At 58.5% G+C, this 56,801-nt stretch carries 51 protein-coding genes and 1 tRNA gene (1 of these 52 running past the window's edge); 34 read left to right on the forward strand and 18 right to left on the reverse strand.

The features are described from left to right. From AAAT03_RS08235 to nagA, 9 genes are all read left to right on the forward strand, one after another. On the forward strand, positions 1–482 hold a 482-nt coding region (locus AAAT03_RS08235; RefSeq protein WP_349103073.1), incomplete at its 5' end, for an IS3 family transposase. 613 nt (positions 483–1,095) lie between these two features. Then, complete coding sequence (locus tag AAAT03_RS08240; RefSeq protein ID WP_035137680.1) at positions 1,096–1,539, forward strand: PTS sugar transporter subunit IIA; 444 nt, start codon at positions 1,096–1,098, stop codon at positions 1,537–1,539. After that, positions 1,539–1,820, forward strand: coding sequence for a preprotein translocase subunit YajC (gene yajC / locus AAAT03_RS08245; RefSeq protein WP_022094612.1), 282 nt, complete (start codon positions 1,539–1,541; stop codon positions 1,818–1,820). The genes AAAT03_RS08240 and yajC overlap by 1 nt, the downstream gene beginning before the upstream one ends. Before the next feature lie 36 nt (positions 1,821–1,856). Beyond that, entirely contained in the window at positions 1,857–2,339 is a 483-nt protein-coding gene (gene agaV / locus AAAT03_RS08250; RefSeq protein WP_022094611.1) for a PTS N-acetylgalactosamine transporter subunit IIB, read from the forward strand. A 90-nt stretch (positions 2,340–2,429) separates the two neighbouring features. Then, positions 2,430–3,230: a PTS sugar transporter subunit IIC gene (locus tag AAAT03_RS08255; RefSeq protein WP_022094610.1), complete on the forward strand. Its 801-nt coding sequence runs from the start codon at positions 2,430–2,432 to the stop codon at positions 3,228–3,230. Further along, positions 3,220–4,302, forward strand: a complete 1,083-nt coding sequence (locus tag AAAT03_RS08260) for a PTS system mannose/fructose/sorbose family transporter subunit IID (protein ID WP_055310429.1) — start codon at positions 3,220–3,222, stop codon at positions 4,300–4,302. The genes AAAT03_RS08255 and AAAT03_RS08260 overlap by 11 nt, the downstream gene beginning before the upstream one ends. Positions 4,303–4,487: 185 nt before the next feature. Beyond that, on the forward strand, positions 4,488–5,219 hold the full coding sequence (locus AAAT03_RS08265; protein WP_215674973.1) for a GntR family transcriptional regulator: 732 nt from the start codon (positions 4,488–4,490) through the stop codon (positions 5,217–5,219). Between the two features lie 114 nt (positions 5,220–5,333). Further along, a complete protein-coding gene (locus AAAT03_RS08270) occupies positions 5,334–6,500 on the forward strand; it encodes an SIS domain-containing protein (protein ID WP_035137674.1) in 1,167 nt (388 codons plus the stop codon). A 117-nt stretch (positions 6,501–6,617) separates the two neighbouring features. Further along, a complete protein-coding gene (nagA, locus tag AAAT03_RS08275) occupies positions 6,618–7,787 on the forward strand; it encodes an N-acetylglucosamine-6-phosphate deacetylase (RefSeq protein ID WP_349103074.1) in 1,170 nt (389 codons plus the stop codon). Between the two features lie 75 nt (positions 7,788–7,862). On the opposite strand, the gene AAAT03_RS08280 is transcribed toward nagA, so the two are convergent. Then, positions 7,863–8,447 (reverse strand): flavodoxin domain-containing protein, encoded by a 585-nt coding sequence (locus tag AAAT03_RS08280; protein WP_195246910.1) that lies wholly within the window; start codon positions 8,445–8,447, stop codon positions 7,863–7,865. Positions 8,448–8,603: 156 nt separating this feature from the next. On the opposite strand from AAAT03_RS08280, the gene AAAT03_RS08285 reads away from it, so the two are divergent. Genes AAAT03_RS08285 through AAAT03_RS08300 form a run of 4 tightly spaced genes read left to right on the forward strand, consistent with a single transcriptional unit; the run spans position 8,604 to position 11,158 of the window. After that, a complete protein-coding gene (locus AAAT03_RS08285; protein WP_349103075.1) occupies positions 8,604–9,485 on the forward strand; it encodes an aldose 1-epimerase family protein in 882 nt (293 codons plus the stop codon). A 59-nt stretch (positions 9,486–9,544) separates the two neighbouring features. Further along, positions 9,545–10,480 carry a hexose kinase gene (locus tag AAAT03_RS08290; RefSeq protein ID WP_349103076.1) on the forward strand — a complete coding sequence of 312 codons (936 nt, stop codon included), beginning with the start codon at positions 9,545–9,547 and terminating at the stop codon, positions 10,478–10,480. 4 nt (positions 10,481–10,484) lie between these two features. Further along, positions 10,485–10,652, forward strand: coding sequence for a hypothetical protein (locus tag AAAT03_RS08295; protein WP_349103077.1), 168 nt, complete (start codon positions 10,485–10,487; stop codon positions 10,650–10,652). A gap of 32 nt (positions 10,653–10,684) precedes the next feature. After that, positions 10,685–11,158 (forward strand): YhcH/YjgK/YiaL family protein, encoded by a 474-nt coding sequence (locus tag AAAT03_RS08300; RefSeq protein ID WP_349103078.1) that lies wholly within the window; start codon positions 10,685–10,687, stop codon positions 11,156–11,158. A 215-nt stretch (positions 11,159–11,373) separates the two neighbouring features. Here the strand turns inward: AAAT03_RS08300 and AAAT03_RS08305 are convergent. Continuing rightward, positions 11,374–11,449: transfer RNA gene (locus AAAT03_RS08305), tRNA-Thr, on the reverse strand. Between the two features lie 157 nt (positions 11,450–11,606). Between AAAT03_RS08305 and AAAT03_RS08310 the strand changes: the two genes are divergently transcribed. Then, on the forward strand, positions 11,607–12,089 hold the full coding sequence (locus AAAT03_RS08310) for a PTS sugar transporter subunit IIB (RefSeq protein WP_349103079.1): 483 nt from the start codon (positions 11,607–11,609) through the stop codon (positions 12,087–12,089). A gap of 326 nt (positions 12,090–12,415) precedes the next feature. Here the strand turns inward: AAAT03_RS08310 and AAAT03_RS08315 are convergent, their stop codons facing one another. Further along, complete coding sequence (locus AAAT03_RS08315) at positions 12,416–13,468, reverse strand: aldose epimerase family protein (protein WP_118081584.1); 1,053 nt, start codon at positions 13,466–13,468, stop codon at positions 12,416–12,418. 206 nt (positions 13,469–13,674) lie between these two features. On the opposite strand from AAAT03_RS08315, the gene AAAT03_RS08320 reads away from it, so the two are divergent. After that, the gene (locus tag AAAT03_RS08320) at positions 13,675–14,439 is read left to right on the forward strand and encodes a DeoR/GlpR family DNA-binding transcription regulator (protein ID WP_349103080.1); all 765 of its coding nucleotides are present in this window, start codon (positions 13,675–13,677) and stop codon (positions 14,437–14,439) included. A 98-nt stretch (positions 14,440–14,537) separates the two neighbouring features. Here the strand turns inward: AAAT03_RS08320 and AAAT03_RS08325 are convergent, their stop codons facing one another. From AAAT03_RS08325 to AAAT03_RS08340, 4 genes are all read right to left on the reverse strand, one after another. Next, positions 14,538–14,843 carry a type II toxin-antitoxin system RelE/ParE family toxin gene (locus AAAT03_RS08325; RefSeq protein ID WP_117583553.1) on the reverse strand — a complete coding sequence of 102 codons (306 nt, stop codon included), beginning with the start codon at positions 14,841–14,843 and terminating at the stop codon, positions 14,538–14,540. Beyond that, positions 14,833–15,099 carry a type II toxin-antitoxin system Phd/YefM family antitoxin gene (locus tag AAAT03_RS08330; RefSeq protein WP_253057311.1) on the reverse strand — a complete coding sequence of 89 codons (267 nt, stop codon included), beginning with the start codon at positions 15,097–15,099 and terminating at the stop codon, positions 14,833–14,835. The genes AAAT03_RS08325 and AAAT03_RS08330 overlap by 11 nt, the downstream gene beginning before the upstream one ends. 375 nt (positions 15,100–15,474) lie before the next feature. Continuing rightward, entirely contained in the window at positions 15,475–16,896 is a 1,422-nt protein-coding gene (gene lacG / locus AAAT03_RS08335; RefSeq protein WP_349103082.1) for a 6-phospho-beta-galactosidase, read from the reverse strand. Between the two features lie 76 nt (positions 16,897–16,972). Then, positions 16,973–18,751 (reverse strand): PTS lactose transporter subunit IIBC, encoded by a 1,779-nt coding sequence (locus AAAT03_RS08340; RefSeq protein ID WP_349103083.1) that lies wholly within the window; start codon positions 18,749–18,751, stop codon positions 16,973–16,975. A 306-nt stretch (positions 18,752–19,057) separates the two neighbouring features. Here AAAT03_RS08340 and AAAT03_RS08345 point away from each other — a divergent pair, with 306 nt between their 5' ends. Beyond that, on the forward strand, positions 19,058–20,038 hold the full coding sequence (locus AAAT03_RS08345) for a LacI family DNA-binding transcriptional regulator (RefSeq protein WP_349103084.1): 981 nt from the start codon (positions 19,058–19,060) through the stop codon (positions 20,036–20,038). A gap of 334 nt (positions 20,039–20,372) precedes the next feature. On the opposite strand, the gene AAAT03_RS08350 is transcribed toward AAAT03_RS08345, so the two are convergent. After that, on the reverse strand, positions 20,373–22,133 hold the full coding sequence (locus tag AAAT03_RS08350) for a PTS lactose transporter subunit IIBC (protein ID WP_349103085.1): 1,761 nt from the start codon (positions 22,131–22,133) through the stop codon (positions 20,373–20,375). A gap of 176 nt (positions 22,134–22,309) precedes the next feature. Further along, complete coding sequence (gene lacG / locus AAAT03_RS08355) at positions 22,310–23,758, reverse strand: 6-phospho-beta-galactosidase (protein ID WP_082437840.1); 1,449 nt, start codon at positions 23,756–23,758, stop codon at positions 22,310–22,312. A gap of 344 nt (positions 23,759–24,102) precedes the next feature. Between lacG (AAAT03_RS08355) and AAAT03_RS08360 the strand changes: the two genes are divergently transcribed. Further along, a complete protein-coding gene (locus tag AAAT03_RS08360; protein WP_040358938.1) occupies positions 24,103–25,131 on the forward strand; it encodes a substrate-binding domain-containing protein in 1,029 nt (342 codons plus the stop codon). 277 nt (positions 25,132–25,408) lie between these two features. On the opposite strand, the gene lacG (AAAT03_RS08365) is transcribed toward AAAT03_RS08360, so the two are convergent. Both lacG (AAAT03_RS08365) and AAAT03_RS08370 read right to left on the reverse strand, forming a co-directional pair. After that, a complete protein-coding gene (gene lacG / locus AAAT03_RS08365) occupies positions 25,409–26,848 on the reverse strand; it encodes a 6-phospho-beta-galactosidase (RefSeq protein WP_260699527.1) in 1,440 nt (479 codons plus the stop codon). Positions 26,849–26,914: 66 nt separating this feature from the next. Beyond that, positions 26,915–28,681, reverse strand: coding sequence for a PTS transporter subunit EIIC (locus AAAT03_RS08370; protein ID WP_260699528.1), 1,767 nt, complete (start codon positions 28,679–28,681; stop codon positions 26,915–26,917). A gap of 357 nt (positions 28,682–29,038) precedes the next feature. Here AAAT03_RS08370 and AAAT03_RS08375 point away from each other — a divergent pair, with 357 nt between their 5' ends. The 7 genes from AAAT03_RS08375 to AAAT03_RS08405 all read left to right on the forward strand — a co-directional run bounded on the left by AAAT03_RS08375 (position 29,039) and on the right by AAAT03_RS08405 (position 35,459). Next, the gene (locus tag AAAT03_RS08375; RefSeq protein WP_260699529.1) at positions 29,039–30,043 is read left to right on the forward strand and encodes a LacI family DNA-binding transcriptional regulator; all 1,005 of its coding nucleotides are present in this window, start codon (positions 29,039–29,041) and stop codon (positions 30,041–30,043) included. A gap of 214 nt (positions 30,044–30,257) precedes the next feature. After that, positions 30,258–30,596 (forward strand): PTS lactose/cellobiose transporter subunit IIA, encoded by a 339-nt coding sequence (locus AAAT03_RS08380; protein ID WP_349103086.1) that lies wholly within the window; start codon positions 30,258–30,260, stop codon positions 30,594–30,596. Positions 30,597–30,903: 307 nt separating this feature from the next. Then, positions 30,904–31,884, forward strand: coding sequence for a hypothetical protein (locus tag AAAT03_RS08385; protein ID WP_349103088.1), 981 nt, complete (start codon positions 30,904–30,906; stop codon positions 31,882–31,884). A gap of 307 nt (positions 31,885–32,191) precedes the next feature. Next, positions 32,192–32,620, forward strand: a complete 429-nt coding sequence (gene lacA / locus AAAT03_RS08390) for a galactose-6-phosphate isomerase subunit LacA (RefSeq protein ID WP_006234830.1) — start codon at positions 32,192–32,194, stop codon at positions 32,618–32,620. A gap of 63 nt (positions 32,621–32,683) precedes the next feature. Continuing rightward, on the forward strand, positions 32,684–33,208 hold the full coding sequence (gene lacB / locus AAAT03_RS08395; RefSeq protein WP_006234831.1) for a galactose-6-phosphate isomerase subunit LacB: 525 nt from the start codon (positions 32,684–32,686) through the stop codon (positions 33,206–33,208). Positions 33,209–33,585: 377 nt separating this feature from the next. After that, complete coding sequence (locus tag AAAT03_RS08400; RefSeq protein ID WP_349103089.1) at positions 33,586–34,467, forward strand: aldose 1-epimerase family protein; 882 nt, start codon at positions 33,586–33,588, stop codon at positions 34,465–34,467. A 56-nt stretch (positions 34,468–34,523) separates the two neighbouring features. Continuing rightward, positions 34,524–35,459, forward strand: coding sequence for a hexose kinase (locus tag AAAT03_RS08405; RefSeq protein WP_089572382.1), 936 nt, complete (start codon positions 34,524–34,526; stop codon positions 35,457–35,459). A gap of 245 nt (positions 35,460–35,704) precedes the next feature. Here the strand turns inward: AAAT03_RS08405 and AAAT03_RS08410 are convergent, their stop codons facing one another. Beyond that, on the reverse strand, positions 35,705–37,333 hold the full coding sequence (locus AAAT03_RS08410) for a UDP-glucose--hexose-1-phosphate uridylyltransferase (protein WP_349103090.1): 1,629 nt from the start codon (positions 37,331–37,333) through the stop codon (positions 35,705–35,707). Next, positions 37,324–38,529: a galactokinase family protein gene (locus tag AAAT03_RS08415; protein WP_349103091.1), complete on the reverse strand. Its 1,206-nt coding sequence runs from the start codon at positions 38,527–38,529 to the stop codon at positions 37,324–37,326. The genes AAAT03_RS08410 and AAAT03_RS08415 overlap by 10 nt, the downstream gene beginning before the upstream one ends. A gap of 383 nt (positions 38,530–38,912) precedes the next feature. On the opposite strand from AAAT03_RS08415, the gene AAAT03_RS08420 reads away from it, so the two are divergent. Both AAAT03_RS08420 and AAAT03_RS08425 read left to right on the forward strand, forming a co-directional pair. Continuing rightward, positions 38,913–39,899: a LacI family DNA-binding transcriptional regulator gene (locus AAAT03_RS08420; RefSeq protein ID WP_349103105.1), complete on the forward strand. Its 987-nt coding sequence runs from the start codon at positions 38,913–38,915 to the stop codon at positions 39,897–39,899. Positions 39,900–40,028: 129 nt separating this feature from the next. Next, positions 40,029–41,189, forward strand: a complete 1,161-nt coding sequence (locus AAAT03_RS08425; RefSeq protein WP_349103092.1) for an FprA family A-type flavoprotein — start codon at positions 40,029–40,031, stop codon at positions 41,187–41,189. Positions 41,190–41,248: 59 nt separating this feature from the next. Here AAAT03_RS08425 and AAAT03_RS08430 read toward each other — a convergent pair whose 3' ends face one another. Then, entirely contained in the window at positions 41,249–42,052 is an 804-nt protein-coding gene (locus AAAT03_RS08430) for a DeoR/GlpR family DNA-binding transcription regulator (protein ID WP_055252581.1), read from the reverse strand. A 335-nt stretch (positions 42,053–42,387) separates the two neighbouring features. Here AAAT03_RS08430 and AAAT03_RS08435 point away from each other — a divergent pair, with 335 nt between their 5' ends. Then, positions 42,388–43,245, forward strand: a complete 858-nt coding sequence (locus tag AAAT03_RS08435; RefSeq protein WP_022095149.1) for a class II fructose-bisphosphate aldolase — start codon at positions 42,388–42,390, stop codon at positions 43,243–43,245. A 322-nt stretch (positions 43,246–43,567) separates the two neighbouring features. Here the strand turns inward: AAAT03_RS08435 and AAAT03_RS08440 are convergent, their stop codons facing one another. The 3 genes from AAAT03_RS08440 to vsr form a co-directional block, all read right to left on the reverse strand. Continuing rightward, entirely contained in the window at positions 43,568–44,191 is a 624-nt protein-coding gene (locus AAAT03_RS08440) for an HAD family hydrolase (protein WP_089572377.1), read from the reverse strand. Between the two features lie 56 nt (positions 44,192–44,247). After that, positions 44,248–45,177, reverse strand: coding sequence for an AraC family transcriptional regulator (locus AAAT03_RS08445; RefSeq protein WP_158564428.1), 930 nt, complete (start codon positions 45,175–45,177; stop codon positions 44,248–44,250). 497 nt (positions 45,178–45,674) lie between these two features. Next, the gene (gene vsr, locus AAAT03_RS08450) at positions 45,675–46,661 is read right to left on the reverse strand and encodes a DNA mismatch endonuclease Vsr (RefSeq protein WP_349103095.1); all 987 of its coding nucleotides are present in this window, start codon (positions 46,659–46,661) and stop codon (positions 45,675–45,677) included. A 148-nt stretch (positions 46,662–46,809) separates the two neighbouring features. Between vsr and AAAT03_RS08455 the strand changes: the two genes are divergently transcribed. Then, positions 46,810–47,595: an ABC transporter ATP-binding protein gene (locus AAAT03_RS08455; protein ID WP_349103097.1), complete on the forward strand. Its 786-nt coding sequence runs from the start codon at positions 46,810–46,812 to the stop codon at positions 47,593–47,595. After that, positions 47,585–49,789 (forward strand): ABC transporter permease, encoded by a 2,205-nt coding sequence (locus AAAT03_RS08460; RefSeq protein WP_349103099.1) that lies wholly within the window; start codon positions 47,585–47,587, stop codon positions 49,787–49,789. The genes AAAT03_RS08455 and AAAT03_RS08460 overlap by 11 nt, the downstream gene beginning before the upstream one ends. Positions 49,790–50,119: 330 nt before the next feature. Here AAAT03_RS08460 and AAAT03_RS08465 read toward each other — a convergent pair whose 3' ends face one another. Then, on the reverse strand, positions 50,120–51,085 hold the full coding sequence (locus AAAT03_RS08465) for a LuxR C-terminal-related transcriptional regulator (protein WP_349103100.1): 966 nt from the start codon (positions 51,083–51,085) through the stop codon (positions 50,120–50,122). Positions 51,086–51,414: 329 nt separating this feature from the next. On the opposite strand from AAAT03_RS08465, the gene ptcA reads away from it, so the two are divergent. From ptcA to AAAT03_RS08490, 5 genes are all read left to right on the forward strand, one after another. Further along, the gene (gene ptcA / locus AAAT03_RS08470; RefSeq protein WP_117736104.1) at positions 51,415–52,488 is read left to right on the forward strand and encodes a putrescine carbamoyltransferase; all 1,074 of its coding nucleotides are present in this window, start codon (positions 51,415–51,417) and stop codon (positions 52,486–52,488) included. Between the two features lie 132 nt (positions 52,489–52,620). Further along, positions 52,621–54,060 carry an APC family permease gene (locus AAAT03_RS08475; protein ID WP_349103101.1) on the forward strand — a complete coding sequence of 480 codons (1,440 nt, stop codon included), beginning with the start codon at positions 52,621–52,623 and terminating at the stop codon, positions 54,058–54,060. Between the two features lie 367 nt (positions 54,061–54,427). Next, positions 54,428–55,633, forward strand: coding sequence for an agmatine deiminase family protein (locus tag AAAT03_RS08480; RefSeq protein WP_117635777.1), 1,206 nt, complete (start codon positions 54,428–54,430; stop codon positions 55,631–55,633). Between the two features lie 374 nt (positions 55,634–56,007). Next, positions 56,008–56,190 carry a hypothetical protein gene (locus tag AAAT03_RS08485; protein ID WP_147327489.1) on the forward strand — a complete coding sequence of 61 codons (183 nt, stop codon included), beginning with the start codon at positions 56,008–56,010 and terminating at the stop codon, positions 56,188–56,190. After that, on the forward strand, positions 56,180–56,801 hold the start of the coding sequence (locus AAAT03_RS08490) for an APC family permease (RefSeq protein ID WP_117774345.1). The gene runs 788 nt beyond the window's last position; the window shows 622 of its 1,410 coding nt (coding positions 1–622); it begins with the start codon at positions 56,180–56,182; the stop codon falls past the right edge of the window. The genes AAAT03_RS08485 and AAAT03_RS08490 overlap by 11 nt, the downstream gene beginning before the upstream one ends.

The raw sequence follows: 56,801 nt of genomic DNA on the forward strand, positions 1-56,801 counted from the left end.
GGCGGAAGCTGGGAACGGACGTCACCGAGTTCAAGGTGGCGGGCGGCAAGGCCTACTGGGCCCCGACGCTGGACTTCTGCACCAAGGAGATCGTGGCGAGCGACATATCGACCACGCCCGACATGGCACAGCAGGTGAGGATGCTCGACGAGCTGCTGTCCAAGATCCCCGAGGGCGCCGCCCCGACCATGCACTCGGACCGGGGCTGGCAGTACCAGCACGCCTCGTACACATCTAGGCTCGAGGCCGCCGGCATCGTCCAGAGCATGTCCAGGAAGGCGAACTGCATCGACAACGCCGCCACCGAGCAGCTCTTCGGCCACGTCAAGGACGAGTTCTACCGGGGCCGCGAGTGGAAGACGTTCGAGGATTTCAAACGCGACCTGGAGGAATATATAGTCCACTGGAACACGCGCCGGAGGCAGGTAAGATTGAAGGGCCTGACCCCGGAGGAGTTCCGGAATCAGGCCCTCGCGGCCTAGTCGCTATTTAGGGCGTCCAAGATTTGGGACGCAGTTCAGACATCGTTCTAGCGGGCTTTTTGTTACCGAGACCACTAGGGTAGGACTTGCGCCTGCGCAAGTGCTTCATCGGGTCTCCCTAATTCATCTAGGAAAACGGTCGTAAACGAATGCAAATTATCGGTGAACGGTCAAAAACTACCGTTCACCGATAATTTCTAAACTGGTTCTAACTGGTATTAAGTTAAAAAGACCAATTCACAAATCTTCACAATGACCTGCATTTTTTCTACACGCCATTTTTAGCCACCCTGCGTTGTTTAGACACAAAAAAAGTTCCGATCTTTTGCCAAAGCATTTCGAAACGGTTTCAAACCCGCAGGTAGAAGTGTTAACGAGCGGTAAACGGTCGAATTTTAACCGTGAGCGGTGCAAAAACGTTTTACCGTATGAATCAACGAAAGCGACCTCTTCTGGGGTGATATAGTGACAACAACACGTCACGTGGTTACTACCAGTTTAGAAACCACTGGTCTTCAAAGAACGCTTTCTAAGAAGCTTTAAGGGCGAGTGCCCGCTGGCTTCCGAAAATCATCGGACTCAGATCGTACACACCTTCGGAAGGGAAATTTGAATGGTTGGCTTTATTCTTACCGGGCATGGACAGTTCGCACCCGGCCTTGCAAGCGCTATCGCTATGGTTGCCGGCGACCAGCCTGCTTTTACCGTCGTTCCTTTTGAGGGCGACCAGGCCGCATCCTACGGTGAGGATCTCCGCGCCGCTATTACCGCCATGCGCGAGGAGTGCGATGGCGTGCTCGTCTTTACCGACCTGCTTGGCGGCACCCCGTTCAACCAGTCGATGATGATTGCCCAGGATGTCGACAACGTCGAGGTTCTGACCGGCACTAACCTCCCCATGGTTATTGAGCTTCTGTTCCTCCGCGGCAATGCCACGCTCGCCGAGCTTGGCGAGCAGGCCGTGACCGTTGGCCAGACGGGCGTCACCGCCCAGACGGTCGCATCCGTTGCCGGCTCCGAGGAAGAGGATATCTTCGGCGACGAGGACGGCATCTAATGGCCGATTTCGGAGCCAACGTCCTGAGCTCCTCGGTTGCCCTTTTAGGCCTGCTTGTCATCATGGGCTTGATTTACACCATCTGGTCGCAAATCAACATGAAGAAGAAGCAGAAGTACTTCAAGGAGCTGCACACCGAGCTCAAGCCGGGTCAGGAGGTTCTTTTCGCCGGCGGTATCTACGGAACCGTCAAAGGCATCGAAGGCGAGAAGGTCCAGATCAAAGTCCGATCCGGAGCCGTCGTAGATGTTTCGCGTTACGCGATTCAGGAGATCAAGTAACTGTCGTCAGCAAATATCGAAAGGAAGCTGATCAACATGGCAGAACCCAACATTCTTCTTACCCGCATCGATAACCGACTGGTTCATGGTCAGGTTGCCACCCAGTGGAACTCCACTCTGGGCTCCAACCTCATCCTCGTCGCCAACGACGACGTGGCGTCCAACACCATGCGCCAGAACCTCATGAAGATGGCCGCTCCCGCCGGCGTCGCTACGCGTTTCTTCTCCCTGCAGAAGACCATCGACGTCATTGGCAAGGCGAGCCCGCGCCAGAAGATCTTCATCGTGGCCGAAACACCGGAAGACGTGCTTACGCTCGTCAAGGGCGGTGTGCCTATAAAGAAGGTAAACATCGGCAACATGCACATGTCGGAAGGAAAGCGCCAAGTCGCCACCTCCGTCGCAGTTAACGACGAGGATGTCGCTGCGTTTAAAGAGCTGCAGGAATTGGGGGTGGAGTTGGAGATCAGGCGCGTTCCGAGCACGCCTGTTGAGGACACGAGCAAGCTCTTCTCGTAATCCTCGTGATCCACGTTGTCAGGAGTGAAACCCTGACGTTCTGTACGTGATATCCAAAGTGCGTACATACATTTTGAAAGGAGGAGCAAGATGGAATACTCGATCATCCAGATCGCTCTGGTCTTCGTTGTTACGTTCATCGCGGCAATCGACCAGTTTGACTTCCTCGAGTCTCTCTATCAGCCCATCGTCACCGGCGCCGTCATCGGTCTTATCCTTGGCGACCTCAACACCGGTCTTCTCGTGGGTGGTACCTATCAGCTCATGACGATCGGCAACATGCCGATCGGAGGCGCTCAGCCGCCTAACGCCGTCATCGGCGGCATCATGGCAGCCATTCTCGCTATCGCCACGGGCCTCGAGCCCAACGCGGCAGTCGGCCTCGCCATTCCGTTCGCTCTGCTTGGCCAGCTTGGCGTTACCCTGGTCTTCACGCTTATGTCCCCGCTTATGTCCACGGCCGATAACATGGCTCACAACGCGGACACCAAGGGCATCGAGCGCCTGAACTACTTCGCCATGGCTCTGCTCGGCCTGATCTTCGCTGTCGTCGTCACCCTGTTCTTCATCGCTGGCGCTACCATCGGTCAGACCATCGCTTCTGCCATCCCGACTTGGCTGCAGACCGGTCTGTCCGCTGCAGGCGGCATGATGCGCTTCGTCGGCTTCGCCGTCCTGCTCAAGGTTATGATGAACCGCGATATGTGGGGCTTCTTCCTCATGGGCTTCGGCCTCGCGCTCATCACCGTTGCCAACGATTCGCTGGCAACCCCTGCTCTGCTCATCCTCGCTCTCATCGGCTTCGGCATCGCTTTCTGGGACTTCCAGCAGCAGACCGAGCTGAAGGGTGCAGCTGTTTCTGACGGAGGTGACTTCGAAGATGGCATCTAATGAGTATGTGATCCCGGAGCACTACGAGGATCTCACTCCTGCTCCGCAGCTCGACCAGAAGACCCTCAACAAGATGGCTTGGCGCTCCTGCTTCCTGCAGGCATCGTTCAACTACGAGCGCATGCAGGCCGCTGGCTGGCTTTACTCCATCATCCCCGGTCTGGAGAAGATCCACACCAACAAGAACGACCTCGCGGCTTCCATGAGCCACAACCTGGAGTTCTTCAACACCCACCCGTTCCTCGTCACCTTTGTTATGGGCATCGTGCTTTCGCTCGAGCAGAACAAGGTTGACATCCCCACGATCCGCGCCGTCCGCGTCGCCGCAATGGGCCCGCTCGGTGGTATCGGTGACGCCCTGTTCTGGCTGACGCTCGTGCCTATCACGGCCGGCATCACCTCCAACATGGCCATCAACGGCAACGCCGCTGCGCCGATCATCTTCCTGGTGATCTTCAACGCCGTCCAGTTCGCTCTGCGCTTCTGGCTCATGAACTGGTCCTACAAGCTTGGCACCAGCGCTATTGACGCTCTGACCGCCAACATGCAGGCCTTCACGCGTGCCGCTTCCATCATGGGCGTCTTCGTCGTCGGTTGCCTGGTCGTCACCATGGGTGGCACCCAGATCAACCTCGAGATCCCCAACGGCACCACCCGTGGCCTCTCCGCCACTACCGTGATCGTCTCCGAGAAGGAGGCCGAGAACTTCACCGGTATGGAGGGCATCGATACCGAGACCGCTGAGGCCGGTACCATCGCCATGACTAATGAGGACGGCGACGCCCTCACCGCCACCGATGCCGACGGCAACCCTGTCGAGTGCGGCGTCACCGATCTGGGCAACGGCATGGAGTCCGTTACCTACGGCACCGTTACCGAGGATCCGGTCAACTTCTCTGTTGCCGACACCCTCAACACCATCGTCCCGAAGCTCGTCCCGCTTATGCTTACGCTGCTGCTTTACTACATGTTCGCTAAGCACAGCTGGACCCCGACCAAGGGCATTCTCCTGCTCTTCGTCCTTGGCATCCTGGGCGCTGGCCCGCTTGGTCTCTGGCCGAGCATCTGGTAAGGCTCTAGCTTGAGGGGTGTGTCCCTACGCGGCTCACACCCCGACCCCTTAAGCCATGTGTATGTTAAAAGCCGCGTGCTCGAAAGAGCGCGCGGCTTTTGTTTTCTTGATGATTCGGGTGTGGCAGACAGATAATGCTAAACACCCTAGGTAGTTAGCCGAATTCGAGCAAAAGGGAGGATAGGATGGCGATCGGAGCGCGTAAGCAACCGCTGTACGATCAGCTGGTCGATATTCTGACCGAAAAGATTGACCATGAATATCGCGCCGGTGACATGATTCCTTCCGAGCGCGAACTTTCGGAGCGCTATGGTCTCTCGCGCACTACGGTACGCCTGGCTCTGCAGGAACTGGAGCGTTTAGGACTGGTGGTTCGGCAGCACGGTCGCGGTACCTTTGTGACCGACCGTTCGGCAAAAGCAACCAATCTTATGCAGTCCTACAGCTTTACCGAGCAGATGCGCGCGATGGGTCGAGAACCCGAGACCACGATTCTCGAGTTTTGCGAGATGGAGGCCGATAAGAATCTGGCCGAGCATATGGGATTGCGCATCGGTGATCGCATTTTTAAGCTCAAGCGCCTTCGTTCTGCCGACAACATGCCCATGATGGTCGAACGCAGCTATCTACCAGTTCGTCAATTTCTGTCCCTAAAGCGACCGCTGCTGGAGCGTAAGCCGCTTTACGATGTGATTGAGCAAGACTTTCAGCAAAAGATACGCGTGGCCGAAGAGGAGTTCTATGCGAGCATAGCCCGTCCCACCGACGCCCACCTTTTGGGAATTGTCGAGGGCTCGCCTGTGCTCGATTTGGTCAGGACTACGTATAACGAGTCAAACGAGGTTGTGGAGTACACACTCTCGGTTGCTCGTGCCGATCAGTTTAAATACAAGGTTTACCACCAGCGTAGCGACTAGTGCTCGCATCGTTTCCATATGATGATTCTTTGCATTTAACTGGTTACTACCAGATAACCAACCGAAGTGTATAATTGCACGTCAGAGGATTACTTCTAGAGAGAGGTATTAAAAATGTTCGAGAAGAGTGTCGAGGAGCTCACCGAGCTTGGCGCCCAGATCACCACGGCCGAGATTGCTCAGCAGCCCGAGCTTTGGCGTGATACGCTCAACATCTATCGCGAGAACAAGGAGGCCATCGAGGCCTTCCTGGCCGAGGCTCGCGCTATGGGCGAGGGTCGTCTGTCCGTTGTCTTCACCGGTGCCGGTACGTCCGACTACGTTGGCGATACCTGCGCCCCGTACCTGCGTCACGCTGGTAACACTGATCTCTACGACTTTAAGCCCATCGCCACGACCGACATCGTGAGCGCCCCGCGCGACTTCCTGCGCGCCGAGGATCCCACGCTCGTGGTTTCCTTTGCCCGCTCTGGCAACAGCCCCGAGAGCCTTGCCGCCGTTGCCGTTGCCAAGGAGCTCGTCCACAACGTCAAGTTCCTCAACATCACTTGCGCTCCCGAGGGCAAGCTCGCCGTCGAGTCTGCCGATGATCCCAACGCGCTGACGCTGCTCATTCCGCGCGCCAACGACAAGGGCTTCGCCATGACCGGTTCTTATTCCTGCATGACCCTGCTCTCCACCCTTATTTTCGACACTGCCTCTGACGAGCAGAAGGCCGAGTGGGTCGAGACGATTGCCAAGATGGGCGAGGAGGTCATCTCCCGTGAGCCCGAGATCGCCGATTACCTGGCTGGCGACTTCAACCGCGTGACCTACTTGGGTTCTGGCTCCTTCGGTGGCCTTGCCCAGGAGAGCCAGCTCAAGATCCTTGAGCTCGCTCACGGTCTGGTCGCTACTTCCTACGACACCTCCATGGGCTATCGTCACGGACCTAAGTCCTTCGTCGACGATAAGACGCTCGTCTTCGTGTTCGTCAATAACGACGCCTACACCCGTCAGTACGACATCGACATCCTCAACGAGATCGGTGGCGACGAGATCGCTCAGCACACCATCGCCGTTCAGCAGGAAGGTGCCACCGTCTATGAGGGTGAGTCCTTCACCTTTAAGGGCTACGAGGCACTTCCCGAGGGCTACCTTGCTCTGCCGTTCGTGATGTTTGCCCAGGCTATCAGCCTGCTCAACTCCGTGCGCGTGGGCAACACGCCCGATACGCCGAGCCCCACCGGCACGGTCAACCGCGTGGTTAAGGGCGTGACGATTCACCCCTTCACCGCTTAATCGCGTCCCCCTGTAAGGGCGCCCGTCCGCTCATAACGGCGGGCGGGCGCTTTTTGTTTTACGTGAGCTGGGTATAAGCATCACTACAGTCAACTGCTTTAGAAGCAAGGAGTGCATATGAGCACGTACGCAATTAAGGCTGACAAGTTCTTCTTGCCGGCAGGCCCGCAACTGGGCGGCTATCTTATGGTCGAGGATGGCGTCTTTGGCGCCTGGCAGGCCGACGAGCCCTCTTGCGAGATTAAGGACTACACGGGATCGTGGATCGCACCGGGTATGGTCGATACTCACATCCATGGCTTCTACAACCACTCAACTACCGATAACGATCCCGAGGGCATCGATATCAGCTCGACCGAGCTCGCCCGTCGCGGCACCACCAGCTGGCTGCCCACGACGTTCACCGATGGCGTCGAGCAGATCAAGGACGCCTGCGCCGCCATCGCTCAGGCGGACGAGGGTCGCGGCCCCGACTTCTGCGGTGCTCGCATTCAGGGCATCTACCTGGAGGGCCCCTTCTTTACCATGAAGCACGTGGGCGCGCAGAACCCCGCTTATCTTATCGACCCCTCCGAGGAGGTCTTCGATCAGTGGCAGGAGGCTGCGGGTGGTCGCATCGTCAAGAGCGCCATGGCGGCCGAGCGCGACGGTGCCGCTGCTTACGCCGCGGCTCTGAGCGCAAAGGGCGTCGTGACCTGCATTGGCCACTCTGATGCCACCTATGATGAGTGTGCTGCCGCCATCAATGCTGGCGCCAGCTGCTTTACGCATACCTATAACGGTCAGCGCGGGCTGCATCACCGTGAGCCCGGTGTCGTGGGCGCTGCCATGTCCACGCCCGAGACCTACGCCGAGATCATCTGTGACGGCAAGCACGTTAACCCTGCCGCCATCAAGGCGCTGCTGCAGGCAAAGGGCTGGCAACACACGGTGCTCATCACTGACTGCCTGTGCTGCGGCGGCATGCCCGAGGGCAGCTACACCAGTGGTGGCATGGACGTCATCATGAAGGACAACCTGTGCTGGCTCGCCGACGGCAAGAGCATTGCCGGCTCGGTGCTCACGCTTGCCCAGGGCGTCAAGAACATCGTTGACTGGGGCATCGCCAGCGCCGATATCGCCATTCGCATGGCAACCGAGGTGCCGGCACGCTCCGCGCACATCGAGGATAAGTGCGGCAGCATCATGCCGGGTCGCGACGCCGACTTTGTCGTGTTCGACCATGAGCTTACCCTCGTCGAGACGTATGTTGGCGGCCAGAGCGTCGGCAACGCCTTTACCGAGTAACGATAGAAAAAGACGGCGGGCCCGAATCTGCTCGGACCCGCCGTATGGGTTAAACGCTCAAAAGCACCTTCACAGTTACAGCTTGTTAGCGATCTTCTTTGCCGTGCGCTTAACGCCGGCCACCAGGCCTCCTGCAGGATGCTCCTTCTCGTATGCTAGACGCTTCTCACGTTTGGCGTACTCTTCGACGATGATATCGCCGTACTCATCTTCGATCTTGTCGAAGAAGTCGACGGCGCCCTTAATTTCCTCAGCGGTCGGGTGTCCCTTTTGGACACCGCCGGCGAGTTTGAACGGCCCCCACGTATCAAAGCCGGGGCAGCCGTAGACACCCATAAAGATGGCCTGCCTCATGCGGCAGATGCCATCGATATCCTTGCCGTACCACTTGTTTTTGCCACCGTAGGTCATAAGGCCAAACACCTTGTCCTGCGGCTGCAGCACGTTGGTCAGTACACGTGCCATATCCTTGTCGATCTCGGAGTAATAGATGCCCGTGGCGACGCCGATTAGATGATATTCGTGCAGGTTGGGGTACTCGTTTTTGCCGAGTGACTTCACGTCGAGGGTATCGATCTCGGGGTGCGCCTCGACGATGGCGTCCACGAGCTTTTTCGTATTGCCGTGATGGCGCGAGGCGTAGAGGATGATGGTTCGCATAAGAAGGCCTTTCAGCTGTAATTGCATCAATGTCTGTATGGTACCCCGTTACATGGCTGGGATACCGGACGCATCGAAGAACGTGCGGGTTTGTCCTTTGGTCAGGGCCGAGACGGGTACTTGCGAGCAAAAAGCAGTTGTTCGAAAGGATGGGCAATGGAATACGCTCTCTCCAACGATTCGATTTCTATTAAGGTGTCCACGGCTGGTGGTTCGTTTACCTCGATCGAGGCCGGAGGTCGCGAGTATCTGTGGCAGGGCGATCCCGCCGTGTGGTCCGGCCAGGCTCCGATTTGCTTCCCGATTTGCGGAGGCTTGCGCGATAACAACGCCATGACGTTTGCCGGGCATCATGTAAAGCTCGCTCGCCATGGGTTTGCGCGCAAACAGGAGTGGAAGCTGCTGAGCCAGAGCGAGAACGAGCTGGCGATGTGCCTGGCTTCGGAGGATAACGCCGCGCTGCTGAGCGATTATCCGTATCCGTTTAAGCTTGTCGCCCGCTATACGCTCGAGGACGCTGCCGTGCGCGTTTCCTATGAGGTCACCAACGAGGGCACCGAGGACATGCCGTTCTTTATTGGCGGTCATCCCGGCTTTAGGTGTCCGCTCGATGAGGGCGAGGCCTATACGGACTACGAGTTGCGCTTTGAGAAGGACGAGGCTGCGGAGCTCTGCACCGCCGTCCCCTCGACTGGCTTGATTGACGTGACCAATCGCTCCAAGAACCCCATGGTGGGAAAGACGCTGCCTCTGTCACATGAGCTCTTCGATTTTGCGGAGACCATCTTTGACGTGCTCGAGAGCCGTCAGGTCACGCTTTCCAAAAAGGGCGAGGACAAGGGCGTCCGCCTGAGCTTTGAGGGCTTCCCGTACCTCATTGTGTGGAGCAAGCCCGAGGGTGATTTTGTGGCAGTTGAGCCCTGGGGCGGTCTTTCGACCTGCTCCGATGAGGACGACGTGCTTGAGCACAAGCGCGGCTGCCTTATCGCCAAGCCCAAAGAAACCATCGTGCGCTCGTTCACAATCGAGATTCTGTAGTCGCATGTAGCCAATTCGTTTTGCAAGGCATAAGGAGCCTGCGAGATAAGGAGCTAGAAATGATCCTCACCGTTACGATGAACCCGTCCGTCGATACGCGCTATCAGCTCGATGAGCTCATTATCGACGACGTCAACCGCGTGACGCCCGAAAAGACCGCCGGCGGTAAGGGCCTCAACGTGGCCCGCGTCCTGGGCCAGCTGGGCGACGATGTCGTGGCAACCGGCTTGCTTGGTGGTCATATGGGCGCCTATATGGCCGAGCTCATGGACGCCAACGGTATTAACAACGACTTTGTGCCCATCAAGGGCGAGACCCGTATTTGCCTCAACATCCTCCACGCCGGCAACCAGACCGAGCTGCTCGAGAGCGGCCCGACGATTGCCCCCGAGGAGCTCGATGCCTTTACCGCCAAGTTTATCGAGCTTGCGGGCAAGGCCGATGTCGTCACCATCTCGGGTTCGCTGCCCCGCGGCGTCGAGGCGGACTACTACGCCAAGATCACGGGCATTGCCGAGAACGCCGGTGCCAAGGTGCTGCTCGATACCTCGGGTGCTTCGCTCGAGGCCGCCCTTAAGTCCGAAATTAAGCCAGAGCTGGTTAAGCCTAACCTGACCGAGATCAACGGCCTTCTGGGCACGGGCTTTACCACCGACGATGTGGACAAGCTCCGCGCCGCGCTCGCCTCTGATGCCCGCTTCTCCGATATTCCTTGGGTCGTCGTGTCCATGGGCGCTGCCGGCTCCGTTGGCTTCCACAACGGACGTGCGTTCCGCGCCAAGACGCCCGATATCCCCGCCGTTAACGCCACGGGCTCCGGTGACTCCACTATCGCAGGCTTCGCACATGCCATCGCTGCTGGCGCGGATGACGAGACGGTGCTGCGTACCGCCAACACCTGCGGCAAGCTCAACGCCATGGATCCCATGACCGGCCATCTGGTCATGGATCGTTGGGACGAGGTCTACAACGGCGTTGTCGTGACCGAGCTGTAAGAGCATGGGCGTCGGCCCCGGCATCGCTTGCTTGCTTGTGGTTAGGGCCGATGACAAGTGCGGTAGCATTATGCCGGGGCGCGACGCCGACTTTGTCGTGTTCAATCCCGACCTTAGCCTGGTCGAGACGTATGTGGGTGGCAACAGCGTCGGTAACGCGTTTGCCGAGTAGCCGCCAAAGAAACGATCCGAGAGGGGATTTAGATGATTTACGGTGCACTGGGCGATATCGAGGAGTATCGCGGAATGCTCAAGGGCCTCGACGTGCTGATCGACTGGCTCGAGGAGAACGACCCGGCGGAGCTCGAGGTCGGCAGCCATCCGATTCTGGGCGACAAGGTCTTTGCGAACGTCATGGCTCCCACGACGCGTCCCGAGGACGAGGCTCACTATGAGACGCATCAGCGCTATCACGACCTGCAGGTCGACGTCGAGGGTCGCGAGGCCTTCAAGGTCGCCACGGGCAGCCTGACGCTGGTCCAGGAGTTTGACGAGAAGGACGACTACGATTTGGTCGATTCCGACGCTTCGATCGCCGGCGATCTTGCCGACGACAAGTTCGCACTGTTCGTTGCCGGTGAGCCTCACATGCCCACGCTCGAGTTCCCGGGCGATGGCGCACAGCCGGTCAAGAAGATCTGCTTTAAGTTGCTTGCCGACGCCTACTGGGAGGAGTAGCGAGCTGCTCGGCTGAGTCGTTCGTCTGATGGCGTGATTCCCTTTGGGAAATCACGCCACGACCCCGTTAATCGTGTTTCCTCTTGGGGGAATCACGTTTGGCGGGGTTTTCTGTTTTGAATAGGGGAGCTGAAGCCGTGGCGACGCTTGGGTTGGCGCACACGCACTCAAAATCGGCAACAAAAAAGCCGCCCGAAGGCGGCTATCTTGTGCAATGGAGCCAGCGACCGGGCTCGAACCGGTGACCCCCGCTTTACGAGAGCGGTGCTCTACCAACTGAGCTACGCTGGCGGCCATGTGATGACGCAACTGATGCGTCAACGGCTGTCTATGATACGGGACATCGCAAATCCGCGCAAGGGTTCTGACGGCTTTTCTCACTTTAAATGCACTAATATTGGAGACGCGATGTCTTGCTCTTACGGGTCTCAAACAGAATGGGGCTGCTATGGCTCAACCCAGGATCCTTCTTACACGTATCGACGACCGTTTCATTTACGGGCAAGACGTTGAGCTGTGGAACGAGGCTGTGGGTTCCAACCTCGTCCTGATCGTTAACGACGAGATTGCGGCGGATTCGCGCAAGTGGGCGCCTATGAGGGTGGCGGCGCCAGAAGGCGTTTGGACACGGTTTTTCTCGGTGCAAAGGACCATTGATATCATTCATACTGCAACGCCGCGCCAACTGATTCTGATCATGGTGGCCTCACCCGCCGATGCGCTCGCGCTGGTTAAGGGTGGTGTGCCGATCACCAAGATCAGCATCGGCCATATGCGGGCGAGGGAGGGCAAGCGCTCTGCAACGCCCGCAGTTGCCGTAGACGACACAGACGTCGCTGTTCTCAGAGAGCTGCAAAAGCTCGGCATAGAACTAGAAATCCGCTATCTCCCCAGTTCCGCCCCCGACCCCATCGGCAATCTGTTCAACTGATCCCTTGGGGACGGAGGAAAACGGATCATTTTGCCTTCGTAGGGGATCTGTGTGGCGCTGTCCGCCAAAACTATGCCGGTTTACTACGATGAATTGCTTATCGCCGAGCATGCCAAATTTGCAGAGAATAAAACCGCAGGTAGACGAGTTGCTAATTTTTTATAAACCAGCGCGTAGTCGGACATAGTGGGTTCATCGTAGTAATTCGGCATAGTTTTGTTATGTCACCAATTCGGTGGCATCGAAAAGAAGGATTTAGGCATGAAGCAGCGCCCGTTGGCGGTGGTGCCGGCGGGCGTTGCTGTGCGAGATGTCGCGTTGTGGGCCTAGTGCCTCATAAAGTGGTATTCGATCATATTGCTGTAGGGGTGACCCGGACCCACAATGCCCTGCGGGAACAGCGGCTGGTGCGGCGTGTCGGGGTACATCTCGGCCTCGAGGGCAAAGCCGGCGCCCCAGCCATAGTTGGCATCGTCCTTGGCGTGCTCGTCGCCCAGCCAGTTGCCGGTGTAGAGTTGCACGCCCGGGGCGGTGGTGTAGTAGTCCAGCTCACGACCGGTCCACATCTCCTCGACATGTAGGGCGCGACGCAGGTTGCGGCCGTACTGATAGCCATCGATGCACAGGCAGTGATCGTAGCCACGGGCCTGCTTAATCTGCGGGTCGTCGGCCTCCATGCCGGGTGCGACGGGGCGCAGCTCGCGAAAGTCAAACGGTGTTCCCTCGACCGGAGCGATTTCGCCGGTGGGGATGTTCTGCTCGTTAATGGGCAAGTAGTGGGCAGCGTTGGCGATAAAGAAGTGCTCACAGTCCATGCCGGCGTTATGGCCGGCAAGGTTAAAGTACGTGTGGTTGGTCATGGACACGTAGGTGGCGCGGTCGCTCTCGCAACCATACTCGATGCGGAAGACGCCGGTGCGCGTAACGGTAAACACAGCCGTAAAGATTCGGTTGCCGGGCAGGCTCAGCTCGCCATCCTTAAGCGAGGTGGTCATGCGCACGGCGTTGTGAGTCTCGTCGAGCTCAACGTCCCATACGCGCTTGTGCAGACCATGCTCAAGATCGCTGTGCAGGTTGTTGACGCCTTCGTTGGCCGGCATGTGCCAGTCCGTGCCGTCGATGGTGATCGTGGCGCCCGCGGTGCGGTTTGCCACGGGGCCGATGGTCGCGCCAAAGCAGGCGGGGTTGTCAAAGTAATCCTCGAGCTTATCGAAGCCCAGCACCACATCGCGCACGTTGCCGGGAATATCGGGCACATCGATACCCAGCACGGTGGCGCCATAGTCCATAATGCGAACGCAGATCTCGGGCCCGTTGAGGGTATAACGATGAACGGAGGTGCCGCACGGCGCGGTGCCGAAAAGCTCGGAAGTGATCATTTGGTTCCTAACATCGAGGTATTTCGGACAAACTGTAGCGCGAACAGGTGAGATTATCACTACACCCCACTAAAGCAGGGGGTATTTTTCTCAAAAAAGTGATGATTGGAGCTGTGCGGGTGTTCATTTTTGACGCGCACGAGTCTGATACAATTTGTTCGTTACTGTTTGAATGATATGCGCGCAAAGAACGGCGAGGATTCATCGTGATTAAGGCAGAGCGACAGGATAAGGTTCGTCAGCTGCTCGAAGAGCAGGGCACGGTTTCGGTCAAGGAGATTTCGGATGCGCTGGGCGTTTCGGATATGACGATTCGCCGCGACCTCGAAGAACTTGCGAGCCTGGGCGAGATCGAGCGCGTGCACGGTGGCGCCCGTAGCGCACAGGGACGTCCCCATGCCATGTTGCGCCATGAGTATTCGCACAGCGAAAAGCGCACTAAGCATGCCGAGGAAAAGCTGCAGATTGCGCGCCGTGCTGTGGAGCTTATCGAGGAGGGCTCGACCATCTTTTTGGGTACGGGCACTACGGTGGAACAGATGGCCTCGATGCTGCCGGCGTGTCGCCTGCGCATTGTGACCAACTCGCTTTCGGTGTTTAACCTGCTCGAGGCGCGCGAAGACTGCGACCTGTGCCTCGTGGGCGGTATGTACCGTCGCCGCACCGCCGCTTTTGTGGGACCAACGGCCGAGGATACCCTGCGTGCGTTGGGCATCGACGCGGCGTTTATCGGCGCCAACGGCATTCTGGATGGCGACGTATCTACGTCCAACATGGACGAGGGCCGTATCCAGCAGCTCGCCTTTAGCAAGGCCGACTCACGCTATCTGATCGCCGATTCCAGCAAGATCGGCAAGCGCGACTTCTACACCTTCTGTCGCTTGGACAGCCTGGATGCCGTGGTGTGCGAACCGGGTATCGCCGCCGAGAATCGTGCCGCCATCGAGGAGCATACGCAGGTCATCTGCTAACTAACGCTGCAGGCGATACTTCTGCCCCCTGTCGGCGCGGGGATTACCGCTTCACGTTGACGCGCAAATGTGCTCGGGCCAAGTATTCAGCTTGTGGGTTAGACCAGGCGGGCGTAGTCCTGTGACTGATGAAAGATGTGAGCGATATAGATTGTTTCGTGCTCAAACTTATAAAGGCACACGTAGTTGTTGACGGGAAACGATCGATAATTGCGTGCCGCCAGCTCTTGCATGTGCGAGAGGGGACGTAAAAGAGGCTGCTCGCGAAGCAGGTCAAGCTGATATTCAAACTCAGCGACAAAATTGCCTGCTGCACGCGGATTCTTGAGGATTTGAGCAAGGTATCCGACAATACTCTCGTACTCATACCGCGCGCTTTTGAGGATTACGACGTTATAGGTCATATTTGTCTCGTATCGAAGCCGCGAAGGATTCGTAGTCGCTGTAGTCGCCTTGCGATATTTCGTCTTCTGCCATCATCATGCGAGACAGCAGTTTTGCCTTGGCGATTTCTTCTTGCATGAGGCGATACTGGTCGCTGCTGATGCAGTGCATGGCCTCGTAGCCGTTCTTAGTTACGGTGACGTCGCGCTCAGACTCAACAAGCGTGGTGAATGCAGCAGTGTCCTTCATATCTCGGACGGGCACACAAGCTGACATGGGTACCTCCTTTGCGTTGGGACACAATTGTACCATGCCGTATCGAATAATCGGCGCCGCCGAATTGTCTCGATCTGTAACAGCTGGGACCGAAAACCCGGCTCGATGTTACAGATTGAGATATTCTGCTTCGGGCTACCCGTTTGTCTCGATCTGTAACAGGTAGGGCCGAAATACTCGGTTACGTGTTACAGATCGAGATCTTAAAGTTCGGGCCGCTCGTTTGTTTTGATCTGTAACAGGTAGGACCGAAAACCCCTGCTAGATGTTACAGATCGAGACAAACGGCCTGCTCGGGCCGAGTCAAAACAAAAAGGCCGCATGCGAACCCGCGGAGGGATTCGCATGCGGCAGACAGAGGGTGCGCGGCGGAAACTAGGCCATGAGCAGGCCGGTCTCCGCGACGTTCTTGTACCAGTACGCGCTTGCCTTGGGATAGCGCTTCTGGGTCTCAAAGTCGATGTAGAACAGGCCGTAGCGCTTGTTATAGCCGTTGGTCCAGGAGAACTGGTCCTGCAGCGACCACACAAAGTAGCCGTCGACGTTCACACCGCCGTCGATCGCCTTGAGGATCCACGCGAGATGCTGGCGCATGTAATCGATGCGAGGGGCGTCGTCGATAAAGCCGTCCTCAAAGTCGTCCTTATAGCCCATGCCGTTCTCGGTGATGTAGATCTTCTTGTAGTTGGGGTAATCGTTCTTAATGCGCAGCAGCAGGTCGTAGAGACCCTCGGGATAGATAATCCAGTCCCAATCGGTGGTGGGTACGCCTTCGCGCACGCATGACTCACCTACGCCCTTGAGGAACCAGCGCGAGGAGCCCTTGTCGCCGGTGCCATTGTGGTTGATGTCGTTTTCGCCCTCGGCGGCACGCAGGAACTGGCACTTGTAGGTGTTGACGCCCAGGCAATCGTTGTAGGGGAGCGCGGCGGTCAGCGCGGCGATGTCCTCGTCGCGGACGTCGAGCTCGCCGCCGGCGATATGGGCCAGCTTGGTCGCAGCCTCCATGGTGTCGGCTGCATAGTGGCCGCGGAAGGTGGCGTCGAGTACCCAGCGGTTGTTGATGACGTCGGCCATGCGAGCTGCCTCGCAGTCGGCGGCGTTGTTGGGGTCGAGGGGATACTTGGGCTCCAGGTTCTGGACAATGCCGATCTCGCCCTCAAAGCCGCCCTCATGGAAGGCGACGACAGCCTTGGCGTGGGCCACCATCATGTTATGCATAAGCTGGAAGGCCTTGTCCAGGCGATACTTCTCGCCGTGCGGCCAGTTGCCGACGATAAAGCTGCCCTCGGCGGTCGCGGGAATCTCGTTAAAGGTAAACCAGTGCTTGATCTCGGTGAACTCGGCAAAGCAGAACTTGGCGTACTCGACAAAGGCGTCGATTGTCGTGCGCGTCAGGAATCCCTCGCCGCCGTTCTGGTAAAAGGCCTCGGGCGTATCGAAGTGATCGAGCGTGACATAGGGGATAACGCCAGCTTTGTTGCAGGTGGCGAAAAGCTCGTGATAGAAAGCGACGCCCTCGGGGTTGATCTCGCCAGTACCGTTGGGGAAGATGCGGCTCCAAGCGATGGAGACGCGGATACCGTTGATGCCGAAGCGCTGGCACAGGTCGATATCGACCGGGTACTTGTTGTAGAAATCGCTTGCGGGATCGGGGGAGAAGCGACCCTGGGCTGCCAGGAAATCGTCCCAGGGTACTTTGCCCTTGCCGTGCGTACGGGTCTCGCCCTCAACCTGGTAAGCAGCGGTGGCGCCGCCAAACACAAAGCCGTCGGGGAACTGCATGGGGTTGGTCATGAGTCATCCTTTCTGTGGGATACGAATAGGGAGAGGTGCCCGAACTGGGGATTCGGGCACCAACAGAGGGAGGTAACTAGTCGAGGTTCTCGCGGAGCCACTTGATGGCGCCAGCGGGGTCACGGGTAAGGTCGATATATTCCTTACCGCGCGGAGCGAGCAGCTTAATGCCCAGGCGATCGGTGTCGGCCTTCATGTCGTTGTAGTAGCTACGAACCTGCGGGGCGAGCACGATGACGTCGTACTGATCCATGATGGCAGTGTGCTGGCCATAGGCACCTGCGGAGGAAGCGATGTTCTCTCCGGTCTGTGCGGCACCTTCCTTGATGGCGTTGGCGAGCATGGCAGAGGTGCCGGCGCCGGCGCACAGGACGAGGACCTTCAGGCCATCGACATCCTTCTTGGCGGATGCATCGGCAGCGGGCTCGGGCTGATCGGCGACAGGCTTGCTGTCGGCGGCGGCAACAGTCGTCTCGACGGAAGCGGTAGCCTGCTCGACAGCGGGCGCAGAGGGCTTGGCGGCGATGGCAGCGGCACCATTGGACTCGAGACCCAGCTCGGCGGCGCGCTCGGCCTCCTGGTCGCAGAGCAGCTTATCGTATGCCTTTAAGAACGGCAGGTAGATGATGGCGTCCAGCAAGATGATGATCGCGACAAATACCAGGGCGATAAGCTGGAAGTTCGTGGTGATGAAGATGCCGATGGGGGCAGGGGTAGCCCAAGGCACCACGAAGGAGAAGCCGTTCATGCCCACGTTGTCGATAAAGAACTTGGCAACACTCACGTTGACGCAACCGGCGGCAACAAAGGGGATGAGCATGTAGGGATTAAGGATCATCGGCGCGCCAAAGAGCAGCGGTTCGTTGACGGCGAAGGCAACAGGAACAATCGAGGCTTTACCGACGGCTTTGAGCTGCTTGGACTTCATAAAGAGAATCAGCAGAAGCGGCACGATGAACGTGGCGCCGGTGCCGCCGAACTCACCCACGAGTGACATGTTAAAGGTGAGGGAGTGGGCGGGGTGGCCGCCTGCCAGCAGAACCTGCAGGTTCTCGGCCTGGTTGGCAAGGCGGATGGGGTCGATGCCCGGCTGGACGATCGAGGGACCGTGGACGCCGATGAACCAGAAGAACGCGGTGGCTGCCTGGATAAGGATAAGGCCAGGATAGGTTTCTGCAGCGGTAAAGAGCGGGGAGAGCAGTTTGATAAGCAGCTCGGAGAACGGAACGCCCATGAGGTTGCGCACGACGACATCGATGATGCCGCAGATGATGACGGCGCCGCCAAAGGGGATGATGTCGCGGAAGTTCTGAGCGATGGCCCCCGGGACCTCCTTGGGCAGCTTAATGGTCAGATCGCGCGAGACGCAGAACTTATAGACCCACACGGTAATGAACGCGGCGATATAGGCCGAGAACAGACCGCGCGTACCCATGCTGGTGCAGTCGAAGACCGAAAGCTCGGAGCCGTTGAACTTGGTGGTGAACTGCGTAACGGCGAGCAGCAGCATGCTGCACTGGGCGGCCACCATGGTGGAGCCGTCGTTGAGCACCTTGCCGGCGGGCATGCGACGGTTCATGGATGCCGTGAAGTTCTTGGCGGTGGTGCCGGCAACCATAATGCCCATGATGCCCATGGTGAAGTTGTACAGCTTATTGCACCAGTCGATGAGCGGCTGGGGCAGCGTGATGCCGACTACGCCAGGAAGGGTGGCGATCAACAGAAAGATCGAAGAGGTGAGGACGATGGGCATGCACCCAAGGAATCCGTCCTTAATGGCCTGGAGGTAGATGTTCCTCGAGATCTTCTCAAAGAACGGCTGATGCTTTTCGAGCATCTTTACGATGGCGTCCATAGAGCTCCTTTGCTGCTCGATGCGCGATGCATGTGGATGGAACTGGTCGTCGATGGATGGTCAGGACTGCCCGGAAACCCTCCTGCTTAAGGAAGGCATTGCGAAATGACAACGTTGTCATTTCGTTAATGACAACGTAAGACATTTTGGAAAGAGCAACAAGGATTTACAGGTGAACGGTCGATATTGTCCGATAAACGGCTGATTTGTCAGTCGGGCAGGTAGTGTATGCTAGAACGCAAAAAAACAAGCGATTCAAAACCGACTGGAGAAGTAGTGGCAACGATGGACAAGAAAAATGTCTCAATGAATGATGTGGCAGTTGCCGCGGGTGTTTCTCTCAAGACGGTGTCGCGCGTGATCAATGAACCCGATAGCGTACGAGAGTCGACGCGCGATAGGGTCCATGCGGCCATGGAGGAGCTTGGGTTCCGGGCGAACTTTGCCGCGCGTTCACTCAAGTTGGGCCGTTACGGGTGCATCGGCGTGGTGATGTTCCACTTGTCGGGCGGCGCCGTGGACATGATCGACGGTATCGCCGATGCCGCCGAAGAACGCGGCTTTGCGCTCACGATGATTAAGAAGCGCGCAGGGGAGAAGATGACCCTTGCCGAAGCGGCGCGTAGGATGTCGCAGCTTCCCGTCGACGGCATGATCTTCAACCTGCGTCAGATGGTCGATGACTTTGATACCTTTGAGGCGCCGAAAGACCTCAAGACGGTGATTATTACGCCGATGGAGCATCCTACCTGCTCCACCGTCAGTGACGACCAAGAGGGCGGCGCGCGCATGGCGTGCGAGTACTTCTTAAATCGCGGGCACAAGAACGTGTACTTCGTCTCTGGTAAAAAAGAGTCGCTGTCGAGTCAGTGCCGTATGAAAGGTTGGCGTTCGGCACTCGAGGCGCGTGGCATCGAGCCGCCCGAGCCTCTGCAAGGCGATTGGAATGCGGATAGTGGCTATGCCGCGGGCCTTGTGCTTGCCGATAAGCCCGATTGCACGGCGGTCCTCGCTGCTAACGACTGCATGGCAAACGGCGTGATGATGGCTCTACGTGACAAAGGGCTCAGTGTGCCTGACGACGTGTCCGTGATCGGCTTTGATGACGAGCTTTATAAGACGATGCCTAACTCGATTTTGACGTCGGTAAAGTTCCGTCACCGCGAACTGGGCATCCGCGCACTCAACGAGGTTGTTGCGGGCTTGGAAGCCCCGAGCTCCAGAAGCCGTACGCTCGTCTCGGGTGTGTTGGTCGAGCGTTCCAGCGTAAAGGACCTGCGGGCGTAGACGTGCTCGGCCTGTTCGTCTAAATCTGTAATAGGTAGGGCCGAAAATCTCAGCTAGATGTTACAGATTTAGACAATTCGGTCCAGCTTATTCCGTTTGTCTCGATCTGTAACAACTAGACGGTCAAAAGTGGTCTACATGTTACAAATCGAGATTGTTCGGCCCGGGCCGCCCGTTCGTCTAAATCTGTAACAGCTTGGACCGAAAAACTCGGCTAGATGTTACAGATTGAGATGAACAGGAGGACGGGTGCGGTCTAAACAAAATGGCCCGCGCATCACACATCGATGCACGGGCCATTTATTGTCTGCGAGCGGCAGGTGGTGTCAGCGTCTTATGCCTCGAGGTTTTCCTCGATCCAGGCGACGGCACCCTTGGGATCCTTAGTGAGGTCGATGTACTGTTTGCCCTTGGGCGACAGCAGCGTGATGCCCAGGCGGTCGGTGTCGGCCTTCATCTCGTTGTAATAGGTGCGAACCTGCGGAGCCAGGACGATGACGTTGTACTGGTCCATGATGGCGTAGTGGCTGCCGTAGGCACCGGCGTTGGCGGTAATGTCGATGCCCAGCTCGTCGGCGCCTTCCTTAAGCGCGTTGGCGAGCAGTGCAGAGGTGCCAGCGCCAGCGCACAGAACCAGAACCCTCAGATCCTTGCCCTTAAGGGCGGACGGAGCTGCGGAGGCCTCGGTGGCAGAAGCGGTCTCGACAATAGGAGCCTCAACGGCGGGGGCGGCAGCGGTCTTGACGGCCTTGGTCTCCTCGGCCTCTTCTTCGGCCAGGGTCTCGGCCTCCTGCTTGCACAGGACGTTGTCGTAGGCCTTGCAGAACGGGTAGTAGATCAAGAAGTCAACGACCAGCAGGACGACAACCAGGACCAGAGAGATCGGCTGGAAGTTGGTGTCGATGAAGGTGCCGATCGGTCCGGGGAGTGCCCACGGCATGGCATAGATAAAACCGTTCATGCCCAAAAAGTCGATGAAGAACTTACCAATGAGGACGTTGGCCACGGGGGCAAACAGGAACGGGATCAGGAAGTACGGGTTGAGGATGATGGGCGCGGCGAACAGCAGCGGCTCGTTGACGGCGAACATCACGGGTACGACAGAGGCTTTGCCGACGGCCTTGAGCTGCTTGGAGCGCATAAAGAGCAGGAAGATGATCGGGACAATGAACGTGGCGCCGGTGCCGCCGAGTTCGCCGATGTAGTTACCGAAGTTCTCGGTCAGGGCGAGGGCGGGGTGACCGCCGGCCTGCAGCGTGGCGAGGTTGGTGGTGATGTTGCCAAACAGCGCGGCGTTGAGGGCAGGCTTAACGACCGAGGGGCCGTGGATGCCCATGAACCAGAACAGCGGGATCATGAACCAGATGAGGGCGAGGCCGGCGTAGGAATCGGCAGCGGCGAACAGCGGGCTCACCAGCGTGGAGATGACGTTGGCAAACGGGACGGCCAAGCAGGTGCGGCAGATAACGTCGATGACGGCGACAAACAGGATGGAGAAGCTGAAGGCGAAGATGTCGCGGAAGTTCTGGGCGATGGCGCCGGGGACTTCTTTGGGCAGCTTGATGGTGATGTCTCGCTTAATGCAGAAGGCATAGATGTTGACCGTGGCAAATGCGGCGACAAAGGAGCTCAGTAGGCCCTTGGTGCCCATGTTGTCGGTAAAGAACACCGAGACATCGGCGCCGTCGATCTTGGCACTCGTCTGGGTAACGGCCAAGATGAGCATAGCGCACATGGCGGCGACCATGGTGCTCGTGGCGTTGATGGCCTTGCCGGCAGGCATGCGGCGGTTCTTGGAGCCGGTCAGCGCGCTTGCGGTGGTGCCGGCGACCATGATGCCCACGACGCCCATCGTGAAGTTGTAAACCTTGTTGCAGAAGTTCACGACGTCGACGTTCCACCAGTCGGGCAGCGTAAAGCCGCCGACCGTGGCGACAACGCCCGGCAGGGTCGAAATAAGCAGGAAGACAGAAGAAGACAGGATGATGGGCATTGCTGCCAAAAAGCCGTCTTTAATGGCCTGAAGGTAGATGTTCTTAGAGACCTTGTCGAAGTACGGCTGACCTTTCTCCAAGAACTTAACGATCGATTCCATAGTTCACGCTCCTCTTTGCATGAAATCTTAATGGCATGGACGTTGAAAACCTATATGGTCTCCCGCTTGCTAAAAGCCCGGGTGCAGGCGGGGTCGGTCCCAGGGGGAGAGAGGGGAGCGGCTGGGTTTGTATCGCATAGGGCCGCTCCCCTCTCGGGGGAAAGCGAGGCGATGCGCTACTGCGCGTCCGCCATAGTGTCGGCGAGCTCCTTGTACCAGAGTGCCGACTGCTTGATGTAGCGTTTTTGCGTGTCGAAGTCGATGTAGAACAGGCCGTAGCGCTTGTTATAGCCGTTGGCCCACGAGAACTGGTCCTGCAGGCTCCAGATAAAGTAGCCCTGGACGTCGACGCCCTCGGCGCGCGCCCGGAGCACCTTCTCCATGTGCTGGTCGACAAAGTCGATGCGCTCGGGATCGGCGACGATGCCGTTTGCGTCGGGCTCGGGGTCCTTGTGGCCCAGGCCGTTTTCGGTGATATAGATGACGGGGAGGTTGGGATAGGTGGCGCTGATGTGCTTGAGCGTGTCGTAGAGGCCTTGCGGGTAGATGAGCCAATCCCAGTCGGTGGTGGGGATACCCGGCATATCGACCTGCTGCCCGACGCCCTTAAACTTAAAGCACGAGGTGCCCTTGTCTCCGGTGCCGTTAAAGCTGTTGGTGGACTCGCCATCGTAGGCGGCGATAAACGCCGACTGATAGTAGTTGAGGCCGAACATATCGTTGCGGGGCGCCGCCTTGGCGAGCTCCTCCATGTCGCTGTCCTCAACCGTAAGCGTGGCGTTGTTGGCACGCAGAATCTCGTTGATGAGTGAGAGGGTGCGCGCGGAGTAGTGACCCAGGAAGGCGCCGTCCATGATGAAGTCGGTGTAGAAGGCGTTGTACAGGTCGGCGGCGTGCTGGTCGGCGGGTGAGTCTGTGGCAGGATATGCCGGCGTCAGGACGTTGACCATGCCAATGCGTCCGCCCAGGTGCTCGGTCTCGTCAAGATCCTTATACAGGTTGACGGCGCGGGCGTGGGCAACGAGCTCGTTGTGCTGGCTCTGGATGCCGCTCGTCACATCAAAGTGATGGTTGGGCGGGAAGTTGCCTTGGATGTATTGGGAGTGCGAGAGGCTGATGAGCTCGTTGATGGTGAACCAATTTTTGACCTCGCGGAACTCGCGGAAGCAGAACTCGGCATAGCGCACATAGGCGTCGACGGTCTTGCGGTTGAGCCAGTCGCCCTGGTTGAACAGGGCGGCGGGGGAGTCAAAGTGATGCAGGGACACATAGGGCTCGACGCCATACTTTTTGCAGCAGGCGAACAGCTCGTGGTAGTGCTTAACGCCCTCGGCGAGGGGTTCGGCATCGTCGCCGTTGGGGAAGATGCGGGTCCAGGCGATGGACACACGAATGGCGTTGAGTCCATGCTCGGCAGAAAGGCGGATATCCTCCTCGTAGCGGTTGTAGAAATCACTGGCCGGGTCGGGCAAAAAGCGACCCTGGGCGACAAGGTAATCGTCCCACATGGTCTTACCCTTGCCTGCCACCTTCGTGGAACCTTCCGTTTGGTACGCGGCGGTTGCGGCGCCCCAAACAAAGCCCTTCGGCAGCTGCTGTACGCGGTTTAGCAAAGACATATGCATACACCCTCTCGTCTCGCTGTTCGATATTGTGCGTTTGCGCTCAGGAGGCTCCCTGATTAGCGTTCAGCGGTGAAAAAGCCCGATAAACACTATCTTAAAATGATTAGAACCAAAATGAGCACGTGAACATTTGACAATGAGCACGTTACTATCCGGCTGGGATGTATAGAAACAAAACAACTTCAAACAGCCGCGAACGGTTGTATTTGTTCGGTAAGCGGTTTTGATTGACAGAAGTTTTCATGTTGTGGTATATGGCTCGGGTATCATGAGCACGTTATCAATGTATGTACGATGCGCCATGGGCGCGGGGAATAGTTGGGAAGCAGGTTAGCGTGGAAGGCATGGATCAGCAGACAAGGAATGGTCGTTCGGCGAGCGCGGCAGAGGTTGCGGCGCTCGCTGGCGTGAGCCGCCAGACTGTGTCTCGCGTGGTCAACGGTATGCCCAACGTGACGGAAAAGACGCGCAAGCGTGTGCTGGCCGCCATGGAAGAGCTGGGCTTTCGTCCCAATTTTGCTGGAGCGGCGTTGCGCGGCGGGTCGTATCGTTCTATTGGCCTGTGCATGTACAACATCACACGTGTCGGTAACCTGGCGACGCTCGAGGGTATCATGCAAGCGGCGCGCGAGCACGATTTTGCCGTCACTATGATCGAGATGGGCGGCGACAAGCCCTATGCACTTGCCGATGCCTCGCGCCGCATGGTCGAGCGACCCGTCGACGGCATGATTCTCAACATGAACCGCATGGCTCCCGATTTTGAGGAGTTTGTTCCCCAGCCGGGAGTGCGAACGGTCATCCTGTCCATGTATGCGCATCCGCGCTGCACGACGATCGACTCCGACCAGTATGGTTCGTGCGAGCTGTTGACCAATTATCTGCTGGAACATGGTCACTCGAATATGCGGTTTGTGGCGGGTCCGGAAAACTCGATTTCCTCGCGTTTTCGTGAGGCCGGTTGGCGCGATACGCTGGGTCGTGCTCATGTCGATGCCGCTCCGATGCTGCGTGGCGATTGGAGTGCGGACAGTGGGTACGCCATGGGCGAGCGGATTGCGGCCGAGGTGCTTGCCGGCGGGTCGCAGGCGCCGACTGCCGTGCTTGCGGCAAATGACCAGATGGCGCTGGGCGTTATCGCCGCGCTCGAGAACGCGGGCCTGTCCGTGCCCGACGACGTGAGCGTGGTTGGTATCGACGACGCACTCGAGGGACTTGTTCCTCACAATCGGCTGACGACGCTGCGATTTGATTTGCGCGGTGTCGGTAAGCTTGCGTTTGAGGCGGCGATTGGAGAGAGCTCGTCTATCGAGGCGATTCATGTGCCGAGCACGCTGGTCGAACGCTCGACTGTTAGGGACATACGGGGTTAGGTCCTACTCCGTTTGTCTCGATTTGTAACAGGTAGACGGTCAAAAGCGGGCTACGTGTTACAGATTTAGATTCTTCGGAAAGAGCAATCCTGTTCGTCTCAATCTGTAACAGCTAGGACCCAAAAACTCGGCTAGATGTTACAGATTGAGACAAACGGACCCCGAACCGCCCAAAAAGACCGGGGGCGGCGCGCCGTGTGACGTGCCACCCCCGGCTGAGAAATGGGGGACAGGTTATGTGGGCGGTGCAACTCCGCCAACCGCTCGTCGCAAGCCGCTAGTCCAGACGACGGGTCTGCGCCACGTGCTTATACCAGTATGCGCTTGCCTTGGGCGTGCGCTTCTGGGTTTCAAAGTCAACGTAGAAGAAGCCATAGCGCTTGTTGTAGCCATTGGTCCAGGAAAACTGATCCTGCAGGCTCCACAGGAAGTAGCCGCCCACGTTGACGCCCACCTCCATGGCCTTGAGCAACCAGCGCAGGTGCTGCTCGATGTAGTCGATGCGCGGCTGATCGTCCACAAAACCGTCCTTGTAGGGGTCCTTGTAGCCCATGCCGTTCTCGGTGATGAAGATCTGCTTGTAGTTGGGGTAGCGCTGCTTAATGTAGACGAGCAGATCGAACAGGCCCTCGGGATAGATGATCCAGTCCCAGTCGGTGGTGGGGACGCCGGGCTTGTTCACATGCTCGCCAATGCCCTTAACGCGCCAGCGGCCAGTGCCCTTCTCACCCGTACCGTTGTGGTGCAGGTCGTTCTCGCCATCGTAGGCCTTCAAGAAGCGGCACTGGTAGTTGTTAACGCCCAGGTAGTCGTTGTAGAGCGCGGCCTCGCGCATGATTTCCAGATCCTCGTCTAGGATCTCGATGGTGCCGCCCGAGACGGCAGCCAAGCGGTTGGCGCACTCGAGGGTGTCGGGCGCGTAGTCGCCGCGGAAGGTGGCGTCGAGCAAGAACTGGTTCTGCAGCACGTGCTCGTTGTTGGCGGCTTTGATGTCGGCGGGGTCGTTCTCGTTGAGCGGATACTTAAACTCCAGCGACTGGATGACGCCGATCTTGCCCTTAAAACCGCCGTTGTGGAAGGCCAGTACTGCCTTGGCGTGGGCGAGCATCATGTTGTGCTCGCACTGGAAGGCCTCGGCCAGATGCGCCTTGACGCCGCCGGGGAAGGTGCCCTCGATGTAGGTGTTGGAGGCATCGGCCCAAATCTCGTTAAAGGTGAACCAGTAGGTTACCTGGTCGGCGTACTCCTTAAAGCAGAAGGTGGCAAAGTTCACAAAGGCGTCGATGGTCTCGCGGTTGAGGAAGTCGCCCTTCTCAAAGAGGGCAAGCGGCGTGTCGAAGTGATGCAGCGTGACAAACGGCTCAACGTGGTGCTTATGGCACTCGGCGAAGAGATCGTGATAGAACTGGACGCCCTCGGGGTTGATTTCGCCGGTACCGTTGGGGAAGATGCGGCTCCAGGCGATGGAGAGGCGAATGCCGTTGATGCCAAACTCCTCGCACAGCTCCAGATCGACGGGGTACTGGTTGTAGAAGTCCGAAGCGGGATCGGGGGAGAAACGGCCCTGGGCCTCCAGGAAGTCGTCCCAGGCAACCTTGCCCTTACCGTGAGTGCGGGTCTCACCCTCTACCTGGTAGGCAGCGGTGGCGCCGCCAAAGACAAAGTCCTCGGGAAACTGCGCAGGCGGGTTGGTGACGCTAGCAGGGTTAACGGACATGATGATCCAATCGTCTAAATCGAAGGGCCAGCCGGCTGTGGATGGTCGGCTGGCCCTAAGCGTTACTTACTTCGAAAGCTGTTCACTCACGAAGGCGAGAGACTTATCGCCGTTCTGGGAGAGCTCGATGTACTGCTTGCCACGGCAGGCGACGCACTTGTTGCCCACGCGCTCGCAGTCCTTCTGCAGGTCGGCCAGGTAACTGGCGGCCTGTGGGGCCAGGACGACCAGGTCAAAGTCGGGGAGCATGTCAACGTGGTTGCCATAGGCCTCGGCAGCGGTCTCAAGATTGATGCCGCGCTCTTTGGCGGCCTTGGCCAGCGCGTTGGCGAGCAGGCCCGAGGTGCCGCCACCCTGGCAGAGCACGAGCACGCGCTTGCCGTTGAGGTCACTGGCGGTCGTTGTCTCAGTGGCGACAGCGGCGGGAGCGTCGGCCTTCACGGACTCGGCAGCAGCGCCGGCGGCAACGCTCTTGGCGTCAGCCTTGCCCTGGAAGGCATCGTTGAGCTTAGCGGCCTTCTCGGCGTTCTTGGCGGCGAGCTCCTCCTGGGAGATCTCGGCCTCCTCGGCGCACTTCTGGGCGTCATAGGCGCGGAAGAACGGATAGTACAGAGCGAAGTCGACGACCAAGATAAGGGCGAGCATCACAAAGGCGAGCGGCTGGAAGCCCAGGCCCATGATGGTGCCGATGGGGCCGGGGACGGTCCAAGGCAGGGTGTACATAAAGCCGTTCATGCCCAAGAAGTCGATAAAGATCTTGAGGATCCAGATGTTGGCGATCGGGGCAAAGACAAACGGGACAAAGAAGACGGGGTTGAGCACGATGGGTGCGGCGAACAGCAGCGGCTCGTTGACGGCAAAGCAGACCGGGACGATGGCGGCCTTACCGACGGCGCGCATCTCCTGGGACTTGGCCAGGAAGCAGAACATAAAGACCAGGACGAGCGTGGCACCGGTGCCGCCCATGCAGACGACGAAGTACTGGGCACCCTGGGTCAGGACAGCGGAAGCGTGCTGGCCAGCCTGGAACGCAGCTAGGTTGTCGGTCATGTTGGCAACGAGAGCGGCGGCGATGGCGGGCTCGACGATCGAGGGGCCGTGGACGCCCACGAACCAGAACAGGCTCATGGCGCCGTAGATCACAGCGAGGCCGATGTAGCCATCGGCAGCGGTGAACAGGGGCTGGAACACCTGGATGACGCCTTGGGCAAAGCAGAAGCCAAAAGCAGCGCGGAAGACGATGTCAAAGACCCAAAAGACGGTGATGCAGACGGAGAAGGGGATGATGTCCTTGAAGGTCTGCGAGATGTTGGGCGGAACCTGCTCGGGCATCTTGACGGTGATGTTGCGCTTAATGAAGAACTTGTAGATGATGCCGGTCACAAACGCAGCGATGAAGGCGGTCAGCAGGCCCTTGGAACCAAGGTAGGTGGTGTTGAAGCCGCTGGCGGCGTCCGTGGCGATGGTGTCGCTCGAAAGGAGCAAGAAGCCGATGATGGCCGCGCACATGCATGAGATGAAGTTGATCTGGTTGTTCTTGGGCAGATCGCGGTTCTGAGCGTCGGCGAAGTGCTTGGCCGTGGTGGCGGCGCAGGCGATGGCCAGGATGCCCATGGAGTAGTTGTAGCACTTCCACAGGGCGTTGTTGATGTCATCGGGCCAGTAGAAACCCCAGATGTTGGGAACCGAGGCTACCAGGCAGAAGATGGACGAGAAGATGATGATGGGGATGACGGAGATAAAGCCGTCGCGGATCGCCTTGAGGTACTTGTTGCGGGCGATCGCGTTGAAAAAGGGCTGGCCCTTTTCGATGATGGCGATGAGTTGCTCCATGCAATGCTCCTAAGAGTCGGTGGGTTAGCAACGATGGTAGCTTTTGGCGTTCGGTTGCCAAAATGTTGACGTTGCCATTTTGTGATACAAAAAAAGACGCGAACCGGTGGTTCCTGTGCCTGCGAACCGTCGATTCCTTACGCGTAAACGTTTGAGCCGCCCGGTGGCTCTGTGTTTGCACAATGGCAACGTTAACATTTGGGTACCAAAAGCCGTTCGGGGAAGCAAAAATGTCGGTGAACGGTAGGTTTTGGGTGGTGAGCGTATGGTGGGGGAGGCGTTGGATATACTTGAAGGCGTTAAAAATGACTGCGCAAGGTGCCACCAATGGCATCGTCGACATAGAAAGATCGACCTATGGCCGCTGTTAAAAAATCGGTATCCGTCAAAGACGTAGCGCGCCTCGCGGGCGTCTCGGAGCAGACGGTCTCGCGCACCGTGCACGATTCGCCCAGCGTGCGCCCCGAGACCAAGGAACGCGTGCGTGCCGCCATGCGCGAGCTGGGGTATCGCCCCAATTTTGCCGGTCGATCGCTGCGCCGCGGTAAGTTTAAGACCGTCGGCGTCGCCATGTTCAACATTACCGGCACCGGCAATCTCGACCGTATGGAGGGCTTTGCCGCCGCGGCCGACAAACATGGCTATGCCATCACCCTCACTAAAGTAGACGGGCATCCGTATACCCTCGAGAGCGCATCGTCGCGCATGAGCGCACTGCCGGTGGATGGCATGGTTGTGATTATGAACCGCATGCCGGCGGACTTTGGAACCTTCGAGCCGCTGCCCGGCATGCAGACGGTGCTCGTTACGATGTTGGAGCACCCGCTCTGTTCAACGGTCGATAACGACCAGTTCGATTGTTCGCGCCAGGTGGTCGAGTACTTGCTGGGGCGGGGGCACAAAACCGTGCACTTTATCTCGTGTCCCGAGCGCTCGCTTTCGGGCATGCGGCGCGAGGAAGGCTGGCGCGAGACATTGCGTGCGCATGGCATTGAGCCCCCGCAGCTCGTGCGCGGCGATTGGACGGCACAGAGCGGGTATGCTGCCGGTCAGGCTCTGGCGGACGATCCGACCTGTACGGCCATTTATGCCTCCAACGATGCCATGGCATATGGCTGCATCCGTGGGCTCGAGTCGCGCGGGAAGCGCGTGCCCCAGGACGTGAGCGTGGTGGGTGTTGATGACAGTCTGGGCGACATCGTGCCCGATTGTCGCCTGACTACGGTGCGCTTTGACAACAAGCGCGTCGGCATGTGGGCGGTCGACAAGATTGCCGGCGCCGAGGGCGTTGAACCCGGTGTGGAGCACATGCTGTTTCCGGGCGTGCTCGTCGAGGGCGATACGGTGCGCGATGTACGCTAGGGCGCGGATCTGTTTGGGTTGCCGCTAATTGTGTTCGATATTGTTCAAATTGGTTTAAAAACCGTTCACGGGCGAAAAGTGACCGTTCATAGCTCGAAATTACGTTTTGCGCTGTTCTTTTTTGTTTGAATGTTATTGTTTCTGTCATACACAACGCAGCGCGTATGCCCGGACGCGATGCTCTCCATTGGTTCATATGTGAAAGGAACGCAACATGGCAACCAAAGAAGAAATCTCGATGGTTGGATTCGAGATTGTCGCATACGCAGGTGACGCCCAGACCGATCTGCTTGCAGCGCTCGATGCTGCTCGCGAGGGTGACTTTGAGAAGGCCGAGCAGCTGCACAAGGATGCCAGCGATGCGCTCATCGGTGCCCACGACACGCAGACCAAGCTGCTTTCGCAGGAGGCCGGCGGTGGCGAGATGGAGATGACCTTCATCATGGCTCACGCTCAGGATACCCTCATGACCACTATGATCCTGGAGAAGCAGGCCCGCTTTACCATCGATACCTACAAGCGCATTGCCGAGCTCGAGGCCAAGCTCGCCTAACGAGCCCTCACAACCAAGTCCCCTTCCAAAAGCTCTGCCGCTAACCGCGGCAGGGCTTTTTCTGTCCTCCTCCAAGTTGCGGTGAAATAGGGACTGAATAGGGGCTGACGGGCGCAAAACAATCCCTATTCTAGTCATTGGGGACGTTCTTAAACGACTAGTCATTGGGGACAGTCTTGGTGCGCTCCGTTCGTCCTCCCGTTCGATTTTTGCTCGGTGGGTATACTTCCTTTCGCATTAAACGCCGGACTGAGGAGGTATCCAAATGCCGGATAACGGGTCAATACAAAAAAGAGACGCGCACGAGATGGCTCATGGGCGTCCTGTCCAGATAACCGAGCACACGACGGTAACAGAGTTGCAGCCCAGCCTGTCCGATGTCGTGTGCGCAAACAAAAAGCTGCAGATCGGTATCATCGTTGCGCTCGTGGTGCTGGCGTTGCTGTCGGGCTTTGTAGCTCGTCCGTATTTCGCCGATACCAAAACTTGGGACTCCACCATCGAGGTTATCGACCAAAAGAAAGGCAACGTTTTGGCGCTCACGGCTTCATGCGTTGCTCTATCTGCGGGCATTACCGCGCTGCCTGGTGATACGGGAACGCCGGTTGCCGAGCAGCTCGCACAGCTTTCAGGCAACCTTGGTATCGTGCTTGCCGTGCTCTATCTCGAGAAATATCTGCTGACTATTTTGTGGTCGGTTGGCCTGGGCATCTTAATCCCGTCTGCGTTGGTGCTCTTTGCGGTGTCGCTCGGCATTCACGGGCGCTGGAGCACGAGCGCTGTTCTGCGCCGTGTGGCGACACGCGTGCTGGTGGTTGCCGTGATCGGCATGGCGCTCGTGCCCGCGAGCGTATGGGTGTCGCAGAAGGTCGATGAAACGTATCGCGTAAGTATTGAGCAAGCTGAGCAAAAGGCTGCGGACGCAGCCGACACCACGGACAAGTCAGCCGAGACCAGCTCAAAATCGAACAAGAAAAAATCCGAGGCCACGGAGTCCAAAAACGTGCTCGAGCAGTTGACCGATGGGGCATCGAGCCTTATTACGTCGGTAACCAGTGGTGCCAAGCAGATGACCGACGAGATCGTGCAGCAGGTGACCGACCTCATCGAAGGCGTCATTGTGATGATCGTGACCTCGTGTGTGATTCCTCTACTGGTGCTCGTGGCGTTCCTATGGCTAGGACACGTGCTGCTGGGGATCGATATCTCCGGTCCCGCGAACTATCTGACGGGTCGTTTCTTGAGCGCTCCGTCCAGACATGCCAAGAAGAGCGGGCAGTCTGAGTAGGCGGCAAAGCGATCTTTGGAAGATCAACCGTAAGAAGGGCGGCCGAGACACGTTCTCGGCCGCCCTTTTGTTTGTTGAACACATGGTCGCTACGTCTGCGCCGGGCTCAAACGGTCGGCAATCAACCGTGAACGGTATTTGTTCAAAAAAGAACAAAGTTAAACAAATAATGGTTGCACCCGATGTTCGAATGTGTTCAAATAAACATGAACAGTGAAGAACCGCACGTTCAGATGCCCGGACCTGAACGCGATTCAACACTTCCAAACAGAAACTACGCACCTGCGTATCTCTCAAGGAGGATGTCATGAGGGTTGTAATCGCTTCCGATGCCGACGGTATGTCGATGAAGGAGTCCATCAAGGAGATGCTCATCGCCGACGGTCACGAGGTCGTCGACTATTCCGAGACCCCTGCCGCGGACTTTGTCGATTCCGCGACCGCCGTTGCCAAGGACCTGCTGGAGCACAAGGATTCCCAGGGCTTCGCATTCGATAAGTACGGCGTCGGCTCCTATATGGCCGCCGTCAAGATCAAGGGCATGGTCGTCGCCAACATTTCCGACGAGCGTTCCGCTTACATGACCCGCGAGCACAACGGTTCGCGCATGGTCACCATGGGCCCGGGCGTTGTGGGCACCGAGGTCGCCAAGAAGATCGCCCGCGAGTTCCTGCGCGCCCAGTACGCCGGCGGCCGTCACCAGATCCGTGTCGACATGCTCAACAAGATGGCCTAACGAGAGCCACCGAGAACTCGAACTTCTACCTCAACTTGTGAATTCAGACGAAAGGACGTTCTGATGAAGAAGACCATCGCAATCGGTTGCGACCATATCGTTACGGACGAGAAGATCTATCTGGCCGACCGCCTGGAGCAGGCTGGCTACAAGGTGCTCGACTGCGGCACCTACAGCCACACCCGTACGCACTATCCCATCTACGGTAAGGCCGTGGGCGAGGCTGTTGCCAGCGGCAAGGCCGACTTTGGCGTGGCCCTGTGCGGCACCGGCATCGGCATTACCAACGCCGTCAACAAGGTCCCCGGCGCTCGCTGCGCCCTGGTTCGCGACATGACCTCTGCCCTGTATGCCCGTCGCGAGCTCAACGCCAACATCGTGGGCTTTGGCGGCAAGATCACCGGCGAGTTCCTGATGGCCGATATCATGCTTGCCTTCCTGGAGGAGCCCTACGAGAAGACCCCCGAGCACGATGCCCTGATCGCCAAGATCGACGCCTGCAATAAGGCCGACGCCGAGGCTCAGGCCGACCCGCACTTCTTTGACGAGTTCCTCGAGAAGTGGGACCGCGGCGAGTATCACGACTAGTGGGGTTACGCGGTTTTACCAAACCGCGTAACGGGTCGACGCTGCGCGGCGCCCAGGCACCCCATCTCGCCGCTCAAACCGTCGCTCGCGTACATGAAGTACGCGTCGCTCCTCTTTCGCGGCGACCTGGGGCACCTGAGCGCCGCTCGCTGACGTTGAGGGTGCCTGTGGGGTTGCCCCTGTTGTTGCGAAGCCGTCGGTTCGGTAAGCTGCTCCGATAACACTTTTGCTTGCTGAGCTTGAGTGCTTCGCTCCTGACGGCCCCCGGCATTCTGCAGCTTTTCAATTGACGGCTCGCGTTTCTGTGAGGGGGCGCGGGCCGGTTTTCTATCAGCCCCACTGACTCGGCGGGCTGGCGTACGAAAGGGAAGGCTCCTATGGAGTTTGTTCTTGATAACGGTTCTGTTCGTGTGGCACTGAGCACGGCTGGCGGATCGTTCACTTCGATTAAGGCCAACGGTCGCGAGTACCTGTGGCAGGGCGACCCGGCGGTCTGGTCGGGCCAGGCACCTATTTGCTTCCCGATCTGCGGCGGCCTTCGTGACGGTCGCGCGATGACTATGGGCGGCCGCGAGGTCAAGCTTGCCCGCCACGGCTTTGCCCGCAAGCAGGAGTGGAAGCTCGAGGAGCAGGGCGACAACATGGTTGCGCTGAGCCTAAGCTCTGCCGACCACGCCGAGCTGCTCGAGCAGTATCCGTATCCGTTTAAGATTGTTGCTCGTTACACGATCGATTCGGAAAAGGTGGCCGTGTCGTACGAGGTGACCAATGAGGGTACCGAGGACATGCCGTTTTTTGTGGGTGGCCACCCCGGCTTTAAGTGCCCGCTCGACGAGGGCGAGTCCTATGACGACTATGAGCTTCGTTTTGATCAGCGTGAGGTCGCCGAGCTCTGTACTGCCGTTCCCTCGACGGGCTTGATTGATGTCGAGCATCGCAGCAAAAACCCGATGGTCGGCCACGACCTGCCGCTGACCCACGAACTCTTCGACTTCGCGGAGACCATCTTTGACGTGCTCGACAGCCGCGTGGTTACGCTGACCAAGAAAACCGAGGACAAGGGCGTGCGCCTGACGTTCCCCGATATGCCGTACCTGATTGTGTGGAGCAAGCCCGAGGGCGACTTTGTGGCCGTGGAACCGTGGGGCGGCCTGTCCACCTGCTCCGACGAGGACGATATTCTGGAGCACAAGCGTGGCTGCCTGGTTGCCAAGCCGGGGGAGACCGTCACCCGCGGTTTTGAGATCGAGATCCTTTAACGAGCTATCGTATGTTTGGGGCCGCGCGTGTCGTGCCCCGGAAACAGGAGTTCAACATGATTCTGACCGTTACCATGAACCCGTCGATCGATACGCGCTATCAACTCGACAAGCTGATCATCGACGACGTGAACCGCGTGACGCCCGAAAAGACCGCTGGCGGCAAGGGTCTCAACGTGAGCCGCGTGCTGCTGCAGTTGGGCGACGATGTGCTCGCGACCGGCCTGCTCGGCGGCCACATGGGTGCTTATATGGCCGAGCTTATGGATGCCGACGGCGTCAAGAACGACTTTGTGCCCATCGCCGGTGAGACGCGCATTTGCCTGAATATCCTGCACGAGGGCAATCAGACCGAGCTGCTGGAGAGCGGCCCGCAGATCGCCCCGGCCGAGCTCGAGGCCTTTACGGCCAAGTTCGCCGAGCTTGCAGCGAAGGCGGACGTTGTGACGCTTTCAGGCTCGCTGCCGCGTGGCGTCGATGCCGGTTACTATGCCGAGCTCGTGAAGATCGCCGAGGAGGCGGGCGCCAAGGTGCTGCTCGACACTTCGGGCGCATCGCTGGAGGCCGCGCTGGAGTCCGACGCTAAGCCTGAGCTCGTAAAGCCCAACCTGACCGAGATTAACGGCCTGCTGGGTACGTCCTTTACGACCGATGATGTCGATGCCCTGCGCGAGGCGCTTGCCGCCGATGGCCGCTTTGCCGGTATCCCCTGGGTTGTCGTTTCGATGGGCGCTGCCGGTTCGGTGGGCTTCCATGAGGGTCGCGCGTTCCGCGCCAAGACGCCCGCGATTGCGGCTGTGAACGCGACGGGTTCCGGCGACTCGACCATCGCCGGCTTTGCGCATGCCATTGCTGCTGGTGCCGACGACGTCACGGTGCTCAAGACCGCCAATACCTGCGGCAAGCTCAATGCCATGGATCCCAAGACCGGCCACCTGGTCATGGACCGCTGGGACGAGATCTACAACAACGTTGAGGTCGTAGAGTTGTAGCGGTTGCGACTCCTAATAGAATGAGCGTGGATAATCTCCCGCTTTTGGTGCCCATACGAGCTCAAAGTGGGAGATTTTCCACGCTCGAGTCATTAATCGTTGGGGACGTTCTTGTTTGACTAGTCGTTTAAGAACGTCCCCAACGACTACATTCAAAAACGGCGCCCGTCGGCGATGTTGCCGGCGGGCGCCGTTGTCGTGTGGGCGGTTGTGTCGTGGCCGCTGATGAGGCTCGAACTCGTATGCTACAGCGAGTCGATAAAGCGCTGCTGGGCGGCGCGGCCGGCTTCGTCCCACTTAAAGACGCCGGCGTTGTCGAGTACGTGGCCAAACACCACGCCGACCTCCTCGTGCAGGATATCGATGGCGTTGTCGGCCGTAAGCTCGTCGGCGCGGCGGGCAAAAACGTCCTCGGCCCATGCAGCGTGGCTGCGGCAAAGATCATCGCCCTCGAGCGCACCGGCGAGATCGTAGCTGGCATCGGCCTTGGCCGCCAGCAGGTGCTCGCGGACAGCGCCGAGCTCGGGAACCAAGCGCGGCGGCAGAATGGCCAGGCCCATGACCTCGATCAGGCCGATGTTCTCCTTCTTAATGTGATGGTACTCGGCATGCGGGTGGAAAACGCCCAGCGGATGCTCGTCGGTCGTGATGTTGCAGCGAAGCGCCAGGTAGGCCTCGTAAATCTCGCCGCCGGCGTTGCCGCGGGAGTCGACGCGGCGGATGACGGGCGTCACGGTGTTGTGCGCTACGCCGTCGGCCGTGTGCGCGATAACGCCCACAGACTCGTCGGTCCACTCGCGCCAGGCGAGGATAATCTTCTCGGCAGCGTCGAGCAGCTGAGCGCGGTCATGCGAGCGCAGGCGCAGCACCGAGAGCGGCCACTGCAGCACAGTGCCGGTGACCTGGTCAAAACCGGGCACGCTAAACTGCGAGACCTCGGCGGCATGCATCATGGGGAACTCCTGCGCGCCGCCCTGGAAGTGGTCGTGCGACAAGATCGAGCCGCCCACGATAGGCAGGTCGGCGTTGGAGCCGATGAAGTAATGCGGGAACAGGTCCACAAAGTCGAGCAGGCAGGTCAGGCCCTTGCGGTCGACGTGCATCGGACGATGCTCGGAGCTCATGGCAATGCAATGCTCGTTAAAATACGCGTACGGGCTGTACTGGAAACCCCAGCGCTCGCCGTTGAGCTGGATGGGGATAATGCGCAGGTTCTGGCGAGCGGGGTGAGCGCCGCCGTCGGCTGCGGCGGAGCGTCCGGGATAACCCTCGTTTTCGATGCAGAGCTGGCAGGCGGGATACTTCTCGCCCGTGTTCTTTGCGGCACCAGCCGCGGCGATATCGCGTGGGTCCTTCTCAGGCTTGGAGAGGTTGATGGTGATCTCAAGATCGCCCCAGTTGGTGGGGGTGCTCCATTTGATGTTGCGCGCGATGGCGGCACGGCGCACGTAGCCGGCGTCGCAGCACAGGCCGTAGAACCAGTCGGTCGCGGCACGGGGCTCGTTGACGCCCATACGTCCGTTGAACTCCTCGTTTACAACCGAAGGCCTCGGCATGAGTACGCCCATGATGTGCATGGCGATGCGGTCGCGGCCCGACGCCGTGTCCTCGGCGGCACCGTTGGTAACGGCGGCCTCGGAAAGCGCGGCAAGCGTGCCCTCCAGGTCAAAGTCGGGGAGCATATCGGGGTGCAAGAGCGAAATCTTCTCGGTCTTGAGCGCCCAAGCCATGTCGAGCGCGGGGCCCGTGGCGCCGATGCACTCCAAAATAGTGTTGTATGCCCAGATGCGATCGTCCTGTCCGATCATCGATCGGTGGATGGCATATTCGATGAGGCTCTGTGCAGCCTCGCGCACGTCGGTCATTACAGCCATGCCGCATAAGCCCCCTTGTCAGAGATGGCGTAGTGACGGGCAGAGCCCTCGCCCAGCCAGCTGTTCATCTTGGCAATGAAGGTGTCGACCAGATCGAGCGGCACGAAGGCCTGGATGGTGCCGCCGAAGCCGCCGCCGTGAATACGAACGGCGCCACGGCCGTCGAGCACATGCTCGGCCAGTGCCAAGGCATACATGGAAGGCTGCTCGGAACCCAGCTTGGCAACAACATTCTGCAGGTACATGGCGGAGCTGGCGCCGGATTCGCGCGTCAGGACCAGGAACTGGTCAATGTCGCCGGCGTTCAGAGCTGCCCAGCGCTTGTCGACCAGGCCGTTCTCGTACCAGTAGTGAACGGCGCGCAGGCAGGCGCGGTCGCCCAGCTTGGCGCGCAGCTCAGGGAGCTTGGCGTCAAAGTCGGCGACGTCGACCTCGCACAGGCGCGCCTTGCCAAACTCGGCGGCGACGTCCTGCATCTCGCGCGGAACGGCGGCGTAGTCGTCAGTGGCGGCTACGTGGTCGGCACCGACCTTAACGAGCACGAGCGCATAGCCGTGATCCTCAAAGTTGAGCTCGAGCTTCTGGGTCTTAGGCTGAGCCTGGTCCTCAAAGTTCATGTAGGCAAGGCCGCCCAGGCACACGGCGGCTTGGTCCATCAGACCGCAGGGCTTGCCGTAGTAGTTGTTCTCGGTGCGCTGGCTCATCTGCGCAAGCGCGACGGGCTCAATGGCGGGCGCGCCCCAGAGGGTTTCCATGGCACGACCGTATGCGGCCTCGACGGCAGCGGAGCTGGAAAGGCCGCCGCCCGAGGGAACGGAGCAGGTGAAGGCGAAGTCGAAGCCTTGGGGCTCAACACCAAGCGCTGTGACCTCGTGGGCCATACCACGCACGAGGCTTGCGGACGTGCCTTTCTCGGACTCTTGAATATCCAGCGTGTCGAGCGTGATCTCAAACGTAGGATAGCCCTCGTCGGCGACGCGAATCTTGTTGGAGTCGGTTGCCACGGCGATGCCGTCAACGGCGACATCGAGCGAGCCGGCGATAACGTGGCCACCCTCGTGGTCGGTGTGGTTGCCGCTGATCTCGGAACGGCCGGGCGCGTGCACGTAGAGCACCTGGCGGTCGCCGATGGGGCCAAACTCCTCCTCAAACAGCTTGGTGAGCGTGGCGAATGTCTTTTCGTCGGGGGTGGTCATGGGGGTCCTTTCCTTGGCGCGCACGGGTGAGTTTTGCGTCGTTATGAGTACGTTAACAACTTGAAGCGGCATGAACCAAGTGTTCACGATACCGCACGTTACAGGCTATGTTAACGTACTCATAACACATCGCTTGTCACTTTTTGAGAATCTGGTAATCGGTAGAAATACAGCCGTGAACGGTACTGCCGTATGGACTTATAAAGCAGAAGAGGTGCAGATAGAAAAAGTAGAGTACGTTAACATGCGTCCGACGATAGCGGGCCTCGGCGCGGGGTGTATTTCTGCCCGGGCCGGCATGCACGCTATTCAGATCTCGCAAGGGTGAAGGTGATCCAGTGGCAAGGCGCCCGTCCAACGATACAGGTACGCGTCCGGTCTCCATGGCTGACGTCGCCCGTGCTGCTGGCGTTTCGCAGCAGACGGTTTCGCGCGTCGCCAACGGCTTGCCCAACGTTAACGAGCAGACGCGCCAGCGCGTGCAGGCAGCCATGCAGGAGCTCGGTTTCCGTCCGAGTTATGCCGGTCGCTCGCTGCGCGACGGCCGTTACCATTCAGTCGGCCTGTGCGTCAACGATGTCACCAAGTTTGGCAACCTCTCAATGATCGATGGCATCGCCAGCGCTGCTCGCGAGCATAATTGCGCCATCACGCTGGTCGAGATGTCCAAGACCGAGGAGTTTTCGCTTGCCGAGGCCACGCGTCGTATGGCCGCGCTGCCCGTGGACGGCATCATTATCGGCATGAGTCGCATGGCGCCCGATTTTGAGACGTTTGATCCGCTGCCGGGCATTGGCACGGTCATCGTTACCATGTACGCGCATCCGCGCGTGACTACAGTTGACTCTGATCATTACGGCTGCTCGCTCTTGCTTATGGATCACCTGTTTGAGCTGGGACACGAGCAGATTCGCTATATTGGTGGTCCGTCGTTCTCGGTCGACGAGCAATTTCGTCGCGCCGGTTGGCAGGATGCGCTTGAGCGTAAGCACATTAAGCCGCAGGCGCCGCTCGAGGGTGACTGGTCTGCCAACAGCGGTTACGAGGCCGGCAGATTTCTGGCCGAGCACGACCGAGCCATGACGGCGATCTATGCGGCAAACGACCAGATGGCAAATGGCGCGATTGCCGCGCTGCGTGATAGCGGTCTGCGCGTGCCCGAGGACGTGAGCGTGGTGGGCGTCGACGATTCGCTCGATGATTTTGTGGCACACAACGAGCTCACGACCGTGCGATTCGATCTGCATCAGCGCGGACGCGAGGTGTTTGAGCATGCGGTTCCCGAGGTGGGTACGGCGGGCAAAACCGTTGCCATTCGTATTCCCGGCCAACTCATCATTCGACATAGCACGGCGATACCGCGCGCATAGTTTGTGCAGGTAAACGGCGATTTATCGCATTTCAATAACAATCGGTAAGGATGTCGGCGGGTAGCTGCTGGGATACTGCCGAGTGCTATGATAGACGGGTTCTTTTGTCTATCTAGGAGGCTTTGCCTGATGGAGATCACCAAGGATATCCGCTACATTGGCGTCGACGATCACGACATTGACCTGTTCGAGGGCCAGTACGACGTGTCCGAGAATGGTATGGCATACAACAGCTACGTTATCTTGGGCGAGAAGATTGCCGTCGCCGATTCGGTCGATGGCGGCTTTGTCGACGAGTGGCTCGGCAACCTCGAGGCCGTGCTCGATGGCCGTACGCCCGACTACCTGGTCGTCCATCACATGGAGCCCGATCACTCTGCTGGCATCGCCGCCTTTATGGAGCGCTATCCCCAGGCACAGATTGTGGCTAGCATGGGCGCCTTCCGCATGATGGTCAACTACTTTGGCACCGACTACCCCGAGCGCAAGATGGTCGTCAAAGAGGGCGACGTGCTCGATCTGGGCGGTCACAGCCTGACGTTTGTCGGCGCCCCCAACGTTCACTGGCCCGAGGTGCTTTTCTCTTACGAGGCCACCGACAAGGTGCTCTTTAGTGCCGACGGTTTTGGCAAGTTTGGTGCCAATGACATCGAAGATCCGGAAGGGTGGGCCTGCGAGGCTCGCCGCTACTACTTTGGCATCGTCGGTAAGTTCGGCAAGTTCGTGCAGGCCGTGCTCAAGAAGGCCGCCGACCTGGACATCCAGATCATCTGCCCGCTTCACGGCCCCGTGCTGACCGAGAACCTGGGCTACTACCTCGACACCTACAACACCTGGTCGAGCTATCAGCCCGAGGACGAGGGCATCACGATTGCCTACGCGAGCGTGTATGGCCATCTGAAGGCTGCCGTTGAGGAGCTTGCATCTGCGCTCGAGGCCCGCGACCAGAAGGTTTCCGTCTTTGACCTGGCTCGCGACGACATGGCCGAGGCCGTTGAGGACGCGTTCCGCTATGACCGTCTGGTGCTCGCTTCTATCACCTATCAGGGCGAGATCTTCCCGTTCATGAGCACCTTTATCCACACGCTTGCCGAGCACGCCTATCAGAACCGTACGGTGGCGCTCGTTGAGGCCGGCTCCTGGGCGCCCACCGCTGCCAAGGTTATGACCAAGGAGCTCGAGGGCATGAAGGACATCACCCTGGCGCAGAACAAGGTGACCGTGCTGGGTTCGCTCAACGACGCCTCGCGCGCTCAGATCGAGGTTCTCGCCGACGAGCTGTCCAAGTAGCGACACATTCACTTCTGATGCTCAACCACCACAAAGGAGACCTTTGTGGTGGTTTTTGTTTAAGCGCCGGCGATGAGGAGATTTGGGCGGGCGTTGTCGACGATCTCGGCGATTGAGGTGGCGACGGCATTATCGGGGTCGCTGTCCATCACGATGGAGTCGACGTCGGCGAGTTCGGCAAAGCGGTACATGCCGCGTCCGTTAACCTTGCTGGCGTCCATGAGGGCGACGCTTTGACGGGCGGCACCGACCATAGCCGCTTTGGTCTCGGCCATCTGGGGAAAGTCGGTCGTAAAGCCGCAGCTGGGGACAAAGGCGCCGGGGCACATGACGGCCAGATCGGCATGGACCATTTGGAGCGCCTGCATAGTGAGCGGTCCGTACAAATAACGATGGCCTTTGCGCAGCGCCCCGCCCAGCATGACGACATCGACTGAGGGCATGCTCTCGTCGATGTAATCGGCAATGGTAATGTCGGCCGTGATGACGGTGATGCCGTCGCGCTGGTCGAGCAGGCGGACAAATTCGAGCGCCGTGGTGCCCGAGTCGACGAGCAACGTGTCGCCGTCATTGACGAGCTCGATGGCGCTTTGTGCGATGGCCTGCTTGGCGGCGACATTGACGTTGATGCGGCGATCCTGCGTGGAAACGGTCAGGCGTTTGTGGAGCGATACGGCACCGCCATGCGTGCGGCGCAGCTTGCCTGCTTCGGCGAGCGCGTCCAGGTCGGCGCGGGCGGTGACGGAGGACACGCCAAAGGTCTGGGCGATTTCTGCTACCTGCACCGAGGCATTATGATCGAGCATCTCCATGATGGCGGAACGACGCTCGTCGGCGAAAGCTCGGGTTGTTGCGTGGGCCATATCTGCTCCATCATCGTCTGAAATTTGCAGGAATTGTGTTGACTCTATTTTCGTTCATTTTCTTTTTGAGTAAGAAAACACCTTTCGATTACTTATCTTTTCTATAAAAGAAAGACGCTGAACGCCCAAAATTCAATATCGAACATGTTCACTCGGCTCAAATTTCTTCCGTTTGCTTTTCAAAAATGACTGTATTGACCTGCATGGGCTCAATATCTCGCACGTGCAAAGCTGCTGAATTTCATACAATGAGCGCAGCAAAACGCAAGGTAAAACGCCTTGCGGACACGTACGCCCGATGTCCAGATGCGGGCGAGGGAGAGGAGCAAACGCTCATGGCACTTGTTACCACCGAAAAGATGCTCAAGGACGCTCAGGCCGGCCACTACGCCGTCGGCGCGTTCAACGTCGAGAACCTCGAGTTTGTTATGGCCGTTCTGGCCGCTGCCGAGGAGACCAAGTCCCCCGTCATCATGCAGACCACCCCGGGCACCATCAAGACCGCTGGTCTGGACTACTTCTACGGCATGGTCAAGGCTGCCGCCGAGCGCGCTTCCGTGCCCGTTGCCCTGCACCTCGATCACGGCGATGGCTATGACCGATGCATGCAGGCTTTCCGCACGGGCTACACCTCCGTCATGATCGACGGTTCGCACGAGTCCTTCGAGGACAACATCGCTCTGACCAAGTCCGTCGCCGATGCTGGCCGTGCCATGGGCGTGCCCGTCGAGGCCGAGCTCGGCAAGGTTGGCGGCAAGGAGGACGACGGCCCTGCGGTTGAGGGCGAGAGCCCCTACACCGATCCTGCCGAGGCCAAGGAGTTCGTCGAGCGCACAGGCTGCACCTCGCTGGCGATTGGCGTTGGTACCAGCCACGGCGTGTACACGAGCGATCCGCACATCGAGCAGTCGGTGGTCAAGGCCATCCGCGACGCCGTCGACGTGCCGCTGGTTCTGCACGGCACTTCCGGTGTGCCCGATGAGCAGGTTGCCGAGGCTGTGAAGAACGGCATCTGCAAGGTTAACTACGCAACCGAGCTGCGTCAGGCCTACACCAAGGGCTTCATGGCCTACATGGCCGAGAACCCTGCCTGCTTCGATCCTAAGAAGCCGGCCAAGGAGGGCATGCGTGAGATCACCGAGCTGGTTAAGATCCGCATGACCAACCTCAACTCTGTGGGCAAAGCAGAGTAACAGCAAGGGTACTCCGACTCGCTACATATCCCGGGGAGGGACGAGGGCTTAGTTCCCCAATCGTCCTCGGGCATGCAAAAAGCCTCGCTGCGCACTTCGCGCGGCGAGGCTTTTTGCCCCCTGCGGAAAGATTGGGGAACTAAGCCCTCGTCCCTCCCAGGTTGACCTACTCGAGGTCGTCGCCCTTGTGGCGTTAGGGCGGAAAATAATAAGAAGCCTTCGCGCTGCGGAATGATTTTGGAAACTAAGTACGGGGACCCGCCCAAGCCGTTCTGCTCAATCGCCCTTGTGGTGTTGGGACTGAAAGGGTGGGACGCGTGGGTTATTTGGTTGTTAGGGTTAGTAGGTCGTTGGGGGTTTTGAGGTTGTAGGTGGCGTTTGGGATATCTTGGTGTGATCCCCATGCTGCTCGGGCAAAACTGACCCCTGCTGAAGTTGCGCATTGTTCGTCGTAGACGGTGTCGCCAACGTAGACGACGTTGCCAGGATTCGCGCCCGCACGTCGGAGATATTCGAGCATGGGTGCGGGTGCGGGTTTATGTTCGGTTGTGTCTTCGACAAGGATGATGTGCTCAAAATACTTATCGAAACCAAGGGGTGCAATTTCTTTTGCGTATTCGTCGCGCGCACGTGAGGAGACGATGCCAAGTTTGCAGCCGCTATCGGCGAGTGTTGCGATGACTTCAAGCAAACCTGGAAACACGCTGATGGTGCTTTTAAAGCTGGCGGCAACTTGGCACCAGCGATCCAACGTTGCCTGCGAGTAGATCCCAAGTTTCTCAAGGGCATCCTTGCCGGGTATGCCGAGGGCAAAGTCAAGCTCGTGTCGGGGAAGCGTTTTGCTGGTCTCTTCTTGGACAATCTGGACAAGCGATGACAGAACGCTTTCTTCTGTATCTGCCAATGTCCCATCAACGTCAAATACGATATGGTCAAAGTGCTTCATATGATTGCTCCTCTCTGTTGTTTGCCTGCAAGTTTGATGCAGTGACAGAAGAAGGGTTAGCGGGATTTCTGCCTGGTGCTATCGAGATTCTGCCTCGCTGCTCGATAGCTCGAAGGAGTGCACCCCATTTGTTCTTTAAATACCTGGCCAAGATGGCTTGCTGTTATAAATCCGCATTGGCGCGCGACTGTCTGTACCGTTCGCGTGGTGTGTGCCAAAAGTTCGCAAGCACGGTTTATGCGGTATGCGCGTAGATATGCCGCCGGGGTCGTTCCTGCACAAGTTTCGATAATGCGGTAACACTCTCTTTCGCTTACGCCGGCTGCAGATGCCATCTGGGGCACATCTATAGCGGCTGCATAGTTTGCGCGGATAAAGTCCAGGATTGCCTTGAACTGTACGTCGCGGCTGGTCATCCAAGAGGCGCCGTCGGAAGAAAAGAGCGGTTCGGTCTTGGCGTTAATCTGAATCCAGAGCTCTGACAAACTATTTCGAAGCGCCATCTCGTTCTGCGGCCGTTGAAGGTCGTGGCTAAAGGAGCTCTTCAGCAAATCGATAAAGGGCATATCGTCGGGATTGGTGGGCGACCATTTGAGCACATCGACGCCTCGACATTGAAGCAATGGGTTGATGTAGCGCTTTTGGAGACGTCCCGCGGGATCGCCGAGCATCGACGGCTGAAAGATATGCAGCATTTGAATGGCTGGCGCCGAATTGGGTGATTGCAGCGTGCTGTGCAAAACGCCGCCGTTGATAAAGCCGGCGGACCCTTCCTCAAAGCGTACGTGCTCATGAGCCGCGTGCGTTCGATAGTCAATCGCTCCCTGCTCCATATAGAAAAGCTCAACTTCGGAATGCCAGTGCCAGGGGACGGAATTGCCCGGATAGCGAGCGAATTCTGCGCGTTCGGCAATATAGGGCCAGTCTTCGGCGGTCTCGGGAAACGCTTCCTCGCGTCCTCCGCGGTGCAATTCTATGTGATCCATGTTTCGCATGGCATCAGTATAAAGCGCGATGGGCTTAGATTGCTCTTGCCTGTTCGGGGAACGCCTTGTCTAGGGATGCTTGGAGCTTTTCGAAGGATGCTCGTAAGTTGAGGCTCTGATCGGTTGAGCGCATTGGCTGCGAGATTGGGGAGTCGAGGAGACCGTTTCTCTGTGTCGGGGGGAAGGAGAAAAGGTCTGCATGTGTTAGGGATGGCTGCTGTGCTGCGTCATTGGAAGAATGCATCTTATGCGGCCTCCTCGATGTCCACCAAAAGGTTGCGCTCGGGGTTTGCTGCTAGGTCCCGTGCGCTGGCAGTATTATGCCGCGGCTGCCGCAAAGAAGCGCTAAAGAAAGGCTTAACCTGGTTTGGTGTAACCATGAAACCGCAGGTCAAAGCCATTACATAACACTCTTGAAAGGTTGGGGGCTTAAGGGCTTTCTAAGGTTTGTGGTGCGGATGTGGCTCGCCTGTGTGGGGTGTGTGGGCGGCTCGTTCCTAGCTCTGCGGCTCTGCGGCCCGCACCTGCTCGATGACCTTTTCCATGGTGGCGTCGATGCGGTCTTTTTTGAGCTCGCATTCCCAGATGGTTATGGGTGTCCAGCCCATTTGAGTGAGTGCTGCCACGGCAGCGCGGTCGCGCTCGACGTTGCGACGGAACTTTGCCTCCCAAAACTCAACGTTGCGCTTGGGCTGGCTAGGGTTGCACTTGGGGCAGCGGTGCCAAAAGCAGCCGTTGACGAAGATGGCGATCTTGCGCCCGGGAAAGGCGATGTCGGGCTTGCCGGGAACCTTCCATTCCAAGCGATAGCCCGTAAGGCCCGCTGCCCGCAGGCGCTGGCGAACGAGCAGCTCGGGCTTGGTGTTGGCGCGCTTGTTGCCCTTCATGGACTTTTTGATGGCGGCGCGACGGCGGACCAGTTCGCGCTCGTCAGTGGAGAGGTCCGAGGTATCGATGCCGTCGAGCAGACCGGGCTTGGGACGCTTTTTGCTGCGGCGTTTAGGTGCGCGCTTGGGTTTGGCGGAGGGTTTGTCGGCTGTGTTGGGCGCGGCGTCATCGGCAGAGCTTGTCTCAAGCCGATCTTCCTTCAACTCAATCAGAGCATCGATAAGCCCTTTGTCGGCGGGCATCCACTCCACCGTGGCAAGCGAGGTACGCGGAATCCAGCGGATATCGAGTTGGTGGTCATGCTTCTGGGGTTCATCGGATTCATCGGCTAGCGAGCAGTAGTAGCACTCCATGGAGAGATGGAAATCGGGGTAGTCATACTCAACGGTGTAGAAGTCACGCAGGTTGGTGACCTTCACCTGCAGCTCTTCCATGAGCTCGCGGCGCACGGCGTCTTCTGGCGTCTCGCCGCGCATGAGCTTGCCACCGGGGAACTCCCAAAGTCCCTGCATGTCGCCGTAGCCGCGCTGCACGGCCAGCAGCTCGTCGGATCCTTCCTTGCGAATGATCCCAGCGGCAACATGAACAGTCTTCAACAGGAGTCCTCTCTCAACATCAACACGTGACAGGCTAGCTATCCTTACCTTACGCAACGGTAAGGCAAGCGTAAGCCATATCGATGGTAGCCGACTCGGCTTCTTGCGACTATAGATGCCGTAGACTAATCGCAAGAAAGGACTCGGTATGCAAACCACGCACATGGCGACCCCGGTACTGGAGGTCGCGCATCTCGAAAAGGTATATGGAGCGCTGGGCAACGTGACCCGCGCGCTCAACGACGTCAGCTTTACCGTCAACCGCGGCGAATTCGTTGGCATCATGGGCGCCTCGGGCTCGGGCAAGTCGACGTTGCTCAACTGCGTCTCGACCATCGATAGCGCTACGAGCGGCACCATCCGCATCAACGGCCAGGACGTAACACGCATGAAGCAGGCCAAGCTCTCGCAGTTCCGCCGCGAGGAGCTGGGCTTTATCTTCCAGGACTCTAACCTGCTCGATACGCTCACGGCACGCGAGAACATCGCCCTGCCGCTCACCATCGCCCGTACAAACTCGGCGGAGATCTCGACCCGCGTGCAGGATGTGGCAGCGCGCCTGTCCATCAGTCAGGTGCTCGACAAGTATCCCTGCCAGATGTCCGGCGGCCAGCAGCAGCGCGTTGCCGCGGCTCGCGCGCTCGTCACCGACCCCACCATGATCATGGCCGACGAGCCCACCGGCGCCCTCGATTCCAAGAGCGCTCGCCTGCTGCTCGAGAGCCTGGAGGCCCTTAACCGCCGCCTGCGCGCCACCGTGCTCATGGTTACGCACGACAGTTTTGCCGCCAGCTACACGAGCCGTGTGCTGTTTATTCGCGACGGCAAGATCTTCACCGAGCTGCGCCGCGGCGACACCGACCGCCGAGAGTTCTTTGACCGCATTATGGAGGTCGTTGCCATGATGGGCGGTGAGGGCTCCGATGCTCTGTAAACTCGCTTGGGGCAACGTCCGCCGCGCCGGCCGCGACTACCTCGTCTACCTTTTGACGCTCACCCTGGGCGTCACGGTCTTCTATGCCTTTAACACCATCTCGATGCAGGTCGACATCGCCGGAATCGATGAAAAGGGCTTGGCGCAGGTAATGGGCAGCATGCTCGGCGACCTGACGTACTTTTTGGCCGGTGTCATGGCCTTTTTGATGGTGTATGCCAATAACTTCATCATGAAACGCCGCAAAAAGGAGTTTGGCCTGTACCAGGTGCTCGGCATGGGGCGCGGGCGCGTCGCCACGATCATGGCGCTCGAGACCGTGATAGTATCGGTCGTGGCCTTTGTCGTCGGCATTGTGCTGGGTGCGGGACTCTCCCAGCTCATGACGTTCTTTACGGCCTCGCTTTTTAAGACACAGATCGCCAATTTCCACTTCTTTTTCTCGGTGCATGCGTTCAACCTGACCCTTGCCTGCATGCTCGTAATGTTTGTGCTCACGCTACTGCTGAACCTTCGCGCCGTGCGTCGTACCAAACTCATCGAGCTTATGGGTGCCGAGCGTCGCAACGAGAGCATCAAGACACGCAACCCCTGGATCGCGATTGCCATCTTTGCCGTGGGCGTGGTGCTTGTGGGCGTGGCCTATTACCGTCTGCTACGTGATGGGTTCCCGCTAACCGCGACGGACAGCAAGCTGCAAGAGGCCATGAACCAGTTTGGTATTACGACCGCTATGGTTACCGTGGGCACCTTTGCCCTGTTCTGGGGACTCTCGGGCATGCTCATCAAGCTGCTGCAGAGCCTGCGCGGCGTGTATTGGCGCGGCCTCAACATGTTTACCGTGCGCCAGCTTGCGGCCAAGGTCAACACGGTGTGCTTTTCGATGGGCGTCATCGCGATGCTCCTGTTTTTGGCCATCACCTCGGTGACGTGCGGTATGTCGATTGCCAACGTGATGAACGAAAACCTGGAGCGCTATAACCCTGTAGACGTGTCTCAGACGTATGTCTATTACACGCCCGATACGTTCGACTACTACAAAGAGTACGTCAATCCGTCTGATGAAGCCGATCGCATGGTGCCGGCCGATACAACGGTCGATTTGTACCCCGCATGGCACGGCAGGGACAGTTCGGCGGACAACAACGACGAGACCGGCAAGAAGGTCGATATCGCCGATGTTGCCGGTGAGCATGTGCAGATCGATTCGTATCTGAGTTACCCGTTTGGCAGCTCGAATCCTTCGGTGACCCCAAGTGAGATGTGCAAGATCATGGGCGAAAAGCTTCCCAAGGCGTTCGGGGGTAGCAATGCCGATACGATGGGTCTGTTTGTGACGCCGGCGAGCCAGTACAACAAACTGCGTCAGATGATGGGTGAGGAGCCGGTGCACATCGGTCACGACCAGTATCTGCTCACGTGTGATATGGGCGGCGAGCTGGTCGACCTGTACACCAAGTATATGGCTGGTGGCCATGCCCTTACCTTGGGCGGGCATACGCTCAAGCCCGCAACCGATAAGTCGGACGAAGATACGGCGGCCATCGCCAACTCGGCGATGGGCAGTAATCCGGGTACCGTCGTCGTTGCCGACGAGCTGTTGTCCCAACTTAATCTGCAGCCGTATTCCAGTAGCCTGCTCGTTAACTACAAACAGGGGATGGATACGACCGAGGCAGACGAGAGCATTAAATACACTCTGCTCGACGATCTGCTCGTTGACGGCAAGAAGCCGGGGTCGTGGGGAACCTTCATCACACGCTCCGAGATGTACACGCAAGCAGCGCAAATGAACGGTCTTATTAGCTACCTAGCCATCTACATCGGCTTTGTATTGGTCGTTGCATGCGCGGCGATTCTGTCGATCCAGCAACTCTCCAACGTGGCCGATGGCAGCCGCAGCTATCGTGTGCTGGCACAGATCGGCTGCGACGACCGCCAGATTCGCCATTCGGTGATGGCGCAGCAAGCGGTATTCTTCCTGTTCCCGCTGGCAGTGGGCCTAGCGCACTCCTTTGTGGCACTTAAGGTGATCATCGAGCTGGTGAGCATATTCGGAAATATGAGCATCGGCGGCACCGTGGGCCTCACCTGTGCGATCTTCCTGGCAGCCTATGGTGGCTACTTCCTGGTGACGTACCTCATGAGCGCCGGCATGGTACAAGCTGCCATCGCCACCCGCTACAGCGAGTAACAAGCGGGCAAAACCGTCGCAAAACCAACGCGAACAGCCGCCGCGAACGGGGTCCGGACCCTTTTCGCGGCGGTTTTTTTGTCTATCGGATGCCTCTCAGATGCAAGTGAGTAGACTTTTTTGGACTTGTCGAGCACACCGCGCCAAACGCTCAATAAAACCGCAGGTCAGGGCGGTGGTGTTTTGGGGCGTGCTCGGCATCCCGCCAAAAGCCTACTCACTTGGTTTTACTGCTAGAAAACCGCCGCGAGGGAAAGTAGCTCCCTCGCGGCGGTTTTGGCATTTGCCCAGATAAAACCTGCCAAAATAAACCTGTCCCTTTTTGGTAGGTTATCGTTTCCAAAAGTGGAGGATGAACGTCGTGCGGTTTTGCTGCTCAGTTTTGACCAGGATGTTGTGGATATGGGTCTTGACGGTGCCCACGGCAAGGAAGAGCTCGTCAGCGATCTCTTGGTTCGATTTGCCCAACACAACCAGACGCATGACTTCGGTTTCGCGGTTGGAGAGCTTGTAGGCGTTGCGATAGAAGGGCATCTGCTCTTCGATGTGTCGATCAAGATCGCTGACGTTCTTTTCCTCGGGCGCCTCCTGCATGCGAATCGAAAGCACGTGATAGGCATAGATGATCAGCAGAATCGCAAAGTAGCACGCAAAGATGTTCTCGCTAAAGTTGCGCTCGGACAGGTACAGCTGCAGCCAAGAGGGTGCCAGGCTCATGGGAACAACAAGGATGTTGTAGAAATCCTCGGCAACGATGCACCCGACCAGAATGGCGCCGATAATGAGGTGCTTTCGTTGATTGTTGACGCGCGCCTTAAGCTCGACCTGCGTGCTTTTATGCGCCGTCCAAAAGATATACAGTCCCACAAATACAAGGAATACCTGACGCATCGTGTAGTAGAGCCATTGATGCATGGGGCCGTAGGGGACAGCGACAATGACCAGCAGCTCGCTCAGGAAGAACGTTGCGACGGGAATAACAAACTGCTTTTTTGAATGTTTGTCGAGCAAGTCCATGGCAATGAGCCAGATAAAAGCTTGTGAAGCGGTCGCCACAAGGGTCCGCAACACAGGCATGGTAATTGAGTAATAGTCGCTGGCTGGAAAACTCTGGTTTTGCAACGTGTATTCAAAAAAGAAGATCTCGGTCATCTCGATGGCATAGCAAATAAAAACGCCGCTGCCATAGATAAAGAAGCGTCGACGAGACGAGGCATAGGCGGCAAGCGAAAGCACTGCCGTCACAATACAGATCACGAGTATCGCTAGGGTATAGAAGAACATCAGGGTGTTCATCTGCCACCGTCCCATCTCATTTCATCTATGGCCGAGCCCTGTATACCTTGTGGGATATAGACGTCTCAACCCTTCGTTCCATTGCGGATTAGGCGCCGAGATACAGCATAGCCGTATACCGTTCGCGGTTCTAGATAGTAAACCCCCTGCAAGCTGGCTACCTGCGGGTTTATATTGGTTTAGAGGGGGTGTAACTCCGTGAACGGTCTTTAATCCCGAATAAACTAGGTAAAAATTGCATACGGGTGAATGATGGTCTTGTCAACACGAGGCGTGATGTTCGAGCGCCTCATAGCAATAGTCGGCACGACCGGCGGAAAGGAATCGACATGGCGCTGCCTAAGGATTTCATCGACACCAACGACTTCACCAAAGAGCAGATCCTGGCTATCGAGGATCTTGGCCTGGCAATGAAGAAGGCCATCAAGGTTGACGGTTATTATCCGCACCTGCTCCGCAACCAGAGCCTTGGCATGATCTTCCAGCAGGTTTCCACCCGCACCCGTCTTTCCTTCGAGACCGCTATGACCGACCTCGGCGGCCATGCTCAGTTCTATGGCCCTGGCACCATCCAGCTCGGCGGTCACGAGTCCCTGGGCGACACCGCTCGCGTTATGGGCTCGCTGCTCGACATCATGATGGCTCGCGTTGACCGTCACAAGGACGTCGTCGGCCTCGCCGAGGGCTCCGCTGTGCCCGTCATCAATGGCATGTCCGAGTTCAACCATCCCACGCAGGAGATGGGCGACCTCATGACCATGCTCGAGAACCTCCCCGAGGGCAAGAAGATCGAGGACTGCACCCTGGCCTTCATCGGCGACGCCACCCAGGTCTGCGTCTCCCTCATGTTCATCGCCTCCAAGGTCGGCATGAAGTTTGTCCAGTTTGGACCCAAGGGCCACCAGATCCCCGACGGCGGCCTGCACGTTGGCACCGTTGAGGAGCGCGCCGAGTTCGGCAAGCAGATGATGGCCATCGCCGAGGAGAACTGCAAGGTCTCCGGCGGCTCCGTCGTCATCTCCGACGACATCGAGTGCATCAAGGGCGCCGACTTCATCTACACCGACGTGTGGTATGGCCTGTACGACGAGGAGGTCTCGGGCGAGAACTACATGGACGTGTTCTACCCCAAGTATCAGGTCACCATGGACATGATGAACTTCGCCGGCCCCAACTCCAAGTTCATGCACTGCCTGCCGGCCACTCGCAACGAGGAAGTCGTCGACGAGGTTATGGACGATCCCGAGCGCTCCCTGTGCTGGGTCGAGGCCGAGAACCGCAAGCACTCCATCCGTGCTCTCCTCGCTGCCCTGGGCAAGCGCACCCCGCTCAACGACGAGGGTGTCGAGTACTCCGCCAAGGCCGAGCTTCACGCCGCTCTCGAGGCTCTCGAGCAGCTCTAAGCCTTAAGCCTGCTAAACGCACGTTTGCGGGCGGCGGATGCTCGTCTCCTGTCGCCCGCTCACCGAGGCTCAGGCAATTGCCTTAGTACCTTGGGCCTCGGATCTGTCCAAGACTGAGCGAAGGAGCTCATCATGAGCGACGGAAAGAAAAAGCTTTCCTTTTTGACGGTCATTTCGACCATCATCTGCGTCGTCTTCGTTTGCGAGGCCGCCGCTCCTGCTGCTGCCATTGGCAACCAGCAGTTCTTCTGGTGGATCTTCCTGATCCTGACCTTCCTGCTTCCTTATGGCATGGTTGTTGCCGAGCTCGGCACCACCTATGACGGCGAGGGCGGCATTTACGACTGGGTACGCGATGGCCTGGGCGACAAATGGGGCGCCCGCATCTCGTATTACTACTGGGTCAACTACCCGCTGTGGATTGCCTCGCTGGCTACCATGTTCCCCGACATTTTGGGCATGGTCTTTGGCGTTGAGTTCAACTTGATCGCCAAGATGGGTATCGATCTTGCCTTTGTGTGGATCGTCTACCTCATGGGCCGCTCCAAGGCGGCCGACTCCGAGTGGGTCCTTAACGGTGGCGCCATCATCAAGGTCGCCGTCGCCGTTATCGTTGGCGCTTTGGGCATTTGGTATGCCATGGAGAACGGTTTTGCGAACGACATGTCCGCTGCCACCTTCCTGCCCGAGCTCACCAACACCAACGCTCTCGGTTGCCTGTCGATCATCATCTTTAACTTCATGGGCTTCGAGGTCATCTGCACCATGACCGATGACATGGCCGATCCCGCTCGCGATATTCCCAAGGCTATCATCGTCGGTGGCCTGTCCATCGCCGTGATCTACCTGTTCGCTGGCTTTGGCATCGGCGCTGCTGTGCCGGCCGATTCCATCGACCCCGACTACGGCATGATTTATGCAGTCCAGACCATGGTGGGCGACTCCATGATCTTTAAGGTCATCTGCATTGCCTTCCTGATCACCCTGTTCGCCAACATGGCTGCTTGGTCCTTCGGCGTTAACTCCGTTGCTCGCTACGCTGCCGAGCACGGCAACATGCCCAAGGTCTTCGCCTCGATGATCTCTGATGACGACATGCCCAACGGTGCCAACCTGGTCAACGCCGTCGTTGCCTCCCTGGTGCTGTGCCTGCAGCTCGTTCCCATCGATGCCATCTCCAACGGCGTCTTCTGGATGCTCTTCGGCACCTCCGTCGTCTTCCTGCTGCTGACCTACATCCCGATGTTCCCGGCGTTCCTCAACCTTCGCAAGAACGACCCCGACCGCGAGCGCATCTTCACGTTCCCGTTTAAGGGTGCCATGATGAAGGTCATGCTGGCCATCCCTTGCATCGAGCTGATCCTGGCCATCGTTGCAACGCTGGTGCCGTTCTCTGCCGCTGAAATTGGCGACAAGCTCCCGATGATCGTTATCTTCATCGTGCTTCTGCTCATCGGCGAGGTTGTCCGCGTCGTCAGCGCTAAGGGCCGCGAGACCGAGTACAAGGGCCTCACTCCCGAGCTGGCAGCTCAGCGTCTCGCTGAGGAGGCCGCCGAGGCCGAGGAGAACTAGAGCACCCGGTTCTGGGGCTCCAACCCTCCTCGCGTACCAACGTGCGCTTCGTCGGGCTTGTCGCTCCCGACTCCAGGCACTCTAGCCTCTTCGAGGGCGTGCCCAAAGCGACAAATTTGCTCACTATTTCCTGGGGCGGGTGCGAGCGATAGCTCCGGTAACCACCGCCCGCCCCAACCTCTCTCTCGTATCCTTCGTGCGTTTGTCTCCACGCACTTGGTTACGTTGCCGCTCGTCGGTGCGGCTCCGTGAAAACCGGCACCGGGCGCCCCGACCTTTGCCGGGGGACGGGCGCCCACTATCTCTTGGTTTTAGGCTGCGGGTAATCCGCCCGCGGCAAACGATCGTTCGATTTGGAGGAAATCTTATGCGTACGATCACCGAGTCCGAGTCCACCCCCAAGGCCGACGGCTTCTTTATGCCCGCCGAGTTCGCCCCGCAGGATCGCGTGTGGATGGGCTGGCCCCACCGCACCGACACCTGGGCCCACGGCGCCAAGCCGGCTCAGAAGCAGTATGCCGCCATCGCCCGCGCCATCTCCGAGTTCACCCCGGTCTATATGTGTGCCAACCAGGTCGACTATGCCAACTGCAAGGCCGTCTTCGAGAACGACGAGAACGTCACCGTTATCGAGATGACCACCGACGACGCCTGGTTCCGCGACACCGCCGCCACCTACGTCATCAACGGCAAGGGCGAGAAGCGCGCCAACCACTGGCACTTCAACGCCTACGGCGGCCTCGTCGACGGCCTGTACTTTCCGTGGGACAAGGACGAGCAGATCGCCCTCAAGATGGCTGAGCTCTCCGGCTGCCGTCGCTATCGTCCCGACGACATGATCCTCGAGGGCGGCTCCATCACCGTCGACGGCGAGGGCACCCTTGTCGTGACCGACCAGTGCCTGCTTTCCCCGGGCCGCACCTGCTCTGCGGTTCTGGAGGAGGAAGAGGATCCCGAGTCCATCTGGCCCAAGTTCCACAAGAAGTTTGAGCCTTGGAGCGAGGAGCTTCGCGCCTACATGGACGAGCACCTCAAGGATTACCTGGGTGTCGAGAAGGTCATCTGGGTCAAGGAGGGCATCGACCCCGAGGAGACCAACGGTCATATCGACGACGTTGCCACGTTCATCGCTCCGGGCGTCATGGCCTGCATCTGGACCGACGATCCCGAGTATCCGTTCTACGAGCAGTGCCACGCTGCCTACGAGACCCTCTCCAACGCCGTTGACGCCAAGGGCCGCAAGATGAAGGTCTACAAGCTCTGCATGCCCGTGAACCCGCTGTTCATGGACCAGGCCTCCTGCGACACCATCGACGCCGACGAGAACGCCGAGCCGCGCGTCCCCGACGAGCCGCTGATCGCGTCCTACATGAACTACCTGGTCACCAACCACGGCGTCATCGTCCCGCAGTACGGCGACGAGAACGACCAGCTGGCCGTCGACACGCTCCAGAAGATCTATGACGAGGTCTGGGGCGAGGGCGTCTACAAGTGCGTCGGCGTCCAGTCCGAGCAGGTCGTCTTCGGCGGCGGCAACATCCACTGCATTACGCAGCAGGAGCCGTCCGCGTAATTGTCTGGCTTCCCGAGGCACGGCACCTTGCCCTTCAATCGTCGGGCATGACCCTTAAGGTCTATGCCCTCCTCTTTCAGGGCAATCTGCCGCACCTCGGAAACCCAGCCAATCAATCGGACAGTCGATGAATCGCACCGTGACCATCTCGGGGCATTGATGGTCGGTTTATTCGATGTCTTGGTCGGCTGGGTTTTTCTTTGGGCACTCCGTTGCCTCCACTTCGGAGTGCCCGCCTCTTTGATTGAGTACGCGTCTGATCTGGGATTTATTGCGGGTTAGGCCAATTGTTCGCTTGAATATCCCAGGTCAGACGCGTCTTCAATTGCCAAAAGATTCCGGTCGCAATCGCGGCCGTTTTGATCGGAGTATCTATGTACCAGCGTATCGTTATCTACACGCGCCTGTTCCGCGAGCGTTGGTCCAACAATTGCATCCTCTCTTCTCTTTGGGATGGCACCTGCACCGGTGACGCGGCCTGCAACCCTACCTTGGGCTGCGCCTTCGGTACAGATGCCATCCTTTTTGCTGTAGGGGGAGCGTGTCGTGGCAGGTAAAAAGTTCTCCCTGTTCGAGGTCATCCTCTCGGTTATCTGCGTTGTCTTTACCATCGAGGCGGCCGCTCCGGCATCTGCCATGGGTAACGTGCAGTTCTTCTGGTGGATCTTCCTCATCATTACGTTTTTGCTTCCCTATGGCCTGGTGGTGGCCGAGCTCGGTACGGCGTTCGATTCCGAGGGCGGTCTGTACGATTGGGTTCGCCTGGGCTTGGGCGACCGTTGGGGCGCCCGCTGCTCCTGGTGCTATTGGGTCAACTTTCCACTGTGGGTGGCAAGTATCGCCTGCATGTTCCCCAGTGTCATCAATGCGGTATGGGGCATCGAATTTTCGCTTGGGGTCCGAATTGCCATCGAGCTTGCCTTTGTGTGGGGCGTCACGGTCATGGCAATGCAGCCGGTGGCCGAGGCCGATTGGGTCATGGATGGCGGCGCCGTCATCAAGGTGCTCATTACCGCCGTGGTGGGAATCGTCGGCATCTGGTTTGCCTGCAATAACGGCTTTGCCAACGATATGTCGTTTAAGACCTTTGTCCCCGATCTGGGAGACACTAACTCACTGACGTATCTTTCAATCATCCTATTCAACTTTATGGGCTTTGAGGTGGTCG

The sequence above is a fragment of the Collinsella sp. CLA-AA-H167 genome (genome assembly GCF_040095305.1).
Classification (GTDB): Bacteria; Actinomycetota; Coriobacteriia; order Coriobacteriales; family Coriobacteriaceae; genus Collinsella.

What these genes read in the sequence shown, in the direction of transcription:
- AAAT03_RS08240 (WP_035137680.1), top strand. Translation starts at nt 1,096, where the DNA reads ATGGTTGGCTTTATTCTTACCGGGCATGGACAGTTCGCACCCGGCCTT.
- yajC (WP_022094612.1), top strand. Translation starts at nt 1,539, where the DNA reads ATGGCCGATTTCGGAGCCAACGTCCTGAGCTCCTCGGTTGCCCTTTTA.
- agaV (WP_022094611.1), top strand. Translation starts at nt 1,857, where the DNA reads ATGGCAGAACCCAACATTCTTCTTACCCGCATCGATAACCGACTGGTT.
- AAAT03_RS08255 (WP_022094610.1), top strand. Translation starts at nt 2,430, where the DNA reads ATGGAATACTCGATCATCCAGATCGCTCTGGTCTTCGTTGTTACGTTC.
- AAAT03_RS08260 (WP_055310429.1), top strand. Translation starts at nt 3,220, where the DNA reads ATGGCATCTAATGAGTATGTGATCCCGGAGCACTACGAGGATCTCACT.
- AAAT03_RS08265 (WP_215674973.1), top strand. Translation starts at nt 4,488, where the DNA reads ATGGCGATCGGAGCGCGTAAGCAACCGCTGTACGATCAGCTGGTCGAT.
- AAAT03_RS08270 (WP_035137674.1), top strand. Translation starts at nt 5,334, where the DNA reads ATGTTCGAGAAGAGTGTCGAGGAGCTCACCGAGCTTGGCGCCCAGATC.
- nagA (WP_349103074.1), top strand. Translation starts at nt 6,618, where the DNA reads ATGAGCACGTACGCAATTAAGGCTGACAAGTTCTTCTTGCCGGCAGGC.
- AAAT03_RS08280 (WP_195246910.1), bottom strand. Translation starts at nt 8,447, where the DNA reads ATGCGAACCATCATCCTCTACGCCTCGCGCCATCACGGCAATACGAAA.
- AAAT03_RS08285 (WP_349103075.1), top strand. Translation starts at nt 8,604, where the DNA reads ATGGAATACGCTCTCTCCAACGATTCGATTTCTATTAAGGTGTCCACG.
- AAAT03_RS08290 (WP_349103076.1), top strand. Translation starts at nt 9,545, where the DNA reads ATGATCCTCACCGTTACGATGAACCCGTCCGTCGATACGCGCTATCAG.
- AAAT03_RS08295 (WP_349103077.1), top strand. Translation starts at nt 10,485, where the DNA reads ATGGGCGTCGGCCCCGGCATCGCTTGCTTGCTTGTGGTTAGGGCCGAT.
- AAAT03_RS08300 (WP_349103078.1), top strand. Translation starts at nt 10,685, where the DNA reads ATGATTTACGGTGCACTGGGCGATATCGAGGAGTATCGCGGAATGCTC.
- AAAT03_RS08310 (WP_349103079.1), top strand. Translation starts at nt 11,607, where the DNA reads ATGGCTCAACCCAGGATCCTTCTTACACGTATCGACGACCGTTTCATT.
- AAAT03_RS08315 (WP_118081584.1), bottom strand. Translation starts at nt 13,468, where the DNA reads ATGATCACTTCCGAGCTTTTCGGCACCGCGCCGTGCGGCACCTCCGTT.
- AAAT03_RS08325 (WP_117583553.1), bottom strand. Translation starts at nt 14,843, where the DNA reads ATGACCTATAACGTCGTAATCCTCAAAAGCGCGCGGTATGAGTACGAG.
- AAAT03_RS08330 (WP_253057311.1), bottom strand. Translation starts at nt 15,099, where the DNA reads ATGTCAGCTTGTGTGCCCGTCCGAGATATGAAGGACACTGCTGCATTC.
- lacG (WP_349103082.1), bottom strand. Translation starts at nt 16,896, where the DNA reads ATGACCAACCCCATGCAGTTCCCCGACGGCTTTGTGTTTGGCGGCGCC.
- AAAT03_RS08340 (WP_349103083.1), bottom strand. Translation starts at nt 18,751, where the DNA reads ATGGACGCCATCGTAAAGATGCTCGAAAAGCATCAGCCGTTCTTTGAG.
- AAAT03_RS08345 (WP_349103084.1), top strand. Translation starts at nt 19,058, where the DNA reads ATGAATGATGTGGCAGTTGCCGCGGGTGTTTCTCTCAAGACGGTGTCG.
- AAAT03_RS08350 (WP_349103085.1), bottom strand. Translation starts at nt 22,133, where the DNA reads ATGGAATCGATCGTTAAGTTCTTGGAGAAAGGTCAGCCGTACTTCGAC.
- lacG (WP_082437840.1), bottom strand. Translation starts at nt 23,758, where the DNA reads ATGCATATGTCTTTGCTAAACCGCGTACAGCAGCTGCCGAAGGGCTTT.
- AAAT03_RS08360 (WP_040358938.1), top strand. Translation starts at nt 24,103, where the DNA reads ATGGATCAGCAGACAAGGAATGGTCGTTCGGCGAGCGCGGCAGAGGTT.
- lacG (WP_260699527.1), bottom strand. Translation starts at nt 26,848, where the DNA reads ATGTCCGTTAACCCTGCTAGCGTCACCAACCCGCCTGCGCAGTTTCCC.
- AAAT03_RS08370 (WP_260699528.1), bottom strand. Translation starts at nt 28,681, where the DNA reads ATGGAGCAACTCATCGCCATCATCGAAAAGGGCCAGCCCTTTTTCAAC.
- AAAT03_RS08375 (WP_260699529.1), top strand. Translation starts at nt 29,039, where the DNA reads ATGGCCGCTGTTAAAAAATCGGTATCCGTCAAAGACGTAGCGCGCCTC.
- AAAT03_RS08380 (WP_349103086.1), top strand. Translation starts at nt 30,258, where the DNA reads ATGGCAACCAAAGAAGAAATCTCGATGGTTGGATTCGAGATTGTCGCA.
- AAAT03_RS08385 (WP_349103088.1), top strand. Translation starts at nt 30,904, where the DNA reads ATGGCTCATGGGCGTCCTGTCCAGATAACCGAGCACACGACGGTAACA.
- lacA (WP_006234830.1), top strand. Translation starts at nt 32,192, where the DNA reads ATGAGGGTTGTAATCGCTTCCGATGCCGACGGTATGTCGATGAAGGAG.
- lacB (WP_006234831.1), top strand. Translation starts at nt 32,684, where the DNA reads ATGAAGAAGACCATCGCAATCGGTTGCGACCATATCGTTACGGACGAG.
- AAAT03_RS08400 (WP_349103089.1), top strand. Translation starts at nt 33,586, where the DNA reads ATGGAGTTTGTTCTTGATAACGGTTCTGTTCGTGTGGCACTGAGCACG.
- AAAT03_RS08405 (WP_089572382.1), top strand. Translation starts at nt 34,524, where the DNA reads ATGATTCTGACCGTTACCATGAACCCGTCGATCGATACGCGCTATCAA.
- AAAT03_RS08410 (WP_349103090.1), bottom strand. Translation starts at nt 37,333, where the DNA reads ATGGCTGTAATGACCGACGTGCGCGAGGCTGCACAGAGCCTCATCGAA.
- AAAT03_RS08415 (WP_349103091.1), bottom strand. Translation starts at nt 38,529, where the DNA reads ATGACCACCCCCGACGAAAAGACATTCGCCACGCTCACCAAGCTGTTT.
- AAAT03_RS08420 (WP_349103105.1), top strand. Translation starts at nt 38,913, where the DNA reads ATGGCTGACGTCGCCCGTGCTGCTGGCGTTTCGCAGCAGACGGTTTCG.
- AAAT03_RS08425 (WP_349103092.1), top strand. Translation starts at nt 40,029, where the DNA reads ATGGAGATCACCAAGGATATCCGCTACATTGGCGTCGACGATCACGAC.
- AAAT03_RS08430 (WP_055252581.1), bottom strand. Translation starts at nt 42,052, where the DNA reads ATGGCCCACGCAACAACCCGAGCTTTCGCCGACGAGCGTCGTTCCGCC.
- AAAT03_RS08435 (WP_022095149.1), top strand. Translation starts at nt 42,388, where the DNA reads ATGGCACTTGTTACCACCGAAAAGATGCTCAAGGACGCTCAGGCCGGC.
- AAAT03_RS08440 (WP_089572377.1), bottom strand. Translation starts at nt 44,191, where the DNA reads ATGAAGCACTTTGACCATATCGTATTTGACGTTGATGGGACATTGGCA.
- AAAT03_RS08445 (WP_158564428.1), bottom strand. Translation starts at nt 45,177, where the DNA reads ATGGATCACATAGAATTGCACCGCGGAGGACGCGAGGAAGCGTTTCCC.
- AAAT03_RS08455 (WP_349103097.1), top strand. Translation starts at nt 46,810, where the DNA reads ATGCAAACCACGCACATGGCGACCCCGGTACTGGAGGTCGCGCATCTC.
- AAAT03_RS08460 (WP_349103099.1), top strand. Translation starts at nt 47,585, where the DNA reads ATGCTCTGTAAACTCGCTTGGGGCAACGTCCGCCGCGCCGGCCGCGAC.
- AAAT03_RS08465 (WP_349103100.1), bottom strand. Translation starts at nt 51,085, where the DNA reads ATGAACACCCTGATGTTCTTCTATACCCTAGCGATACTCGTGATCTGT.
- ptcA (WP_117736104.1), top strand. Translation starts at nt 51,415, where the DNA reads ATGGCGCTGCCTAAGGATTTCATCGACACCAACGACTTCACCAAAGAG.
- AAAT03_RS08475 (WP_349103101.1), top strand. Translation starts at nt 52,621, where the DNA reads ATGAGCGACGGAAAGAAAAAGCTTTCCTTTTTGACGGTCATTTCGACC.
- AAAT03_RS08480 (WP_117635777.1), top strand. Translation starts at nt 54,428, where the DNA reads ATGCGTACGATCACCGAGTCCGAGTCCACCCCCAAGGCCGACGGCTTC.
- AAAT03_RS08485 (WP_147327489.1), top strand. Translation starts at nt 56,008, where the DNA reads ATGTACCAGCGTATCGTTATCTACACGCGCCTGTTCCGCGAGCGTTGG.